The sequence below is a fragment of the Microbulbifer sp. MCCC 1A16149 genome (genome assembly GCF_050368945.1).
Classification (GTDB): domain Bacteria; phylum Pseudomonadota; class Gammaproteobacteria; order Pseudomonadales; family Cellvibrionaceae; genus Microbulbifer.
Window position 1 is genome coordinate 576,030 of sequence record NZ_CP185959.1, and the last position, 54,408, is coordinate 630,437.

The window sequence follows — 54,408 nt, forward strand, 5'->3', positions numbered from 1 at the left end:
CTTCGCGAACATTGGCTTTGTGTGCGCTCTCCCGGTTGGTGGCGCTGTGTTCGTGGGGGATAACCCGATACTGAACTGAGTGGTCAGTCAGGTACTGACTGACGGTGGTGGCAATAGTCATGATTTGCCCCTCCTGTATGGCGCTTTTCGGCTTATACCTCAGTTTAGTTTCGCGCCGGCGCTATTTGGTGTGCCCCTGCAAACTTTGTTTTCACTGTGGAGTTGACAGGCCAAAAAATCACCCGTAGACTTCGCGCTCCTTTTCGCCCGCCCTCGGGGTTGCGTAAAAGGACGTTCTTTAGATTTACAACTGGAGTTTGATTCCATGCAGGGTCAACGCATCCGAATTCGCCTGAAGGCTTTCGACCACAAGCTGATCGATACGTCTACTCAGGAAATCGTCGAGACGGCCAAGCGCACTGGCGCTCAGGTACGCGGTCCCATTCCGCTGCCGACTCGTAAAGAGAAGTACACCGTGCTGATCTCTCCGCACGTCAACAAAGACGCGCGCGACCAGTACGAAATCCGTACTCACAAGCGTTTGCTGGACATTGTTGAGCCCACCGAGAAAACCGTTGACGCGCTGATGAAGCTCGATCTGGCGGCAGGTGTTGAGGTTCAGATTAGTCTCGGCTAACACTTCAAATTAACTACCGAATCCCGAACGAAAAAGGTTCGGGTAGTGTAACGCTCTGAAATTGGGCGGCCGCAGTGGGTTAAAGCCCCGTGCACTGAGAGGTTGAAAAGATGACTATAGGTATTGTCGGCCGCAAGAGCGGCATGACTCGCATCTTCACTGAAGATGGCGCGTCTATCCCGGTAACTGTTATCGAGGTAGCTCCCAATCGCGTCACTCAGGTGAAAACTCAGGAAACTGACGGCTATTCCGCAGTACAGGTAACTGTGGGTGCTCGTAAGGCTTCCCGTGTCTCCAAGCCCCAAGCGGGCCACTTCGCCAAAGCCAACACAGAGGCTGGCTCTGCTCTTTTCGAACTGCGTACTGACGGTTCTGAAGAGTCCTTCGAAATCGGTTCTGAAATCACTGTTGCTAGCTTCGAAGCTGGTCAGAAGATTGACGTAACCGGCACTTCCAAAGGTAAAGGATTTCAGGGCGGTATTAAGCGCTGGAACTTCCGCATGCAAGACGCTACCCACGGTAACTCCCTGTCTCACCGCGCACCCGGTTCTATCGGTCAGTGCCAGACCCCTGGTCGTGTGTGGAAAGGCAAGAAGATGGCCGGTCACATGGGTGCTGAGCGTGTTACCACGCAAAACCTGGAAGTGGTTCGTGTGGATGCCGAGCGCAACCTGCTGCTGGTAAAAGGCGCTGTTCCCGGAGCTCCGGGTGGCAACGTGATCGTTCGTCCGGCTGTGAAAGCCTAAGTCTGAGGGTAATTAGATATGGAACTGAATATCGCTACTCCCGAAGGCGCCAAAGGCACTGTAGCTGTCTCTGAAGTGGCTTTCGGTCGTGAATTCAACCAGGACCTGGTACACCAGGCCGTCGTCGCCTACATGGCTGGCGCGCGCCAGGGCACCAAGGCCCAGAAGAACCGCTCTGCGGTTTCCGGTGGCGGCAAGAAGCCTTGGCGCCAGAAAGGTACTGGCCGCGCTCGCGCCGGTACTATCCGCAGCCCGCTGTGGCGCTCCGGTGGCGTAACTTTCGCCGCTGAACCGCGCGATCACAGCGTCAAGCTGAACAAGAAAATGTACCGCGCTGCACTGCGCTGCATTCTCTCTGAGCTGGCTCGTCAGGAGCGTCTGGTTGTTGTTGAGTCTTTCGACGTGGAAGCGCCGAAAACCAAGCAGCTGGTAACCAAGCTTGCCCAGTACGATCTGGCAGAGGCGCTGATCGTGACCGAAGAGGTTAATGAAAACCTCTACCTGGCCGCGCGCAACCTGCACAAGATCGATGTTCGCGATGTCCAGGGTATCGATCCGGTAAGCCTGATTCGCTTTGACAAGGTCGTGGTTACCGTTTCTGCACTGAAGAAAATTGATGAGGTGCTGGGATGAACCAAGAGCGAATCTACAAAGTACTGCTGGGTCCGGTAATTTCCGAGAAAGCTGCTGTGCTGGCGGATGCCGCCAACCAGGTAGTATTCAAGGTCACCACCGACGCGTCCAAAGCCGAGATCAAGGCCGCGGTAGAGAAGCTGTTCAATGTTTCTGTTGAGCAGGTTCGCACCGTGAACGTAAAAGGCAAAACCAAGCGTACTCGCTACGGCATGGGCCAGCGTAACGACTGGAAAAAAGCCTACGTTCGCCTGGCCGAAGGCAGCGACATCAACTTTGAAGCTGCTGAGTAAAGGGGAAAGTTACAATGGCAATTGTAAAGACAAAACCGACCTCTGCTGGCCGTCGTCACCTGGTAAAGGTTGTTAATTCCGACCTGCACAAGGGTGCACCTTACGCGCCGCTGCTGGAGAAGAAGTCCAAGTCCGGTGGTCGTAACAACAACGGTCGCATCACTACCCGTCATATTGGTGGTGGTCACAAGCATCACTACCGTGTAGTGGATTTCAAGCGTAACAAAGATGGCATTCCGGCCACCGTTGAGCGCCTGGAATACGATCCGAACCGCAGCGCGCATATCGCTCTGGTTTGCTACGCCGACGGTGAGCGCCGTTACATTCTTGCACCGAAGCACTTGAAAGCTGGTGACAAGGTCCAGTCCGGCGACGCTGCGCCGATCAAAGTGGGTAACACTTTGCCGCTGCGCAACATCCCGGTTGGTTCCGTGATTCACGCCATCGAGCTGAAGCCTGGTAAAGGTGCTCAGCTGGCCCGCTCTGCCGGTGCCTCTGTACAGCTGGTTGCCCGTGAAGGTCAGTACGCGACTATCCGTCTGCGTTCTGGCGAAATGCGTCGGGTTCTGTCCGAGTGCCGCGCCACCCTGGGTGAAGTGAGCAACTCCGAGCACAGCCTGCGCAAGCTGGGTAAAGCAGGTGCCAAACGCTGGCGCGGTGTTCGTCCTACCGTTCGCGGTGTGGCGATGAACCCGGTAGACCACCCGCACGGTGGTGGTGAAGGTCGTACCTCTGGTGGTCGTCACCCTGTGACGCCTTGGGGTGTTCCGACCAAGGGTAAGAAAACGCGTAAGAACAAGCGCACCGACAACATGATTGTACGTCGTCGCGGCAAGTAAGCCGCGCGCGATGTCTGAGCTGCTAGAGAGGAATCGACAGTGCCACGCTCATTAAAGAAAGGTCCCTTTATTGATCTGCATTTGATCAAGAAGGTGGAGGCGGCGATTGAGAAAAATGATCGTCGACCGATTAAAACCTGGTCCCGCCGTTCCATGGTTATGCCGGAAATGGTGGGCCTGACGATTGCCGTTCATAACGGTCGTCAACACGTGCCCGTTCTGATCAACGAAGAAATGGTTGGTCACAAGCTGGGCGAATTCGCGGCTACCCGCACTTACCGTGGCCACGCTGCGGATAAGAAAGCGAAGAAGCGCTAAGCCGAGGTTATAGAGATGGAAGTACAAGCAAAATTACGCGGTGCTCGTCTGTCGGCACAAAAGGCGCGTCTGGTAGCTGATCAGATTCGCGGCAAAGGTGTCGAGGAAGCCCTGGATATCCTGGCTTTCAGCCACAAGAAGGGTGCTGCGATCGTCAAGAAGGTTCTGGAATCCGCAATCGCCAACGCCGAGCACAACGAAGGTGCCGATGTCGACGAACTGAAGGTTTCCACTATTTTCGTGGATGAGGGTATGACCATGAAGCGCATTAAACCGCGTGCGAAAGGTCGTGCTGATCGTATTCTGAAGCGTACTTGTCACATTACTGTGAAAGTAGCCGAGAAATAAGAGAGCAGGCGAGAAAACCATGGGACAAAAAGTACATCCTACCGGCATTCGTCTGGGTATCGTTAAAAAGCATACCTCCGTTTGGTATGCCGGCAGTGACGAGTACGCAGACAAGCTGTACACGGATCTGAAAGTTCGCGAATACATTCGCAAAAAACTGGCCCACGCTTCCGTGAGCCGCATCGAGATCGAACGTCCGGCCAACACCGCTCGTGTGACCATTCACACTGCGCGTCCGGGCATCGTGATCGGTAAAAAAGGTGAAGACGTAGAGCGTCTGCGCAACGAGCTGACTTCCCAGATGGGTGTGCCCGTGCACATCGACATCGAAGAAGTTCGTAAGCCTGATCTGGATGCCACTCTGGTAGCCCAGAACGTTGCTCAGCAGTTGGAGCGTCGCGTTATGTTCCGTCGCGCTATGAAGCGTGCCGTACAGAACGCAATGCGCCAGGGCGCTGAAGGTATCAAGATTCAAGTGGGCGGTCGTCTCGGCGGTGCTGAGATCGCGCGTACTGAATGGTACCGTGAAGGCCGCGTGCCGCTGCACACTCTGCGTGCCAACATCGACTACGGCACTTATGAAGCCAGTACTACCTACGGCATCATCGGTGTGAAAGTTTGGATCTTCAAAGGCGAAGTCATCGGTGACGAAATCCCCGAAGAAAAGCCAGCGAAGACTCGCAAAAAAGCTGCTAAATAAGGGGTGCGCAGATGCTACAACCAAAGCGTACAAAATTCCGCAAGGTACAGAAGGGTCGCAACCGCGGTCTTTCTCAGCGCGGCTCTAAAGTGAGCTTTGGCGAGTTCGGCCTCAAGGCCATCGGTCGTGGACGCATTACTGCGCGTCAGATCGAAGCGGCTCGTCGCGCAATGACTCGTCACGTTAAACGTGGCGGTAAGATCTGGATTCGTGTGTTTCCGGACAAGCCCATTTCCAGTAAGCCCCTCGAAGTTCGTATGGGTAAAGGTAAGGGTAACGTAGAATACTGGGTGGCTCAGATTCAGCCGGGTAAAGTCCTCTATGAAATGGAAGGCGTATCCGAAGAACTGGCTCGCGAAGCATTTGAGCTCGCGGCAGCCAAGCTGCCTGTAAAGACAACTTTCGTTAAGCGTTCGGTGATGTAATGAAGACTGCAGATCTACGCTCAAAGTCTGTTGAAGAACTGAACCAGGAACTCCTGAGCCAGCTTGAAGCACAGTTCAAGCTGCGTATGCAGAAGTCCACCGGTCAGCTGACTCAGACCCATCTGCTGAAGCAGACTCGTCGCGACATTGCTCGCATTAAGACTGTGTTGACCGAGAAAGCAGGTAATTAATCATGGCTGAAGCAAAACTGAAGCGTACTCTGACCGGCAAGGTTGTGAGTGACAAGATGGATAAAACCGTCACCGTTTTGATCGAGCGCCGTGTTAAGCACCCGATCTACGGCAAAATCGTGAGCAAGTCCACCAAGCTCAAAGCACACGACGAAAACAATGAATGCGGCATCGGTGATGTTGTGACCATTGAAGAATCTCGTCCGCTGTCCAAGAGCAAATCCTGGTCCTTGCAGAAAATTGTAGAGCGTGCGGCGAAGGTTTAACCCCTAGCGCATTGAAGAGTTTCGGAGAGGAACGATGATTCAAGCGGAATCCTACTTAGAAGTAGCCGATAACAGTGGGGCTCGCCGTGTCATGTGCATCAAGGTGCTGGGCGGCTCCCACCGTCGCTACGCTGGCGTTGGCGACATCATCAAAGTAACCGTTAAGGAAGCAATTCCTCGCGGTAAAGTGAAAAAAGGTCAGGTGATGAACGCGGTTGTGGTTCGCACCAAAAAAGGTGTGCGTCGCCCGGACGGCTCCCTGATCAAATTTGACGATAACGCAGCGGTACTGCTGAACCAGCAACATGCGCCGGTCGGCACCCGTATTTTTGGCCCGGTAACTCGCGAGCTGCGCGGTGAGAAGTTCATGAAGATCATCTCACTGGCTCCCGAAGTTATCTAAGCCACGAGCGGAGAATAGTAATGCGCAAGATCAAGCGTGACGACGAAGTCATCGTTATCGCCGGTCGCGACAAAGGCAAGCGTGGCACCGTACGTAAGGTGCTTAACGACGGTCGCCTGATCGTATCCGGTGTACAGATGATCAAAAAGCACCAGAAACCGAACCCCCAGCTGGGTGTTGCTGGTGGCATTGTTGAGAAAGAAGCCGCTATCCAGGTTTCCAACGTAGCCATCTTCAACCCGAATACCCAGAAAGCTGACCGGGTAGGCTTCAAAGTACTGGAAGACGGCACTAAGATTCGCGTCTTCAAATCCAGCGGCGAAGCCGTTGACGCATAAGTCAGGTGGAAAACATGGCAAGGCTTAAAGAGCTCTATACCAAAGAACTCGCGTCCAAGCTGAAAGAAGAGCTGGGACTTGAGAACGTAATGTCCGTGCCGCGCATCACCAAAATCACCGTCAACATGGGTGTCGGTGAAGCCATTGGTGATAAGAAGGTACTGGAACACGCAGTCAATGACATGACTGCAATCACTGGTCAAAAACCCATTGTGACCAACGCGCGTAAGTCTATCGCGGGCTTCAAAATCCGTGATGGCTGGCCGATTGGCTGTAAGGTAACTCTGCGCGGTGAGCGCATGTATGAGTTCCTGGAGCGCCTGATCGGTATCGCGATTCCGCGTATCCGCGACTTCCGTGGCATTAGCCCGAAGCAGTTCGACGGTCGTGGTAACTTCTCAATGGGTGTAACCGAACAAATTATCTTCCCGGAAATTGACTACGACAAAGTAGACAAGATCCGCGGTCTGGATATTTGTATCACTACTACAGCAGCTAACGACGACCAAGGTCGTGCACTGCTGAAAGCATTCAACTTCCCGTTTAAGGGTTAAGAGGATTCCATGGCGAAGAAATCCATGATTGCGCGTGAGAACAAGCGCGCTCGAACCGCAGCTAAGTACGCTGAAAAGCGTCAAGAGCTGAAGGCGATCATCGCCAGTGCCGACGCTTCTGAAGAGGAGCGTTGGGAGGCTCAGCTCAAGCTGCAACAACTGCCGCGCGATGCAAGCCCGGTACGTCAGCAGCGCCGCTGCCGTATCACTGGTCGCCCCCACGCTGTCTACCGCAAGTTCGGCCTGTGCCGTAACAAACTGCGTGAAGCAGCCATGCGTGGTGATGTCCCCGGCCTGGTTAAGTCCAGCTGGTAATACGGCAGACTTGAGGAGTCTTAAGTAATGAGTATGCAAGATCCGTTGGCAGATATGCTGACCCGCATCCGCAACGCCCTGGGCCGCGGAAAGGGCAGTGTTTCCATGCCTTCATCAAAACTGAAAGTAGCTGTAGCCAACGTTCTGAAAGACGAAGGTTACGTTACTGGTGTAGCCGTCAGCGAAGGCGCCAAGCCTGAACTGACCATCGAACTGAAATACTTTCAGGGCAAGCCGGTTATCGCTGAGCTGGATCGGGTTTCCCGTCCGGGCCTGCGTAACTACGCCGGTAAAAAAGCGCTGCCTTCCGTACGCGGTGGCCTGGGTATCGCGATCGTTTCCACCTCTCAAGGTGTGATGACTGATCGTGCAGCCCGTCAGGCTGGCGTCGGTGGCGAAGTGCTCTGCACCGTATTCTAAGCGGGGGTTGAAATGTCTCGAGTAGCAAATGATCCAGTTCAGATCCCCGCTGGCGTTTCCGTTGACCTGAAAGGTCAGGATATCGCTGTAAAAGGTGGTAACGGCAATCTGAACTTCAACGTCCACTCTGATGTGGAAGTTAAGCAAGAAGAAAACCAGCTGAAATTCGCCGCGCGCAATGGCTCCAAGCAGGCGCGTGCACTGGCGGGTACCACCCGTGCGCTGGTTAACAATATGGTGGTCGGTGTCAGTCAGGGCTTCGAAAAGAAGCTGCAGCTGAACGGTGTTGGTTACCGTGCGAAAGCATCTGGTAAGACCGTTAACCTGACTCTCGGTTTCTCTCACCCGATCGATTACGCACTTCCGGAAGGCGTAACCGCAGAGACTCCGAGCCAGACTGAAATCGTACTGAAGAGCAGCGACAAGCAGCTGTTGGGTCAAGTGGCCGCAGAGATCCGCGCATTCCGTCCGCCGGAGCCCTACAAAGGTAAGGGTGTCCGCTACGCCGATGAGCGCGTGTATCGCAAAGAGGCCAAGAAGAAGTAAGGCATAGATATGAACGTTAAAAAGCAATCTCGCTTGCGTCGTGCACGTCGTGCCCGCGCCAAGTTCCGTGAGCTGGGCGCCGTTCGCCTGACAGTGAACCGCACTCCGCGCCACATATACGCACAGATCCTGTCTGCCGAAGGCGACAAGGTATTGGCCTCTGCCTCTACTCTGGACAAGGACCTGCGTGAAAGCAAAACCGGCAACGTCGACGCTGCTAAAGCCGTCGGTACCCTGATCGCTGAGCGTGCCAAGGCCGCCGGCGTTGAAGCGGTAGCCTTCGATCGCAGCGGTTTCAAATACCACGGCCGTGTTAAGGCCCTGGCAGACGCTGCCCGCGAAGCCGGTCTGAAATTCTAAGGGTTGAGTTATGGCTAGAGATAAAGTCGAGAAGAGCAACGACGAAGGCCTCCAGGAAAAGCTGGTCCAGGTCAATCGCGTTGCCAAAACCGTAAAAGGTGGTCGTATCTTCGCGTTCACCGCTCTGACCGTAGTTGGCGATGGCAATGGCCGCGTTGGCTTTGGTCGTGGCAAGGCTCGCGAAGTGCCAGTTGCCATCCAAAAGGCAATGGAAGCTGCGCGTCGCAACATGATCCAGGTAGACCTGAACGGTGACACCATTCAGTACGCTACCAACGGTCGCCACGGCGGTTCCAAGGTATACATGCAGCCCGCTTCCCAGGGTACCGGTGTAATTGCCGGCGGTGCCATGCGCTCCGTACTGGAAATGGCTGGTGTCCACAACGTACTGGCCAAGTGCTACGGCTCTACCAACCCGGTAAACGTCGTTCGCGCCACTTTCAGTGCTCTGGGCAAAATGAGCAGCCCGGAAGACGTCGCCGCCAAGCGTGGCAAGTCTGTGGAAGAAATCCTGAACTGATTCGGTTTGGGTCGCAGCAGCACTATCGCTGCGGCCCACTCTGAACTTGCTTTGAGTGAATGAGTCATGGCTAAGAAGACCATCAAAGTCACCCAGGTCAAGAGCATCAACGGTCGCCTGAAAAATCATCAGGCATGTGTTGCTGGTCTGGGTCTGCGCCGCATCGGTCACACTGTGGAAGTGGAAGACACTCCCTCTGTGCGCGGCATGATCAACAAAGTGAACTACCTCGTAAAAGTTGAGGAGGCGTAACATGCGTTTAAACGATTTGTCTCCCGCTGAGGGTCACAAGCACAGCGCCAAGCGCGTTGGTCGCGGCATCGGTAGCGGTCTGGGTAAAACCGGTGGCCGTGGTCACAAGGGTCAAAAGGCCCGTTCCGGTGGTAGCGTTCGTCCGGGCTTCGAAGGCGGTCAGATGCCGCTGCAGAAGCGCCTGCCGAAGTACGGTTTCACCTCTCGCGTTGGCCGCTTTGTAGCGGAAGTGCGTCTGGCGGAGCTGGCGAAGGTAGAAGGTGACACGATTGATTTGGCAGCGCTGAAAAATGCCGATATTATCGGCAGCCACATTAAGCGCGCCAAAGTGTTCCTTTCCGGTGAGCTGACCAAAGCGGTAACCGTGAAAGGTCTCGGCGTCACCAAAGGTGCTAAAGCGGCCATCGAAGCTGCTGGCGGAAAAGTAGAAGACTAAATCGAGGCCCCAATGGCACGACCAGGATCTGGTGTTAACTCCCTGGGTAACGGCAAGGGATTAGGCGAGCTTTGGGCTCGCCTTCGTTTTCTGTTTCTCGCGATTCTCGTATATCGAATAGGGACCCATATTCCGGTGCCCGGTATTGATCCGGAAAAGCTGGCAAACCTGTTTAATCAGAACCAGGGAACAATCCTTGGCCTGTTCAACATGTTTTCCGGTGGCGCACTGGAACGGATGAGTATTCTGGCCCTCGGGATCATGCCTTACATCTCCGCGTCCATCATTATGCAGTTGATGACCGCGGTGACGCCTTCTCTGGAGGCGTTAAAGAAGGAAGGTGATGCAGGGCGTCGCAAGATCAACCAGTACACCCGTTATCTGACGGTGTTGCTGGCCCTGATCCAGGGCATCGGTATGACCTTTGGTCTCGCCGGTCAGAACCTCGCATATTCCGCTGAACCGGCATTCGGTTTCTACTTTGTGGCCGTAGTGTCACTGGTAACCGGTGCAGTGTTCATGATGTGGCTGGGGGAGCAGATCACCGAGCGCGGTGTTGGCAATGGTATTTCCATGCTGATCTTCGCCGGTATCGTTGCCGGGCTGCCCAGTGCTATTGGCCAGGCTTTCGAGCAGGCGCGTCAGGGTGAATTGCATATCCTGATGTTGCTGGCTATCGGCTTCGTGGCGATTGCTGTTGTCTACTTCGTTGTGGTTATGGAGCGCGGCCAACGCCGTATCACCATTAACCACGCGCGGCGCCAGGCGGGTCGTTACTCGCAGGCGCCGGCGGCACAGTCCAGCCACCTGCCGTTGAAGGTCAACATGGCCGGTGTGATCCCGGTGATCTTTGCCAGCAGTATCCTGCTGTTCCCTGCGACTCTTGCGCAGTGGTTCGGTCAGGGTGGCGAAGGTGTCGGTGCGCAGATCCTGCAGTGGATGGCGCTCCAGCTGGGCCCCGGTCAGCCGCTGAACATTATTCTGTTCGCACTGTTGATTGGCTTCTTCTGTTTCTTCTACACGGCGTTGATGTTCAACCCGAACGAAGTGGCAGACAACCTGAAAAAATCCGGTGCATATGTGCCCGGTATCCGCCCCGGGGAGCAGACCGCGCGTTATATCGACAGCGTTCTGACTCGTTTGACCCTGGTCGGTGCCTGTTACATCGCTCTGGTATCCCTGCTGCCGCAGTTCCTGGTGGTCGGGCTGAACATTCCCTTCTATCTGGGAGGTACTTCGCTGCTGATCGTCGTGGTCGTAGTGATGGACTTCATGGCACAGGTGCAGTCGCATTTGCTGTCCCACCAGTACGAGGGGATGATGAAAAAGGCAAATCTGCAAAGCTACGGCCGCCGTTGATCGGCATCCACAGCAGCAGGATTGAATTGAGGTAAGGTCATGAAAGTACGCGCTTCTGTTAAAAAGATCTGCCGTAACTGCAAAATCGTACGTCGTAAAGGTGTTCTGCGGGTAATCTGCAGCGCCGAACCGCGTCACAAGCAGCGGCAGGGCTAAGCAATGAGCGGAATACCGGTGGTGTTCCGCAGCATTGCTTGGCGACCGGCCACGGATGGCCGGGCCGGCGTCCGCCCTGGGATGGGCTTCTAGCGACGCCATTCTCTGCAGGGTCCGGTTCGCCGGTCTTGTAAAGAGAGTGATCAAAAATTTGCCTTCTTGCACAGCCCCGTGTAAAAAGGCGCTCCGCAACGCAATTAGCGTGCGGCGAAACCAGAGAGTCAGTCGGTTGGCTGGTTCTAAGGTTTCAAACAGGGGGCGTTGACTGTCGTCCGCTTTACCCCGGGTTTCGGCCTTGGGAAGGCGGGCTATTGCAATTTGGTGTCTGAAAAGCTATTCTTGCGCGCCTTTTTGGTGGTGCTGGTGGCTTTTTATTCGCTGTCAGCGCCGAATCGAGAATTGAACCGCGCCATCACCAAAGTTGCGCTGGTTCACAATACGTGGAGTACGCCTCTATGGCACGTATTGCTGGTGTCAATGTACCAGACCACAAGCACGCAGTGATCTCCCTGACCCATATCTATGGTGTCGGACGCACTACTGCAAAATCTATTCTGGCAGCGGTAGGTATCGCTGAATCCACCAAACTTCGTGATCTGTCCGAAGACCAGATCGAAACCATCCGCGGTGAAGTTGCGAAACTGTCCGTTGAAGGTGATCTGCGTCGTGAAGTATCCATGAACATCAAACGTCTGATGGACCTGGGTTGCTTCCGCGGTCTGCGTCACCGTCGCAGCCTGCCGCTTCGCGGTCAGCGCACCAAGACTAACGCCCGTACCCGTAAGGGTCCGCGCAAGCCGATCCGTAAGTAATCGATCGCGCTAGTCTTCACAAGTACAGGATTTAGGATACAGGTATGGCTAAGCCAAAAACTACTGTTCGCAAAAAGGTCAAAAAGACCGTTGTCGACGGTGTTGCCCACATCCACGCATCGTTCAACAACACGATCGTGACGATCACTGACCGTCAGGGCAACACTCTGAGCTGGGCTACTGCAGGTGGCTCCGGTTTCCGCGGTTCTCGTAAGAGTACCCCTTTCGCAGCCCAGGTTGCCGCTGAACGCGCAGGTACTGCCGCTCAGGAGTACGGCCTGAAAAACCTTGATGTCGAAGTTAAGGGCCCCGGCCCGGGTCGCGAATCTGCCGTTCGCGCCCTGAACAACTGCGGCTACAAGATCACCAACATCACCGACGTGACGCCGATCCCGCATAACGGTTGTCGTCCGCCCAAGAAACGTCGCGTGTAAGAGGGGGTTGACGAAATGGCACGTTATATTGGACCAAAATGTAAGCTTTCCCGTCGGGAAGGTACCGATCTTCAGCTGAAAAGTGGCGTTCGCCCGCACGAATCTAAGTGCCGCGCGGAAACCAAGCCTGGCGTACATGGCGCCGGTCGCGGTCGCCTGTCCGACTACGGCGTTCAGCTGCGTGAAAAGCAAAAAGTACGCCGCATCTACGGCGTGCTGGAAAAGCAGTTCCGTAACTACTATAAGGAAGCGGCGCGCCTGAAAGGTGCAACTGGTGAAAACCTGCTGAAGCTTCTGGAAAAACGCCTCGACAACGTGGTTTACCGCATGGGCTTCGGCTCTACTCGCTCTGAAGCGCGTCAGCTGGTTTCCCACAAGGCGATTCTGGTTAACGGTAGCGCAGTAAACATCCCTTCCTATCAGGTTAAGGAAGGCGACGTTATCGCTATTCGCGAGAAAGCCAAAAAGCAGATGCGTATCCAGAACTCCGTTTCCCTCGCTGCACAGCGCGGTGACGTAGAGTGGGTAGACGTGAATGCGAGCAAGCTCGAAGGTACCTTCAAGCGCGTTCCTGATCGCGTCGATCTGCCGGCAGAGATCAATGAAAACCTTATCGTGGAACTCTACTCCAAGTAAGGCTCTGTTCCATTTAAGGAATAAAACTGTAATACAGGTATGGCTATGCAGACTGCTGTCAACGAGTTTTTGACACCTCGTCGTATTGACGTCACCGAGTACAACCAGAACCACGCTAAAGTGGTTCTGGAACCGCTGGAGCGTGGTTTCGGCCACACTCTTGGCAACGCGCTGCGCCGCATCCTGCTGTCCTCCATGCCGGGCTGCGCCGTCACTGAAGTTGAGATCGACGGTGTTGAGCACGAGTACAGCGCAATTGAGGGCGTGCAGGAAGACGTAATCGAAATCCTGCTCAACCTGAAGGAAATTGCGGTGGTGATGCACGGCAAGGACCAGGCAGTGCTGAGCCTGAGCAAGAAAGGCCCGGGTGCAGTGACCGCTGGCGACATTCAGGTGGACCACGACATTGAAATCGTGAACCCCGAGCACGTGATCGCCAACATCACCGGTGACGTGGAACTCAACCTGCGTTTGACTGTTGCGCGCGGCCGTGGCTACCAGCCCGCCGATGCGCGTCGTGAAGACGAAGAAGAGACCCGCGCTATTGGCCGTCTGCAGCTGGACGCCTCTTTTGGCCCGGTTCGTCGCGTTTCCTACAGCGTGGAATCCGCGCGTGTAGAACAGCGCACCGACCTGGACAAGCTGGTTCTGGACCTGGAGACCAACGGTACTCTGGACCCGGAAGAAGCGATCCGTCGCGCCGCCACCATTCTCCAGCAGCAGCTGGCAGTATTTGTGGACCTGGAAGGCGAGAAGGATGCCCAGCCGGAAACCAAGGAAGAGGAAGTCGATCCGGTGCTGTTGCGTCCGGTAGACGACCTGGAACTGACCGTGCGTTCGGCCAACTGTCTGAAAGCAGAGAACATCTACTACATCGGCGACCTGATTCAGCGTACCGAAGTAGAGCTGCTGAAGACCCCGAACCTGGGCAAGAAGTCCCTGACCGAGATCAAGGACGTTCTGGCTTCCCGTGGTCTGTCCCTGGGTATGCGCCTCGAAAACTGGCCGCCGGCCAGCCTCAAGGGCGACAGCAAGCTGAGCTCCCTGTAAAGCGTTTGTGGCGCGGGCCTCGCCCGCCCGCGTGAAGAAAACCGAGTGGTGCGCGCAACTGCAAGCACCGCTCCCAGACGACTTGCTGAGAAAGCAATTGAAGTCGTGAGGAATTGAGTTATGCGTCATCGTTATAGTGGCCGTAAATTCAGTCGTACCAGCTCTCACCGCAAGGCCATGTTCAAGAACATGACCGCCTCTCTGGTAGAGCACGAACTGATCAAAACCACACTGCCCAAAGCCAAGGAGCTGCGTCGCGTTGCTGAGCCGCTGATCACCCTGGCCAAGAAAGACAGTGTTGCCAACCGCCGTCTGGCTTTCGCCCGTATCCGCGACAAGGATGCTGTGCGCAAGCTGTTCGACGAACTGGGTCCCCGTTACGAAGCCCGTCCGGGCGGATACATCCGCATTCTGAAATGCGGTTTCCGTGCAGGCGATAAGGCTCCTATGGCCTACGTCGAGCTGGTGGATCGTCCGGTAGCGGACGAGACTGCAGAAGCAGCTGAAGCCTGAGGCGAATAGCCCCGGGTTTATCGGTACGAGTTTTGTGCCGAGCGAGAAAAGCCGGTCATTGACCGGCTTTTTTTGTCTTTGATCCAGGATTTATTGCATCCTTCGCGACGGTAGCCGATATGTTCCAGTCCCTGAATGATTTATTGCAGGCCCTCAATCCACAGATTGTGGGTAGCCTCAAGCGCGCGATCGAGCTCGGTAAGTGGCCGAACGGCGTGCCTCTTACGGATGAGCAGAAAACGCTCTGCGGTGAAGCCGTGGCGCACTGGGAGCAACAGCATCGCTCGCCCACGGAACGTGTGGGTTACGTGCCACCGAAGGCGACGCCCTGTGCAGACAAGCATGAAGACGAGGTGGTGAGCTGGGTCGACTCCTGATCACGAGGCCCGGCGAGGACTGCAATGCGGCGTCGCATGAGCGACACCGCATCCGTTCATATATGCAGCCGCTTAAGGCGGCTGCGGAAGGTCAGTTCTGGTAATCGATATTCACGTCAAAGAAGTGATCTACGCAGCGCGCGTAGTCGCCATCAATAAAAGCTGAAAATCGCGTCTGGTAGCCAACTAGTTTGCAGGCGTAGCTTTCACCATTCGGGTAGCTGGGGTCCCAGCTCCAGTCCTGCTCCCAGTAGATCTCCATGGCGCCCGCGCCACCCACTTCAAACCGGCCCATGCTCGCGCAACCGAGTACCTCACCCGCGGGTACCGGGACTTCCAGGTAATCCGCGAAATTGCGGTAATAGTCGATGCGGTTTTGCGATTGTGCATGCTCGTTACTGCCGCCGCATTCGATGCCGCCGTTGATGATCATGGTGGTGACGCCAAACCCAGGCACCAGGCCGCTGTTGAGGTCGTGCGTGTTCGGCTGCCAGGTACCGTCGATAACATGCAGCATGCTCGGCTTGGGCGGTTGCGGGTAGACGAAGAAAAACACTGCGCTGGCCAGGTTCAGCCAGGTGTCCGCGACCAGGCTGGGTTGTTCGAGCAGCACATTCACATCACCGTACATAGCGGCAGAGAAGGGGCCGTAGTTGTAGTTGTAGCTCAACTGCTTGGCGCCGCGGCCGAAATAGCTTTTGTAGCTTCCGTCGGCGAAGGTCGCGCAGGGCCATTGCTGTGCCTGCCAGGTGGAGGGATCGCAGATGCCATAGCCATTCGGCGTGCTTTCGTTCCAGCCCTGCTCGCGCAGAAAGTAGAGCCCCTGGCGCCATTCCGGTTCTGCCCAGTGTGGCGTATGCCCCCCGGTTTCCTGGGTGAAGTGGGCGAACATGGTGGCGAGGGACTTCCGGCAGATGGCATCGGCGTCTCGGCCGTCATCGTAATCACCACAGAAAGCCGGGAATTTCGCCACCGCGCGCAGGAAGTTACCGTAGGAATATTCCGGTGCACGCACGGGAAACAGGAATTCCCAGTCCGCATTACCGATGATGGATTCCACTCGCAAAACATTCGTCGGGTTCTGCGCGCGTCCCGCTACCACCGCTTCTACCTCAGCGTTTTCCCGGGTGACGATCGAGGCTTTGACCTGGGTGAACAGCTCGCTGGAGGTGAGTTCCGCTTCGCGGGCTTCCAATGTGCTCAGGGGAATGCTGAAGCCCGCGTCGCTGCATTGCTGGTCGATCACAATGGAGTCAGTTGCAGTGACTTCCCCGTTGGTGATTTCCAGTTCAAAAATATAGGAAGCATTCGCACCCGGGTCCGGCAGGTTCACGGTGGTGGTTATGGCGTTGGGTGTCACTATCTCCGCGGCGGGGCCACTGACCTGTCGCCAGAAAAACACGAAGCTCTCCCCGTCCGGGTAACTGGAGGTAGCGCCGCTCAGCTCGATACTGGCGGGACAGGTCGGGCTGGTATCGGAGGCCGTGATCGCTGCAACAGGGGGCGCGGGGATGACCGCGCCCGCACGCTGCAGTACTTCGACCGTGGTGTAGGTAACGTGGTCGGCGTCCGCTACGCCCAGCCGGAACTGATACAGGGTGTCTTCCCCCACATCTGGTAAATCTACCTGGGTACCGCTGGCACTCGGTGCCTGGATGCTTGCCTGCGGGGTTGTCGGGGCTATCTGTGCCCAGGTGTAGCTGATCGGGTCGCCGTCCGGATCCGACGACAGGCTGCCATCCAGGGCAATGCTACCGGGCCCGGTGATTTCTGCGGGACTTGCGCTGGCCTCGGCGAGCGGTGGAAGGTTGGTACCCGTTGCGACGCAGGCGCCCGGGTCATCCAGTAGCCAGGGGGTATCCCAACTATTGCTGGCGGTGTAGGCGGCTTGCGGGGAGTCAGAAGGGCCGGCCCACCACTGCGCCCTGAACAGGTCGCCCTGGTAACACACCAGGCTGCCGCCGGAATAGCTCTGTCCGGCCTCGTAAGGCTCTGCCGGCAGATTGGCCTGTGCTGGTATCGCCAGCAGCGTCATCAGCGGTAAAAGGGCGTACAGGACGCTTCTGGTGTGTGTTTGTCGGATACGCCGCCTTGCGGTTGCGGGGGTTGCGGCCGGTGTTGGCCGGGATTGAGTTGGCATGTCTTCTCCTGAGTTATTGTTATTGCTTGCTAGGTCTGTGACATATGCGCTGACAGCGCTGTCATCAGGCGTGGGAGAAGTTAGCGAAAGCCTGAGGTATCGGGAAGGGGATCGCGCGCCATTTGCGCCCGGCTTGTGTCATTTGCGAATCAGTGCGGGAAATACCCCGGGTGTGGGTTTACAGCAGGGATGGAAGCTCCGCGAGCAGGCGGGACTTGCCCGCCAGAATGCGGTGGGCCGCGTGCTGGTCGACCACTTCAAAATCCAGCCGCGCACTCGCTGTCAGCTGTCCCAGGCGGTGCAGATCCGCGCTGATTACATGGGCAATACGCGGATAGCCGCCGATGGTCTGTCCCTCGACGAAACTGATAATGGGCAGGCCATTGGGCGGTACCTGCACGGTACCGGGACACAGCGCGGAGGATACCTGTTGCGGAATTCCCTCCACGGGCAGCGGCTCGCCAGCAAGTCGTATACCCATGCGATTGCTCTGGGGAGAAACCGTAAATCCGCCCTGATAAAACCGCGCCAGGGTGTCGTCGGAAAAATGCTGCGCTTCGAGTCCGGTGACCACGCGCAATAGCGGTCGCGTGGAGTAATCCAGCCGGTATGCGGGGGGCAGTTGTCGCGCGGATTCCTGGCGGCACTGGCGCAGGGATATCCGGTCCCCCGCCTGCAAGGGGCGGCCCTGCAATCCGCCGAAACCGGCAATCACATGGGTGGAAAGACTGCCCAGGATGGGGGGCAGCTCGATATGGCCGGCCAGGGCAATATATGCCCGTGCGCCTGACTTGAGGGCGCCGAAGCGCAGGCGATCGCCGGGGTGCACCGCAATTACCCGGTCGTTGGCGGTAGCCTGTTCGTTGAGGGTCAGGTCAAAACGGGCACCGGTGACGGCGATGGATACATCGCAGGTGAACTCAATTTCCGGGCCGGTGACGGCCACTTCCAGACACGGGTGAGACGCAGGATTGCCCAGCAACAGGTTCCCCAGGGCCATGGCGAAAGTATCCGCGGCACCGCCGCGGGCGAGTCCCCAGCGCAAATTTCCCGGACGGCCGCCATCCTGAATAGTGGTCTGTAACCCCGGTTTGGTAATGCGCAGGCTCACCGTCTGCCCTCCGGTTTAATTCCACTATCCAGTGGTACTTTTTCCAGTGGGGACATGGGATCAATTGCGGCAAATTCTGCGGCGCTGATTGCGACAAACTGTATCCGGTCCAGAGGGCAGGCGATAAATGCCGGCTCTTGTTGCGGACGGAACAGGGCCAGCGGTGTGCGGCCGATGATCTGCCAGCCCCCCGGGGTAGCCTGGGGGTAGATGCCGGTCTGTGCACCGCCAATACCCACGGAACCTGCAGGCACCTGCAACTCCGGGCGCGCCTTGCGCGGGCAATGCAGGCTTTTGTCGAGTCCGCCGAGATACAGGAATCCGGGGGTGAAGCCGAGCATATGTACCAGGTAGTGAGGGGCGGTGTGTCTACGGATAATTTCGTCCACCGCGAGGCCCGAGGATGCGCAAAGGGTTTGTATATCCGGTGCAAAGGCTGCGTCGTAGCATACCGGTATGCGGATCAGGTGATGCTCGCCACGCGCACGGCCTGACTGCGCGAGCACTTTGTCGGTCAGTGATTGCAGTGTCTGCGCGAGAAAAGCGGTATCTGGTGCACCGGATTTGCCGCGGGGAAGCTGCAGCGGATCGTAGCAGACGGTCAGACACTGGTAGGCGGGTACCAGCTCGGTGATTGCTGGCAGTTGCGCACAGGACTCGATGACCTCCGCGAGGGCGATGATGCGTTCGCTCAACGCCTCGCTGGGATCCGCGGCAAAGCGGATATCCAGTGCCGAGTCTCCATTCGCCAGCAACTCGAAAGCGGGGCCGTTCAGCATATACGGATTCCGGCGCGCGACAATTCCGTGTGCAGCTTGCGGGCGATGACTTCCGCCTGCGGGTTGTCGCCGTGCAGGCAGATACTGTCGACGGAAAATTTCAGCAGTTCATCACCGATGGAGGCAAAAGGTTCGCCGCGGGTCAGCGCCAGCACCTGAGTCAGGCACTGGTCGAATTCCCGGATAACTGCACCCGCAACGGCGCGCGGAGCAAGCTGGTGGTCGTTCTGGTAGCGGCGGTCCATAAAGCCTTCGCGCAATACCGGCAGCCGGTATTTTTGCGCAGCTTTTTCCATCGCCGCGTTGGCCAGGGCGAGAATTTTAAGGTCGGGAAATTCCTGCGCGATCAATTGCACCAGGTCATCGGCGAGGCCGTCATTGGCCTCGGCATCGTTATAGAGTGCACCGTGCAGTTTGATATGGGTGAGAGTCACTCCCTCTCTGGCTGCGTGTTTTTGCAGGGTTTGCACCTGCTCGCGCAGAGAAGCGAGCAGGGCTTGGCGGGGGAGTGCGAGGGACACACGGCCGAAGTTTTCCCGGTCCGGATAACCCGGATGCGCGCCGACAGCGATACCGGCAGCGCGCGCATTCTGCAGCGAAAGCGCCATGGTGGTCGCGTTGCCGGCGTGGCCGCCGCAGGCAATATTGCAGCGGGAAATAAACGGCATGATGCGCGCATCGCGCGCGCAGTCTTGCGCCGTTTCGCCTTCGCCCAGATCGCAATTGATATCGATGGTGTGCATGGTAATTCCGTCTACAAAAACTGCTGCCTGTATTGCTGGATCACAGCCAGCCGAGGGCACTGAGCAGGCTGCGGCCGCCCAGCACCAGGGAAATCAGCAGTACCACAGCGCCCAGAGTATTCTGCCACCAGGTATTGCGGTGCTGGCCGAGCCGCACGCTGTTCATAGTCCACAACAGGAAGGCTGTGATTATCGGGAGCAGCAGGCCGTTGGCAATTTGCGCGAACCAGATCAGGCGCAGCGGGCGGATGCCCTGAATCGCCACCACCGCGCCGATCACAATAATGGTCAGCCAGATGGCGCGAAAGTGCAGCGCTTTGAGGTCCGCCGGTTTCCCCAGTATCCCGCATAGCGCGTAGGACGATGCCAGCGGTGCGGTGAGGGCGGAGGATATTCCCGCGGCAAACAGGCCGATGCCCATGCAGTAACGCGCCCCGCTGCCGAACAGTGGCTCCAGCGAGCGCGCCATTTCACTGGCACTGGAGATGGACAACTGGTGATTAAAAAATGCGGATGCCGCGGTGGCGGCAATCGCGATGGAAATCAGTCCGCCGAGGGGAATGGAAAAAAAGATATCCCGACGGGCCAGGGGGAGCTGCTCTGCGGACTGCCATTTCTGGCTGACGCTGGAGCTGTGCAGGAATAGGTTGTAGGGCACCACGGTGGTACCGATAAGTGCTATGGCGGTAAGTGTGGCGCCGCTGGGAAGACTGGGGATCAATAGTCCGGAAAACAATCCGCTCAAATCCGGCCGCGTCAGCGCAAAGGTAAACAGAAAAGCGAGACTCATCAGCGCGACCAGGGCGATCAGGGCGCGCTCGATAATCCGGTAGCTGCCGCTCCACAGCAGAGTTGCGGCAATCGCCGCGACCAGCAGCGGCCACAGGGTGCGGGAATCTGCGGGTGTTGTATCGCTACCGGCGAGTAATTTCATGCCGGCGCTGGCGCCAGCCAGGTTGCCGCTTTCATAGGCGGCATTGCCGATCACGATCGCGCTGATCACCAGCGCCATTGCCGGCCAGCGCAGCAGTGGTTGCCGCAGTGCGTCGCGAATATTTTCGCCGAGCCCTTCACCGGTCACCAGGCCAAGACGTGCAGACATTTCCTGCAGAATGATGCTGGCCACGATTGCGAACAGCAGGGCCCACAGCAGCGCGTAGCCGTAGTTGGCGCCAGCCAGGCTTGCGGTGATCACCGTGCCCGGCCCGATAAACGCCGCCGCCACCATGGTGGCGGGCCCGATACTCAGGGATCTTTTTATTTTTAGCATTGGTTTCCCCTGTGTTGTCTGTGTCCCTGCAGTTTGCCCGGTTGCGCGATCAGCTGGCCTTGAGCATGGGTTTCAGGAAGCGCCCGGTGTGCGACCCCTTCACCTTGGCCACCTGTTCCGGTGTGCCGGTGGCAATAATCTCGCCGCCGCCGGAACCGCCTTCCGGGCCCAGGTCGACGATCCAGTCCGCGGTCTTGATCACATCCAGGTTGTGCTCGATCACCACGATGGTATTGCCGTGATCGCGCAGCCGGTGCAGCACGTCCAGCAGCAGCTGGATATCGGCAAAGTGCAGGCCGGTGGTAGGCTCGTCGAGAATGTACAGGGTTTGCCCGGTATCGCGTTTTGAAAGCTCGCGGGACAACTTGACCCGCTGTGCCTCACCGCCAGACAGGGTGGTCGCGGCCTGGCCGAGCTTGATGTAGGACAGGCCCACATCCATCAGGGTCTGCAATTTCTTGGCAATGGAAGGCACCGGATCGAAAAATTCCCGTGCATCCTCCACGGTCATCTCAAGCACTTCGTGAATGTTCTTGCCCTTGTAATGTACCTCCAGGGTTTCGCGGTTATAGCGTTTGCCTTTACAGGTATCGCAGGGCACATAAATATCCGGCAGGAAGTGCATCTCCACCTTGATCACACCGTCGCCCTGACAGGCCTCGCAGCGGCCACCCTTGACGTTGAAGCTGAAACGACCCGGCTTGTAACCGCGGGAGCGCGCTTCCTGGGTGCCGGCGAACAGTTCGCGGATCGGGGTGAAAATCCCGGTATAGGTGGCGGGGTTGGAGCGGGGTGTGCGGCCAATGGGGCTCTGGTCGATGTCCACACACTTGTCGAAGTGGTCCAGCCCCTCGATTTCGTTAAACGGCGAAGCCTTGAGGGTGGTGGCCTTGTTCAGTGCGGTGGCAGCCAGGGGATACAGGGTGGTGTTGATCAGGGTGGATTTGCCGGAACCGGATACCCCGGTAACGCAGGTGAACAGCCCCACGGGAATTTCCAGATCCACATCCTTGAGGTTGTTGCCGCTGGCGCCCTCGATACGCAGTACCTCGCCAGTGGCGGGGTTGCGCTTTTTCGGCACCGCAATCTGCTTGGCCCCGGACAGGTACTGGCCGGTAAGTGAGCGTTCACAGGCGGCGATCTCGTCGTGGGTGCCGGCGGCCACCACCTCGCCCCCGTGTACCCCGGCACCGGGGCCGATATCCACGATAAAGTCCGCAGCGCGGATGGCGTCCTCATCGTGTTCCACGACGATCACGGTATTGCCGATATCCCGCAGGTGCGTGAGGGTATTCAGCAGTCGCTCGTTGTCGCGCTGGTGCAGGCCGATGGAGGGTTCGTCGAGAATGTACATAACGCCCACGAGACCGGCGCCGATCTGGCTTGCCAGGCGAATGCGCTGGGCCTCGCCCCCGGACAGGGTCTCGGCACTGCGGTTCAGGGTCAGGTAGTTGAGCCCCACGTCCACCAGGAAGCGGAAGCGATCGCGCAGTTCTTTCAGGATCTTGTCGGCGATCTCTTTCTGCGCGCCCTTGAACTGGAGCTGGTGGGCAAAGTATTCGAAGGCGTCTCCCACCGGCAGCTCGGTGATCTGGGCCAGTGTCTGGTTATCCACAAACACATTGCGCGCTTCGCGACGCAGGCGGGTGCCGGAGCAGTCCGGGCACTTCTGGGTGCTCAGGTATTTGGCCAGTTCCTCGCGCACGGACTGGGACTCGGTGTCCCGGTAGCGGCGCTGGAAGTTGGGGATGATGCCTTCGAAGGTGTGGCGGCGGATGGTGACGTCGCCGCGGTCGTTGACGTAGCTGAAGTCCACCTGGGCATCGCCGCTGCCGTGCAGGATCACTTCCCGGTCCCGTTTGCGCAGCTTCTTCCAAGGCTTGTCCAGGTCGAAGTCGTAATGCTCGGCCAGGGAGTCGAGCATGTGGTAGTAGTAAACGTTGCGTCTGTCCCAGCCGCGGATGGCGCCCTCGGAAATACTGCTTTCCGGGTCCAGGATCACCTTGTCCTCATCGAAGAACTGCTTCACGCCCAGACCGTCACAGGCCGGGCAGGCACCCGCGGGATTGTTGAACGAGAACAGGCGCGGTTCCAGCTCGTCCAGTGAGTAATCACACACCGGGCAGGCGTGGCGGGCGGAGAACATCCGGTCTTCCTGGTCGCCGTCCATAAAACTGATGGAGGCGATACCATCGGTCAGGTTGAGTGCGGTCTCGAAGGATTCCGCCAGTCGCAGTTGCAGGTCGTCGCGCACCTTGAAGCGGTCGACGACCACCTCGACGGTATGCTTCTTGCGTTTGTCCAGCTTGGGAGTGTCGTCCAGGTCGCACACGGTGCCGTCGATACGCGCGCGCACGAAACCGTCCCGGCGCAGCTGCTCGAATACATGCAAGTGCTCACCCTTGCGGTCGCGAATCACCGGCGCCAGCAACATGACCTTGCTGCCTTCCGGCAGAGCCAGCACCTGGTCCACCATCTGGCTGATGGTCTGGGCCTGCAGTGGCTCGTGATGCTCCGGGCAGCGCGGTTCGCCCACCCGGGCAAACAGCAGGCGCAAGTAGTCGTAGATCTCGGTGATGGTGCCCACGGTGGAGCGGGGGTTGTGGGAGGTGGACTTCTGCTCGATGGAGATGGCCGGCGACAGCCCCTCCACGGTATCCACATCCGGCTTTTCCATCATCGACAGGAACTGGCGGGCGTAGGTGGACAGGGATTCCACGTAGCGGCGCTGACCTTCGGCGTACAGGGTATCGAACGCGAGTGAGGACTTACCAGAGCCAGACAGGCCGGTAATCACGATCAGTTTGTCGCGGGGAATATCCAGATCGATATTCTTGAGATTGTGGGTGCGGGCACCTCTGACGTAAATCGTGTCCAATGGGTTTCCTGCTTTGCTGGGATGTTGCCCGGGGCTGTGGCCGGGCGGGCGAAAACGGTCAAGTATAATCTGGCGTGCCAGTGTGCGAAAATGCCCCGCAATCAATACCAACCAATAAATCAGTCTGGATACACGGAAATCATGATCCCCGTCATTCTCTGTGGTGGCAGTGGCTCGCGCCTCTGGCCGCTGTCTCGCGAAGCTTACCCGAAACAGTTCCTGCCCCTGGCCGGCAGCCATACCATGCTGCAGGCTACCGCCCTGCGTGTCGACGGCATCGCGGATGTCCAGGCGCCGATCCTGGTGTGTAATGAAAACCACCGCTTTGCGGCGGCGGAACAGCTGCAGGAAGCGGGCTGTGGAGCCCAGTCGATCCTGCTGGAGCCCTGTGCACGCAACACCGCACCAGCCATCGCCCTGGCTGCGCTGACTGCGGTGGAGCAGGGCGATGACCCGCTGTTGCTGGTGCTGCCGGCGGACCATGTGGTCGCAGATACCGACGGTTTCCGCAAGGCGGTGACCGCCGCTACTGAACTGGCGGAGAACGGCCACCTGGTGACCTTCGGCATCGTGCCCACCAGCCCCGAGACCGGCTATGGCTATATTCGCAGTGGCGAGGCGGTGTCCGAAGGCTGGAAAGTCGCCGAGTTTGTGGAAAAGCCGGATCAGGCTACCGCGGAGAAGTACCTGGCCAGCGGTGAGTACAACTGGAACAGCGGCATGTTCCTGTTCCGCGCTTCGCGCTATCTGGAAGAACTGTCACTGCACCACCCGCAGATGCTGGAAGCCTGTCGTGGCGCCATTGCCGGCGCCGCGCGGGATCTGGATTTTACCCGTATCGACGCCGAGGCCTTCGGCCGCTGCCCGTCGGATTCCGTGGACTATGCGGTGATGGAGAAAACCGAATCCGCGGCGGTAGTGCCGATGCAGGCCGGCTGGAGCGATGTCGGTTCCTGGTCTGCGCTGTGGGAGCTGGCGGAGCGCGACGAAAATGAAAACCTGTTGCGCGGCGATGTGATGGCCGAGGACGCTTCCGGGTGTCTGGTGCACGGTGGTGACCGCCTGGTGGGCATCCTGGGGGTGCGTGATCTGGTGGTTGTGGATACCGATGACGCGCTGATGGTGGCGGACAAAAGCCGGGTGCAGGAAGTGAAGACCCTGGTACAGCGGCTCAAGCAGAGTGAGCGCAGCGAAGCGCAGAATCATCGCAAGGTGTTCCGTCCCTGGGGCTATTACGACTCCATCGACGCCGGTCCCCGTTTCCAGGTCAAGCGCATTGTGGTCAAGCCCGGCTGCCAGCTGTCCCTGCAGATGCATCATCACCGCGCAGAGCACTGGATCGTGGTGCGTGGCACCGCCAAGGTAACCCGCGGCGACGACCAGCTGCTGCTTACGGAAAACGAATCCACCTTTATCCCTCTCGGGGTCGTACACCGTCTGGAAAACCCGGGCGCGATTCCGCTGGAGTTGATCGAGGTCCAGTCCGGCAGCTATCTGGGCGAAGATGACATTGTCCGCTTCGAGGACAAATATGGTCGCGATTGATCGCCCTCGATCGGTCGTCATCCTCCGATAGCCATTCGCTATCCACCGGTTAGGCGGCGGGGTATCAAACTCCGCCGCTCCCGCTGATACAATGCGGCCCGTTTTTCGCCGTGTCCGGAATTTCGCATGAACCCCACTGAACGCCGCGCTCTCGCCGGTCTCGCTTCCCTGTACGTTTTCCGCATGCTGGGCCTGTTTATGGTGCTGCCGGTACTGTCCCTGTACGGGGCGGATTATCAGGGCAGCACTCCGGCCCTGCTGGGGCTGGCGCTGGGGGCCTACGGCCTGAGCCAGGCCCTGCTGCAGATTCCCCTGGGGGTACTGAGCGACCGCTGGGGGCGCAAGCCGGTGATCTTCCTCGGCCTGGCGGTTTTTGCCCTCGGCAGTGTGGTGGCGGCGCTCACCGATTCTGTCTTCGGTCTCATTGCCGGACGTATTCTGCAGGGGGCTGGTGCCATTGCCGCGGCCACTATGGCGCTGGCGGCGGATCTTACCCGCGATGAAAATCGTGGTAAGGCGATGGCGGTGATCGGCGCCTCCATCGGTGTGGCCTTTGTGCTGGCGGTGGTTCTGGGACCGCTGCTCGCGGGCTTTGGCGGTTTGTCGGCCATTTTCTGGCTCACCGCCGTGCTCGCCCTGTTCGGCATGCTGCTGGTGTGGCGCCTGGTGCCCACACCGCAGGACTTCCAGCGCAGGGCGCCGCAAAAGGGCGACTTTGCGCGCCTGCTCTCGCAGGGGGAAGTGTGGCGCCTGGTGTGCGGGGTGTTTTTCCTGCATTTACTGCTGACCATGCTGTTCGTGCCGCTGCCCGTGCTGTTGGTGGAGCGGCTACACCTGGCCAGCGATGCACACTGGAAGCTCTACGGTCCCTTAATGCTAGGTGCCTTCATCTTGATGTTGCCGCTGATGCGTATGGCGGAAAAGCGCCAGCAGGTGCCTGCGGCCATGCGCCTGGCGCTGCTGGGATTGGTTTTCGGTGGCGTGGCGCTGATGACGCCGGTACACGGGGGCTGGATGGTGGCCTGCCTCGGGCTGTTCTTCCTCGCCTTCAATCTACTCGAGGCCCTGCTGCCGGCGCAGCTGACCCGCATAGCCCCCGCAGAGTGCCGCGGCGCGGCCACCGGTCTCTACGCGACGCTCCAGTTCCTCGGTGCTTTTGTTGGCGGCAGCCTGGGCGGCGTGGTTTACGGGCAGGGAGGCGCCGGCGCGGTGGCCACCCTGGCGCTGGGGGTGCTGGTGCTGTGGGCGCTGGCCTGGTGGCAGATGCGTGGAGCACGGGTCACCGTGGCCGGTAGCTGAGTCCGGCACCGGCGGCACATCGCCCACTGTTCGGCGGCGGTGACGCCCCCCGGGCGAGTGTTGTATGCTGCTGGATATAAATACACTGTCGGCGACGGCGCACCGGGCACAACCCGTGCGCCGTCGCTTTTCCCAATTTTGAACTTTTGAATACTGAACGGGCCTCCACCTGTACCCGGGTGAGGCTCACGGAGAGGAGAGGCTTATGGCCAGGGGCGTTAACAAAGTAATCCTGATTGGCAACCTGGGCGGTGACCCGGAAACCCGCTACATGCCCAGTGGCGGTGCTGTCACCAATGTCACCCTGGCGACGTCCGAAACCTGGAAAGACAAGCAGACCGGCCAGCAGCAGGAGCGCACCGAGTGGCACCGCGTGGTGTTCTTCAATCGCCTTGCGGAAATTGCCGGCGAATACCTGCGCAAGGGCAGCAAGGTTTACCTGGAAGGCTCGCTGCGCACCCGCAAGTGGCAGGACAAGACCTCCGGCCAGGATCGCTACACCACCGAAATCGTCGCCAGCGAAATGCAGATGCTGGATGGCCGCGGTGAGCAGGGTGGCGGTGGCTTCCAGCAGGGCGGCGGCCAGGGCTTCCAGCAGCAGGGTGGCGGATACGGTCAGCAGGGCCAGCAGGGCGGTGGTTATCAGGACGAGTTCTCCCAGGGCCGCTCCGCACCTTCTCCCATGGCGCCGGCCAACCAGCCCGCGGGCCAGCCGCAGAACAAGCCTGCAAGCAACCAGCCGCCGGCGGGTGGATTTGATAACAGCTTCGACGACGATATCCCGTTCTGATCGGAGGGGAGACCTCCATGCATCACACAGGCTATCAGCCGGAAAGCGTGGTGCTGATCGGTGCCGGTAACGCCATCGACAGCGCCCTGCAGAAGGGCCTTCAGAAAGTGGGCTTTCGCGTGCAGTTGCTCGGTCGCGAGCAGCTGGCCGCAAATACCTTATCCACGCGTTCCGACGCCATCGTGATCAACGCGGCCAGTTGTGGCAGCGCTCCCCCAGGTGAGGCGCGTGCCATCTGCGAAGCGGTGCGTGAACTGCCCTGTACTGCGCTGCTGCACCTGTCCTCTTACGCGGTTTTTGGCCGCGCCCGTCGCAAGAAGATTGATGAAGAGGAAGAGCCCTCACCCGCATCTGAGCGCGGGCTCGAGTGGCTGGCCTGTGAGGAAACCTTTTCGTCTGTGGAAAACGCGAGCATCCTGCGACTGGGGTGGCTGGTGGATCGCAGCGAAAATGCACTGTTGGGGCGGGTTCTGCGCAGCTTGCTGGATGGTCAGCCGGTCAATCTGGAAGATGTCAGTCGCGGCAACCCGGTCACCGTTTCCGACCTGGTGCGCGTTACCGTCGCCATTGTCCAGCAGCTGGCCAGCGGTGGCCCCCTGTCCGGTGTATATCACTACGGTTCCGCGGATACCTGCAGTTCCATGGAGTTCGGGCACGAGGTGGTAGACCGCGTGCGCTCACTCTACGGTGAAGATTTTGCCGCAGAACTGGTCGCGCTGGAGACCGAGGAAGAGGATCGCTCTTCGGTGCTGAGCTGTGAAAGGCTGCGGGATGTGTTTGGTATTCAGCAGCGCAGCTGGCGCCAGGGGCTGACCCGACAGGTTGAACTGTGGCTCGAGCGCCTGCAGAAACCCGTATCCTGAAAGCTATCGATGCCGAACAGCCGGCAATAAAAAAGGGCGAGTCGCAGCGCGGCTCGCCCTTTTTTATGTGCGGCAGGAATCAGACCTTGTCGAACACCAGGCTGGCGTTGGTGCCGCCGAAGCCGAAGCTGTTGGACAGCGCGCGGCGTACTTCGGTGTTGCGCAGCTCGGTCACCAGGTCGAGGCCCTGTGCGGCTTCGTCCACAGTTTCCACATTGGCGGAAGCGGCGATAAAGTCGTTCTGCATCATCAGCAGGGTGTAGATGGCTTCCTGCACACCCGCTGCACCCAGAGAGTGACCGGTAAGGGACTTGGTAGAGGCGAACGCCGGTACCTTGTCGCCGAACACTTCTTTCATCGCACGCAGTTCCGCGACATCGCCCACCGGGGTGGAGGTGCCGTGGGTGTTGATGTAGTCGACGCCGCCCTCGAGGCCGTTGCCGTCCATACCGGCCAGCGCCTGCTGCATGCAGCGCGCCGCACCTTCACCGCTGGGTGCGACCATGTCGTAGCCATCGGAAGTTGCGCCGTAGCCCACCAGCTCGGCGAGAATATTCGCACCGCGGGCCTTGGCGTGCTCCATTTCTTCCAGAACCACACAGCCGCCACCACCGGCGATGACGAAACCGTCGCGGTTGGCATCGTAGGGGCGGGATGCCTTGGTCGGAGTGTCGTTGTACTTGGAGGACAGTGCGCCCATGGCATCAAACAGGTGGGTCAGGCTCCACGCCAGTTCTTCACCGCCGCCGGCAAATACCACGTCCTGCTTGCCCATCTGGATCAGCTCTGCACCGTTGCCGATACAGTGTGCGGAGGTGGCACACGCGGAGGAGATGGAGTAGTTCACACCCTTGATCTTGAACGGGGTTGCCAGACACGCAGATACGGTGCTGCCCATCACCTGGGGTACGCGGAAGGCGCCCACACGACGCACACCCTTGGTTTTCAGGATGTTCGCGGATTCGATGATGGCCGCGGTAGAGGTGCCGCCGGAGCCCATCACCAGGCCGGTGCGCGGGTTGGAAATATCCGATTCTTCCAGGCCGGACATCGCGATGGCCTCGGCCATGGAAATGTAGGCGTAGGCGGCGGAGTCGCCCATGAAGCGAAGGTGCTTGCGATCGATATGTTCCTTGATATCGATATCGACTACGCCGGCGATCTGGCTGCGCAGACCCAGCTCGGCGTATTCCTCCATGTAGCGGATGCCGCTGCGGCCGGCTTTCAGGGAGGCCAGCACTTCCTGGGTGTTATTGCCGATGCAGGAAGTTATGCCCATTCCGGTAATGGCTACACGGCGCATAGTGATCTCCAATAAAACTTGTAGAGTGAATTGTTATTTTTTTATATGACAGTGTTTCTATCTGTCTGCCAGAGAATGTCTGACAGACAGAAAGATCAAAAGTTGTCGGTGCGGGTGAACAGGCCTACACGCAGGTCTTTGGCGGTGTAGATCTCGCGTCCGTCCACGGATACGGAGCCGTTACCGATACCCATAACCAGCTTGCGCTCTACCAGTCGGCTCATCTGGATATGGTAAGTGACCTTTTTGTTGGTCGGCAGGATCTGGCCGGTGAACTTGACCTCGCCACAACCGAGGGCGCGTCCGCGACCGGGGTTGCCTTTCCAGGCCAGGAAGTAGCCCAGCAGCTGCCACATGGCGTCGAGACCGAGACAACCGGGCATGACCGGGTCGCCGGGGAAATGGCAGTCAAAGAACCACAGGTCGGGCGTGATATCCAGTTCGGCGATCAGCTCCCCTTTACCGAACTCTCCGCCATCTTTGGCAATGTGGGTGATGCGATCCAGCATCAGCATGTTGGGAGCGGGCAGCTGCGCGTTGCCCGGGCCAAACATCTCGCCACGGCCACAGGCCAGGAGTTCTTCGCGGGTGTAGCTGCTTTTTTGAACAAAATTACTCATTGGGTCCCCGATTCTGGGCAATCTTTACACGAGCCGGCATTCTAAGGGCTAAGGATAGCTTGTCCAGTCAGTCATAACCCTTTTTGTGACCAGAACTGTCCCAATTAGCCCTTGACCGTTTGCGGGGCGCGCCACTACTGGGTTGGAAGCAGTCACAAGTGATCGCGCGCTTGGACTGATTCTTGCCATACTTTTGTGATAAGTTGCCGAAAATCGGCGCGGGATGGCGCCGATCGCGAAGTCCAGAGAGGGATGTCATGCTGAAAAAATGCCTGTTCCCGGTTGCAGGGTATGGAACCCGCTTCCTGCCCGCAACCAAGGCGATGCCCAAGGAAATGTTGCCGCTGGTGAACAAACCTCTGGTGCAGTACGGGGTAGAGGAGGCCATTGAAGCCGGCCTCACCGAGATTGGTTTTGTCACCGGACGCGGTAAACGCGCCATCGAAGATCATTTCGACACCAACTTCGAACTCGAGCACCAGATTGCCGGAACCGGCAAGGAGCGCGCGCTGGATAGCGTGCGCCAGGTCATCGACAGCGCCAGCTTCTCCTATACCCGCCAGGGGGAAATGCGCGGTTTGGGAGATGCGATCCTGCAGGGCCAGCGCCTGATCGGCGACGAGGCGTTTGCAGTGGTGCTGGCCGACGACCTGTGCCTGAACGACGAGCTGGGTGTGCTGGGGCAGATGGTGCAACTGTATAAACAGTTTCGCTGCAGCATTGTTGCAGTAGAAGAGGTGCCGGAGGATCAGATTCACAAGTTCGGGGTTATCGCCGGCAATGAAATCAAGCCAGGCCTGTATCAGGTCACCGATATGGTGGAAAAGCCCAAGGCGGAAGATGCGCCGAGCAACATGGCGATCATCGGTCGCTATGTGCTGACACCGGATATTTTCGATCTGATCCGCGAGACACCGCCGGGCAAGAATGGTGAGGTGCAGATCACCGATGCGTTACTGACCCAGGCCAAGCGCGGCTGCGTGCTGGCCTATCGCTTCAGGGGGCGCCGTTTCGACTGTGGATCGGTCGACGGTTTTATCGAAGCGACCAATTACGTTTATAAGAATGTCTATTTACCTGGGGAGAAGGGCTGAATGTCTGAATTAACCTGTTTTAAAGCCTACGATTTGCGCGGCCGTGTGCCCGATGAACTGAACACCGACGTCGCCTATCGAGTGGGGCGCGCCTTTGCCCAGTTTCTCGACGCCCGCCGGGTTGTGGTTGGCCACGATATCCGCCTGACCAGTGGGGAGCTGACCGATGCCCTGGCCAACGGCCTGCGCGATGCGGGTGCCGACGTCTACCACATTGGCGAGTGTGGCACCGAGGAGATTTATTTCTCCACTTTCCACGGTGACTTTGACGGCGGTATCTGTGTGACCGCAAGCCACAATCCGATGGATTACAACGGCATGAAGTTTGTGCGCTCCGGCTCGCGCCCGATCAGTGGCGACACCGGCCTGCTGGACATCAAGCGCATGGCGGAAGAAAACAATTTTGCCGCGGTGGAAAAGCGCGGTGACCTGCACACCTTTGCCCATCGCGAGGATTTCGTAAAACACCTGCTGGGTTATGTGGATGTCGCTGAACTGAAACCGCTGAAGCTGGTAGTCAATGCCGGTAATGGTGGCGCGGGCGCAGTAGTCGATGCACTGGCCCCGAGCCTGCCGCTGGAATTTGTGCGCGTGCACCACGAGCCGGACGGCAACTTCCCCAATGGTATCCCCAACCCGATCCTGCCGGAAAACCGCGAATCCACTGCGGCAGCGGTGCGCGAAAGCGGCGCGGATTTTGGTATCGCCTGGGATGGGGACTTTGACCGCTGTTTCTTCTTCGACGAGAACGGTGAATTTATCGAAGGGTATTACGTGGTGGGCCTGCTGGCGGAAGCCTTCCTGGTCAAGCACCCCGGTGCCAAAGTGGTACACGACCCGCGCCTGACCTGGAATACCGAAGATATCGTCAAGAACGCTGGTGGCCAACCGGTACAGAGTAAAACCGGCCACGCCTTTATCAAGGAGCGCATGCGCAAGGAAGATGCCATTTATGGTGGCGAGATGAGCGCGCATCATTATTTCCGCGATTTTGCCTACTGTGATAGCGGCATGATCCCCTGGCTGTTGGTATCGGAGCTGGTGAGCCGCAGTGGCAAGTCTCTGTCACAGCTGGTGGGTGAGCGCATGGCTGCCTTCCCGTGCAGCGGCGAGATCAATTCCAAAGTGGAAGATCCCAAGGCGCTGCTGCAAGCGGCGGAAGAAAAATATGCCGCGGATGCTGTCAGTGTGGAACACGTGGATGGGCTGAGCGTCGCCTTTGACGAGTGGCGTTTCAACCTGCGTATGTCCAACACCGAGCCGGTTGTGCGCCTGAATGTGGAATCCCGTGGGGATGAAGCCCTGATGAAAGCCAAGACCGAAGAGTTGCTTGCGCTGATTCGCGGTTAATGCCGTGCTTGCCGGGAGTGCGCCTGCGCTCCCGGTTATCCTCTCCTCGCCTTTTCTATTTATTGCCTGTCAGTTTTTATTAAGCCTGCGCCGGAATTCTTCGTGGTATTCCTGCTGGATCTTTTTCAGTTCTTCCAGCTGCTCTGCATTCAGGATCTTTACCATTTCCACCCGCGTTGCGGCGCGCACGGCAATGATTTTCGCGTCCAGTTCCTCTTTCTGTTCCCGCGTCAGCTTGGGCATCTTGCCGCGGGCGAAACCGTAGTCCTCGAGAATATTCAGCTGCAGCTCGAAGTTCTTCTCCATTAGCGGTAGTGCCTTGTCCTCTTGCTCTGGCGTGAGTTTCAGGCGCAGGGAGACCCAGTCGGCAATGTCATCGTATTTTTCCCAGAAGTCACTGCCGAGGCCGGAGTTTTCCACTGCCTTGCCGGTGGATATCACGGTGAATAGCAGAAGGGCGAACAGTGCCGCGCAAAATGAGGACCAGAACGGGTGGCGAGACTCGGGGGACATGGTTGGCGCTCCAATCTACGGAATATTTAAAGCCTAGTAGAGGAATGGGGCGCCGCAAGGCGTACTCGGCGGTCAGTGGTCTGTTATGTTGGTGGGCGTGAGTCCGCTGGGTTTTGGTATTGTCGGCAATGGAAACCGGGGTAGAATCCGCGCCTTTCAAGCCCGGCCCGAAGGAGAGCAGCAATGGCGGTGGATATGGCAGTAAAAGTAGCAATCACAGGATTTGGCGGCCGCATGGGCCGGGTACTGGCGGAGGCCCTGGCGCAGTCAGAACAGGATGGCACCGCAAAGCTGTCTGCGGCCATCGTGCGTCCCGGGTCCAGCCTGGTGGGCGCGGATGCCGGTGAGGTTGCCGGCCTGGGGCGCAATGGCCTCGCCATTGTCGATAGCCTGGAGCAGGCGGACTTCGACGTGCTGATCGATTTCACCGCACCCCTGGCCACCATCGACAATGCGGCCTACTGTGCCGAGCAGGGCAAGGCCATCGTGATCGGCACCACCGGATTCGACGCGGACCAGAAAGAACAGATGTTGAGCGCCGGGGACAAGACCCCGCTGTGTTTCGCCACCAACTTTTCCACCGGGGTGAATCTGTGCTTTAACTTACTGGAAACCGCGGCACGGGTACTGGGCGACGATGTGGATATCGAGATCGTCGAAGCCCACCACCGCCACAAGGTGGATGCCCCATCCGGCACCGCGCTCAGTATGGGTGAGGTCATTGCCGACACCCTCGGCCGTGACCTGTCCAAGGTGGCTGTATATGGCCGCGAAGGACAGACCGGTGCCCGCGAGCGCGAGACCATCGGTTTTGCCACCGTGCGCGGTGGCGACGTGGTGGGAGAGCACACGGTTTCTTTTCTCGCCGATGGCGAGCGCATTGAAATTACCCACAAGGCCAGCAGTCGTCTGGCATTTGCCCGCGGTGCCGTGCGCGCTGCGGTCTGGTTAAATGGTCGCGCAGCGGGTCGTTACGACATGCGCGATGTTCTGGCTTTAAAGTGACATTTGGGTAACTGAGCCAATTTTTTAGGAGCATTTGCTTGGAAAAGAAAATCATCGTTGGCAGTGAAGAGTGGTGTGCATTTCCCGGGTTGGGAATTCCCGCCATCAAGGCGCGGGTCGACTCCGGAGCCAAGACCTCTTGTCTGCATGCGTACAACATCCAGCAATTCAATCGCGGCGGTGAGCCCTGGGTGAGTTTTGAGGCGCACCCGCTGCAGAACCTGCGCCGCCCGCGGGTGCGTTGCGAAGCGCGCGTGCTGGACAAGCGCACGGTGCGTAGTTCCTCCGGTGATTCCGAAAAGCGCCTGGTGATCAGAACCGCTATCAGTATCGGCGGGAGTGTGTGGGATATCGAGCTCACCCTGACCAACCGCGACTCCATGGGGTATCGCATGCTGCTCGGCCGCGAGGCGATGATGGGGCGCATGCTGGTGGACCCCTCCGAGAGCTTTTGTCTCGGTGAAATGCCACCGAGCCAGCTGGAGGAGTACTACCACGACGAGCACCATATGGCCGGCACCGGCCTGCGTATTGGCGTGCTGGCGTCCAATCCGGATCTGTACAGCAACCAGCGGATCATGGAGGCCGGTGCCGAGCGCGGTCACCGCATGACTTTCCTGAATATTCGCCAGTGCTACATGAAACTGGATTCCGCCGACCCGGAGGTGCACTACCGCGACGGTCGAATCCTGAATAATCTGGACGCCATCATCCCGCGTATCCGGCCGAGTATGACGTTCTACGGCTGTGCCCTGACTCGCCACTTTGAGAGCATGGGGGTGTATGCGTTGAATGGTGCTGCGGCCATTAGCCAATCCCGGGACAAACTCTACTCGCTGCAGTTGCTGCAGGAGGGCGGATTGAATATCCCGATTTCCGGTTTTGCCAACTCGCCCATGGATACCAATGAGCTGATCGAAATGGTGGGCGGTGCGCCGCTGATCGTAAAGCTGCTGGAAGGTACACAGGGCCGCGGGGTAGTGCTGGCAGAAACCCGCAAGGCTGCGGAGTCCGTGATCAATGCTTTCAAATCATTGAAAGTGAACCTGCTGGTGCAGGAGTTTATTCGCGAGGCCCAGGGTAAGGACCTGCGCCTGTTTGTGGTGGACGGCAAGGTGTTTGCCGCCATCCAGCGCGAGGCTGCGCCGGGTGAGTTTCGCGCCAACATCCATCAGGGCGGTACCGCATCTGTGGTGAAAATCCTGCCGGAGGAGCGCAAGCTGGCGATCAAGGCGGCCAAGGTGCTGGGCCTGAAAGTCGCGGGTGTGGATATTATCCGCTCCAAGAAAGGGCCGCTGCTGCTGGAGGTGAACTCCTCGCCGGGGCTTGAAGGGATCGAGAGCGCCACCCGCAAGGATGTGGCGGGATCCATGATTCTGGCGATCGAAAAGGCGCTCAAATGGCGCCCGGCAATCACCCCGGTGGAGCCCCAATCTACTGACTGATTCAGGGGTTCCGTTCCCGCGCCATATTCTGGCGCGCCGCTGCCGCTCATCCATGGTGGGTGGCAGGGGCCGGTACTAACCTTGGGGTAGCCCTGTAGCCATTCGCCGGCTGCGGGACACTTTCAAGTGCGCCGGTGACCCCCAAAGATGTTGAAGTCAGTTTTCACGAGTATTTCCTGCCCAATAGTCCGCGTTCGCGGCAGGTGGCGTCGCCTGTATTCTCCTGGAACCCTTCGCGCCGCGGCTAGCCTGTTGCTGGCGCTGTGTGTCTCGCTGTCACCGTCCCTGCGCGCCGAGGCTTCGGGGCATCTTTCCGATACCGACCTGGGGCGCAAGGTTATGGTCGATTACATCGTCCACTTCGCCCATCACCTGCAGTGGCCTATCGAGGTGTTCAATGGTGCCGGTGCCCCTTTCCGGATCTGTGTGATGGGGGACGATGAACTGGTGGCGCCGCTGACCGCCCGGTTGCACCGGCACCGGGTGCAGGGGCGTATGGTGTCGCTGGAACAGGTCAACGATGGCGAGATGCTGCGCGCGCGCAGTTGCCAGATCGTGGTGATGGGCGACATGGACGCGGAGCGGATGGCAAAGGCGGTGGGAGCCCTGGAGTTTTTCCCGGTGTTGACCGTGAGTGACGTCAACCGCTTCGCGATTCTCGGCGGCATGGTCGAGTTTGCGGGTAGCGGGGCAGATATGGCACTGCAGCTGAACAAAACCCGACTGGACCGGGCGGAGCTGAAAATGGGCAACAGTCTGTTTCGTCTGAGCCGCCAGGTGAACTGACTGTTGCCGCTAGCCGCAACCCCATTCGGGGTGTAAGCGGCCGATTCCCGCGCATTGAGCGCTTCCGTCTCAGGCCGGTGTTGGCCCCGGGCGTGGAGCGGTGTGTGAAGTGCGCTAAATACACCATATGGCGCAAATTTGTACTGGCGATCAGTGCCGATTTCCCGTAGAATCTGCGCCCGGCTTGGGAAGGTCCCACCTTAGTTGCCCGCCCCCGTTTAGATCTGTCGGGAGGTTCTATTCTCCTCCAGATCCGGTCGCAGGGCCCGTGGCTCCCAAGCTTTTTAAAGTGCCGGAAGTGGCGGAATATCCCGCCCGCTTAGCCCTTAACTGGCTGCCCGGCCACACAGTGAGAGCCCAGGTGAAAGCCTCAGTGAGCCAACCGTGAATAACCTTATAAAAAAGCGAGATGAAGCAGCTGTTTCATCTCGCTTTTTTATAAAAGGCATCCGGTAACAGGTTACACCTGAAACTGCACTGGCCGCGCCTGCAAAAGCGCGCCCTCTCACCCCGCCCGGAAGCTGTTCTAGACGACTGGAGATTGAATTGAACAACGCTGTTCCCACGCCGGAATCCCTGATGCCCAGCACCACCCCGGCACTGCTGGTGCTCGCCGATGGCAGTGAGTTTTACGGTCGCGCCATCGGCGCCGACGGCTCAACTGTTGGCGAGGTAGTCTTCAATACCTCCATGACTGGATATCAGGAGATCCTGACAGACCCGTCCTATGCCCGTCAGATCGTCACCCTGACTTATCCACATATCGGCAACACCGGTACCAACTCTGAAGACGAAGAGTGTGCCGAGATCTGGTCTGCCGGCCTGGTAATCCGCGACTTGCCCCTGCTGGCCAGCAGCTTCCGCAGCGAGCAGTCCCTGGAGGATTACCTCAAGGCGCGCAATATCGTCGGGATTGCAGATATCGATACCCGCCGCCTGACCCGGATCCTGCGCGATAAAGGCGCCCAGAGCGGCTGCATCGTGGTCGGTGACAACATCGACAAGGATGCGGCACTGGCCCAGGCCAAAGCGTTCGCCGGCCTCAAGGGCATGGATCTCGCCAAGGTGGTTTCCACCAAAGAGAAGTACGATTTCAACGAAGGCACCTGGGAGCTGGGTCAGGGCCACAAGCCGGCACCGGCGGCTCAGCCCTACAAAGTGGTGGCCTACGATTTCGGTGTGAAGCGCAACATCCTGCGCATGCTGGTGGACCGCGGCTGCAACATCACCGTGGTGCCCGCAGAGACCCCGGCCTCTGAAGTGCTGGCGATGAATCCCGACGGCGTATTCCTGTCCAACGGCCCCGGCGACCCCGAGCCCTGTGATTACGCCATCAAGGCGATCCAGGAAATTCTCGATACCGGCCTGCCCACCTATGGAATCTGCCTGGGACACCAGCTGCTGGGCCTGGCGGTCGGCGCCAAGACCGCAAAAATGAAATTCGGCCACCACGGTGGCAACCATCCGGTTCAGGACCTGAACAGCACCAAGGTGATGATCACCGCCCAGAACCACGGTTTTGCGGTGGACATGGACTCCCTGCCTGACAATGTGGAAATCACCCACAAGTCCCTGTTCGACGGCACCCTGCAGGGCATCCGCCTGAAGGACAAGCCGGCGTTCAGCTTCCAGGGCCACCCGGAAGCGAGCCCGGGCCCACACGACGTGGCGCCGCTGTTCGACCAGTTTATCGAGATGATGGAAGCGCGCCGCTAACCCGGCGCTCCCGACTCCCAAGACCAGAATTTGATCCACCGGCCGCGGCCGGCTAGATACGGAAGAAAGATGCCAAAACGCACAGACATTCAAAGCATTCTGATCATCGGCGCTGGCCCCATCGTCATCGGTCAGGCCTGTGAGTTCGACTACTCCGGCGCCCAGGCCTGTAAGGCTCTGCGCGAAGAGGGTTACCGGGTCATCCTGGTGAACTCCAACCCGGCCACCATCATGACCGACCCGGCCATGGCGGATGCCACTTACATCGAGCCGGTGGAGTGGAAGACGGTCGCCAAGATCATCGAAAAAGAACGCCCGGACGCCATCCTGCCCACCATGGGCGGACAGACCGCGCTGAACTGCGCGCTGGCTCTGGATAAGCACGGTGTACTGGAAAAGTTCGGCTGTGAGCTGATCGGTGCGGATAAAAACGCCATCGAAAAAGCGGAAGACCGCGACCTGTTCGACAAGGCGATGAAGGCGATCGGCCTGGAAACCCCGCGCGCCAAGATCGTCCACACGATGGACGAAGCCAAAAAAGTGCCGGAAGAATTCGGTTTCCCGGTCATTATCCGCCCGTCCTTCACCATGGGTGGTTCCGGCGGCGGTGTGGCCTACAACTGGCCGGAGTTCGAGGAAATCTGCAAACGCGGCCTCGACCTGTCTCCCACCAATGAGCTGCTGATCGACGAATCCCTGCTCGGCTGGAAAGAGTACGAGATGGAGGTTGTTCGCGATAAGAACGACAACTGCATCATTGTGTGTGCCATCGAGAACTTCGACCCCATGGGCGTGCACACCGGTGACTCCATCACCGTGGCTCCGGCACAGACCCTTACCGACAAGGAATACCAGCTGATGCGTAACGCATCCATCGCGGTATTGCGTGAGATCGGTGTGGAAACCGGCGGTTCCAATGTGCAGTTCGGTATGGATCCGAAAACCGGCCGCATGGTGGTGATCGAGATGAACCCGCGGGTTTCCCGCTCCTCAGCGCTGGCTTCCAAGGCGACCGGTTTCCCGATCGCCAAGGTGGCTGCCAAGCTCGCGGTAGGCTACACCCTCGACGAACTACAGAACGACATTACCGGTGGCGCTACCCCGGCTTCCTTCGAGCCGTCCATCGACTACGTCGTTACCAAAATTCCGCGCTTCACCTTCGAGAAATTCGGTGAAGCCGACGCGCGCCTGACCACCCAGATGAAATCCGTGGGTGAAGTCATGGCCATCGGCCGCAACTTCCAGGAGTCCATGCAGAAAGCCCTGCGCGGCCTGGAAGTGGGATCCTTCGGTTTCGAGCCAAAGCTCGACCCGTCGGAAGTGGGCTCCATGGAGAACCTGCGCCGCGAACTGTCCGTGCCCGGTGCCGAGCGCATCTGGTATGTGGGCGATGCCTTCCGAATGGGTATGAGCATCGACGAGGTCTACGAGCTTTCCGGCATCGATCCCTGGTTCCTGGTGCAGATCAAGGAACTGATGGATATCGAAGAGCCGCTCAAGTCCATGCCGACTTCTGCGCTGGACGCAAAGACCATGCGCTTCCTCAAGCGCAAAGGTTTCTCCGACAAGCGCCTCGCCGACCTGCTGGGCGTGAGCCAGAAAACCGTGCGTGAATTCCGCCACAAGCTGGGCGTGTTCCCGTCCTACAAGCGTGTGGATACCTGTGCGGCCGAGTTCTCCACCAGCACTGCCTACATGTACTCCACCTACGATGAAGAGTGTGAGGCAGAGCCGTCGGACAAGAAGAAAATCATGGTGCTCGGCGGCGGTCCCAACCGCATTGGCCAGGGCATCGAGTTTGACTACTGCTGCGTACACGCGGCACTCGCCATGCGCGAAGACGGTTACGAGACCATTATGGTCAACTGTAACCCGGAGACGGTTTCCACCGATTACGATACTTCCGATCGCCTGTACTTCGAGCCGGTGACCCTGGAAGACGTTCTGGAAATCGTGCGCAAGGAAAAGCCGGAGGGCGTGATCGTACAGTTTGGTGGTCAGACGCCGCTGAACCTGGCGCGCTTCCTGGCCAATGAGGGTGTGCCCATTATCGGCACCACGCCGGAGCAGATCGACCGCGCGGAAGACCGCGAGCGCTTCCAGCAGATGATCATGCGCCTCGGCCTCAAGCAGCCGCAGAACGCCATCGTGCGCTCCGAGTACGAAGCCATCCAGAAAGCGAAGGAAGTGGGCTACCCGCTGGTGGTGCGTCCGTCCTACGTGCTCGGTGGCCGTGCCATGGAAATCGTCTACAAGGAAGACGAACTCAAGACCTACATGAAGGAAGCCGTAGAGGTTTCCGACGAAGCACCGGTACTGCTGGATCACTTCCTGCACTCCGCCATCGAGGTGGATATCGACGCGGTTTCCGATGGCCAGGATGTGGTGATTGGCGCCATCATGCAGCACATTGAACAGTGTGGTGTACACTCCGGTGACTCCGCCTGCTCCCTGCCGCCCTATAGCCTGCCGGCGGACGTGCAGGACCAGATGCGCGAACAGGTCAAGGGCATGGCCCGTGAACTCGGCGTTGTGGGCCTGATGAACACCCAGCTGGCCTACCAGGACGGCGAGATCTACGTGATCGAAGTAAACCCGCGCGCTTCCCGTACGGTACCCTTTGTCTCCAAATGTATTGGCACCTCGCTGGCGAAGATCGCCGCGCGCTGTCAGGCGGGCATCAGCCTGGCAGATCAGGGCTTTACCAGTGAAATCGTGCCGGACTACTACTCCGTGAAGGAGTCTGTATTCCCGTTCAACAAGTTCCCCAAGGTCGACCCGATTCTCGGCCCGGAAATGAAGTCCACCGGTGAGGTGATGGGCGTTGGCGAAAGCTTCGCCGAAGCCTTTGATAAGGGCCTGATCGGTGCCGGCGATGCACTGCCGGAGTCCGGCAAGGTATTCATTTCCGTGCGCGATGTAGACAAGCCGGGTGTTGTGGACGTGGCGCGCGAGCTGTCTGGTCTCGGTTTCGACCTGGTGGCTACCCGCGGTACCGCCAAGGTCTTGCAAGAAGCGGATATTACCGTTACAACGGTAAACAAGATGAGCGAAGGTCGTCCGCATATCGTCGATATGATCAAAAACGACGAGATTGCGCTGGTGGTGAATACCACTGAAGGGCGCCAGGCCATTCGCGATTCTGCGGATATCCGTCGCAGTGCCGAGAACCACCAGGTTTGCTACACCACAACCCTGGCCGCGGCCCGCGCCATGGCGATGGCAATGCAAATTGCCGAGCCGCACCAGGTGCGCAGCCTGCAGGAACTGCACCAGCGTGTAGTGCGTCTGCAAGACTGATCGAGCGTTTATATCGGCGGTACTCCGGTGTCGCCACCTGAAAAAGCTCCGCTGTTTGGCGGAGCTTTTTCGTTAAAGAAATACAGCAAAATAACGTCGCGAGTAATTCCGGCTCATTCTGGATTACCGTGAAAAACTGAGATTGTGGAGGTTCCTGTGAACCGAGTACCTATGACTGTCGAGGGCGCAGAAGCCCTGCGCACAGAACTTGATGACCTGAAAAAAGTACAGCGCCCGGCGGTGGTACAGGCCATTGCCGAGGCCCGTGAGCACGGCGACCTCAAAGAGAATGCCGAGTATCACGCTGCCCGTGAAAAACAGGGCTTTATCGAAGGACGTATCCAGGAAATCGAAGGCAAGCTCTCGCTGGCCCAGGTCATTGATGTTAAAGCCATCGAGCCGTCCGGTAAGGTAATTTTCGGCACTACCGTGACCATCATCCATATGGAGGATGACTCGGAAGTAACCTACAAAATTGTGGGTGACGATGAATCCGACGTGAAGAACAAGAAGATCTCGGTCAATTCTCCCATTGCCCGCGCGCTGATTGGCAAGGAGGAAGGGGATATTGTGGTAGTTAATACCCCCTCCGGTGCGGTGGAGTATGAGATTGACTCGGTCGAACATATTTGAGTTCTCTTACTCCCTATCAATAAAAAGGCGGCCAGTGGCCGCCTTTTTTATTTTTGATAAGCAAATAATCACTGCAAAACGTTCGCCTCATTGCCAACGCCAATCTGCGTAATCGTTGCCGAGTTTGATGCGGAAGATTGACTGATGTAAGCCTGGTTGAGAATACCCTGCTGGTTCACAATCGCCGAGTTCCCACCAAGTACTCCTTCTTGCAGCACCATCGCATTGTTAGCAACGCCGTCCTGAGTAACCAGAGACGAGTTGTAACTTGAAGTCTGCGAGACATATGCCGCGTTTCCTATCCCATTTTGCATAATATCGGAATTGTTGTACTGACCGAATTGTACCGTATGGGCAGAGTTGGCAATCCCGCTCTGGTTGATCGTAGAGAGATGGCCGGTCCCCGTCTGGGTAATGGTGGCCACCTGGGCAGTACCAAACTGCAGGATATGCGCATCGGAATCCGTGGCGCCGTACTGGCCAATCAAACCGTTGTGGAGACTGCCAACTTGCGTAATGGTCGCCAGGTTATCGCTGCCGCCAAACTGCAAAATATTCGCAGTGTTACTGTTGCCAACCTGGGAAATGATGGCATCACTGTTGACGGTGTCCACCTGGAAAGTACTACCCCAGTTGCCCTGTCCAAGCTGGAAAATAGTACTGGTATTGCCTTCTCCCCCTAGTTGCAGGGAAAACGCACTGTTGAACTGCCCGATCTGCTCGTGGTGAATCTTGCCGCCCAAGGATGCAATCTGAGTGCTGCTCTCATTGAGTGCACCTTGCTGAATCTTGACGATAAAACTTCCTTCCATCCCGGTCTGGTCGATGACGGCGTTATTGCCGTTTCCGGTTTGGATAAGGATCGCTGTGTTGTTGTCAGCCCAGGAAGCACAACTGAATGCGAGTAGCGCTGCTGCACTTGCAGGTATGAGACCGGGAATGAGGGCAGGAATGAGAGATTTCACGTTAACTCCTTCACTCCAAAACTACGAAAGGAATTTTGAAATATGTGAATTGCTGACGTTTACATCGAGGAAAGAAATGGGCAGCCGGGTAGGCCGCCCATTTCTCAAAGCGCGATCGCAGGATTACTGCAGAATCAGGCCGTTGTTGCCGAAGCCAACCTGCAGAGAGGTTGCGGTATCACCCAGGCCAATCTGGCCAACGAGTACGTTGTTGAATCCACCCAGCTGAACGGTGGTGGCAGTCAAGCCAACACCAATCTGGCCGATGTAGCTGTCGTTGAACAGACCTACCTGAGTAGTGCTACCGGAGTTACCCAGGCCCAACTGAGATACGTCTGCTTCGTTACCGAGGCCAACTTGCAGGATATCTGCATCATTCAGCAGACCGATCTGACGGGTGTCCGCATCGTTGCCAACACCGAGCTGAGTCATGCTGGAAGAGTTCAGAATACCAACCTGGAAGGAGTCCGCGTTGTTCGCGATACCGAACTGGAAGATATCAGAGGAAGACAGCAGGCTCAGCACCTGTACGGCAGATGCGGTGTTGGCAATACCAACCTGAGTGATGTCAGTTGAGCTCAGGGCGCTCAGCAGTTGCAGAGAGAAGGCGCCGTTCAGGAAGCCCACCTGAGTAATAGAGGCGCTGGTGAGGGCAGAGGCCGCCTGGATAGTGGCGGCACCGTTCACTGCGCCAGCCTGGAAGATGGAAGCGCTGTTGAAGGCACCGCCGGTTTGCAGAGAGAAAGCACCATTGGCGGCGCCAAACTGAGTTTGGTTGATCAGGCTGTTGCTTTCGCCGTCTTGTTCCGCATAGGCACCGTTGAAGAAGCCCACTTGAACCTGATTGATAGTGTTGTCATCGGTAGTCGGACCGGTCTGGTCTGCGATTGCGCCGTTACCTACACCAACCTGAGTCAGGTTTGCAGTATTGTTTGCAGCGAAAGCAGAACCACTTACAGCCAGCAGGATGGCAGCAGCGATAGGGGAAAACGTCTTCATGAGTTGCTCCTTTACTTCGGACGTTAAGTACAACCAGCCCCGGGGGTGCTGATTATTTATGGCACGCTTGAATGCACCATAACTGTGAGGGAGAAGTCGTTGGTTGGCGTCATACGCCTGCCTGTGATGGACTCCATTCCCAAGTTTGAGTCGTGGTCGGGGCTCCCCTGACATGGACGGTCTAGCGATACATTCGATCGTTGGTCAGCGAATGTCAGCAGTAAGTGAAAGGGGTTGCTCCAACACCATGCTCTCGACGTTGAGAGCTGAAAAATGATCAATAAGGTTAAAACTTGATCATCTTGTTATTGAGTGTTGCTGCTGGGAAGGGGGGACGCTATAGGAGGGAAGTCATAAAAAACTAGGAAGAAAGTACATTTTTTAATCAGGAAAAGCTCTGGAAAACCCGTATTCATAACCGAATAACAGAGTGGTGTCGTCGAAAGCTTTTTATACGAAGATGGGAATGCCGTGGGAGGAAAATGGAGGCAAGTGGATGCAGCGTTTCATCCAGATCCAAAAATGTAGTTATCAGTGGGAAAGTGACACGGAATTACCATTGCCGAATTGGGTAACCGTCGCGTCGGAGGAGGTGCCAGTTTGCGAGATCGCGGTAGCGTTGAACGAACCAACCTGGCTCACAATCGATTGATGGCTGCCACCCAGACCAAAGACGCCATTTTGTTGAATCACTACTTGATTGAAGTTGCCACTCTGGTTGGTGCTGGCCTGATTGTAATCATCGTCCTGTAGCAGGATGGACTGGTTTGCCAAACCGCTCTGCAATAAATCCGCTTCCTGTTGGGCCCCCGATTGCTGAACCAGTCCCCGGTTAAATGCGCCTTCCTGTGCGATGACAGAAAAGTGCCCCACACCGGTTTGGGATGCCGTTGCATTGTTGTCGTTTCCCTGTTGCTCCGTGTGACTTTTCACGTAGAACCCGCTGTCCTGAGACGTGTCGGCCCGGTTGGCAATCCCGCCCTGGTGTATGCGGGCGTCGTTGAAGTTACCGCTCAATTGGGTGATGCTGGCTTCGTTGCCAAAGCCCACTTGCCGGGTCAGGGCGCGGTTTTCATGAGTCACCGACTGAAGTGTGGTGGCGCTATTTTCTGCGCCAACCTGTACGTTGTGAATATCGTTGTCGCTGCCGTATTGCTGCTGAACATGGGAGTCATTAAACGCGCCATCCTGCTTCTGCCGAATACTGCTATCGCTTTCCTGCTTCTGTTCGCCATATGCGCTGTTCTGTGTGCCTTCCTGATCCTGGTCGGAGGTGTTTTCTTTGGATGCTTCAAACTGTTGCTGGGTGATGGCGAAGTTATCCAGGCCCTCCTGGTACTGATAGACGGTATTTTCCTCAGCGGTAATACACTGGCAGGTGAACAGCATCATGATTGCCATTCCGGAGCGAAAAAATTTGAGGGAATACGTGTCTGATAGTTTGAAAGCTGGCATGTTTACCTCTGTAGCGAGCCGGTAGGAGCGAACCCCACATGGCATGTCTTTTCGTTAATCGTATTGATTGATGGTGGTGGTCATGGATACCCCGGTCTGGGTGACTGCGGTGCTCAATCCATTGCCGCGCTGGTTGATGGTCACGTTGTGGGACAATCCGATCTGCTCCACTTTCGCCGAATTGCGCACGCCGTATTGGGTGATGCCCGCTTTGTGCGCATAACCGATTTGTTCCAGCAAAATAATATTCTCGTAGCCGGCCTGCAGTAGCGCGGCAATATTGCTCTCCCCCGTTTGCGTGGCAATGGTGCTATTGCCCTCGCCAACCTGGTTGGTAATCAACAGGTTCTTGAAGCCCACCTGCTGTATCGAGAGGAAATTCACCGTCCCCAGCTGCTGCGCCGAAACATGGTTGAAATTCCCTTCCTGGTAAATGTTTGCCATGTTGGCCGTCGAGAAGCCGAAAGGCGCGTCCAGCTCACTGATACTTGACAGCTCGCTGGAGCTGCCCCCGACTTCCTGTGCGACGGCCGTATGGGATGTAGAAAATACGGTCACCAAGGCGATCGGGAATATCCACAATCCGGGTTGAGCGGGACTCTTTTCCATGGGTAAATCTCTATACTTACTTATTCGTGCGTTTTTATAGCGGGAGCTTCTGCCACCTTAAAGGACGGTGGTACTTTCATTCAGGTAATACTGCAATACCGGGTTATTGATATCGTCCGGGTTATCCAGTGCCCAGGAGTTACTGATGATTCCCTGGCTGATGAGATGGATTACTGCTGACTCCATCGCCGATAACATGGCGAGCTGGGCCGGTTCGTTGGTGGTGGTGCCCAGTTCTATTTCCAGCAAGCGTTTGAATTTCACATAGCGGAATACATCTGCACTGATCGCTTTCGAATACACAGTTTTTGATGTGAGTACGGAATGCAATACGCGACCGGAGCGAATATCTACGGCGCGCAGGTTTACCGTAATCTGATCCACCCGGTACTGCTCGTCGGCACCGATACCAAAGTAGCGCGCTCCGGCGCCGCCGGTGCGAATATTGGTGTCATAAGCAACGATACCGCCTTCCAGCAGGATATTTGCAGCGACCAGCGAGGGCAGCATCGGGTTGTTCTCCGGTGCGTTGGGTTTGGCCAGTGCCGCGCGCACAATCTTGCGCTCCGTCAGCAGGTTCTGCAGGCCCTCGCGCTCCAGTGGAATAAACCATCCGGATTCATTCAGAACATTCATCAGCATCGACGCAGCGCCCTGGGTGACGGCGGTGGAGAAGCTGCTGGAAGGTGCTGGCTTGTACTGACCGGTCTGGTCGCGAAAGTTATACACCGCCGCGAGTATTTTGCCCTTGGGTTGCGGCAAATTGAGCAGGTCGTGATAGGTCGCATTTCGCGGAGTCAGCTTGGCTTCTTCTCGCCCTGGTCCAAACAGGGCGTCGCCGGTTTCCTTGACGGCAGTACAGCCACTGATGGCAACAATAAATGTAAGGGCGGTGACGAGTTTGGAACCTCTAGTAAACATCACGCTAGTCTCCAGTATTATTCGCGATTATTTGGAATTGCGGATCAGTCCAGGGTGCATCTATAGGGATCTGATGGCTTTATATCCTGTGTGTATTTTGGTGTCGGTTGTTCGAGTGTTATGGATCAGTTAGTGGGGTTCAGGCCGCTCACGATGATTTCACTTTTATCACCCGTGGCACGGTCGGTAATCAATACGGTCAGCACGCCGTCGTTATCGACAATCTGGACGATAAAGTCGTCGGTGATCAGCTCGCCGCTATTGCCGTTACCCACGTCAGTGAGCAGCTGGTTAAGTAGCCGGGTCTCCAGGGAATCGGTAAATCGATCGAGCGCGCTGGGTTGTTCATACAGGTCAGCGGGATTATTGGGGTCCTCGTGATCGTCCTGGGATTGGGCGTTCTGCAGAAGATAACTACCGTTCAATGGGTTGCCGCCAAAGTTCGGGTTGCGGGGCTCGTATACCAGCTCCGTCCCCAGTGCCAAGCTGCTGGATAGCGCGATACAGGGGGCGAGTAGCAGGTGCGCTGCTTTATTGTTTGCCATCAGAGTTCATCCTTGCCTAAGTCGAAGTGGTCGGTGAAGGCTGCGCGGATTTTTTCCTGAAGCACCATTTCATGAATCATCTGGGATGCTTCTTCCGCCAGCTCTCGGATATTGTTAGTACTGGGGCTGATAAACCGCCGAAAAACGGTTTTGTTGTTGTAAGTGATCCAGATCAGGTTGCCCCAGCGGGCAGAGGGCCTTTCCTGGATCGTCAGGTTGTAGTCGCTGTCCGGATAATTCAGGTTGCGGTACTCGCTCATAAACCGCGCAAAATCATGTCCGGTGCGGGTGATGGTCTGGTCGATATTGAAACCACTGATTTCGTCCTCGATCGCAGCATCGTCGTCGGTCGAAGGCGCGGTGTCTTCCAGCGCACCGCTATCCTCCTGCTGCGCGATACTCTCTGCCGGCAGCGCCAGATTCAGCGCCAGCAGAGCGCAGAGCAGCGAAGCGGGAAACCATGTATGCCGCGAGGCGCTTGCGGTTGTCATATTTTTTCCATCTGCAAATTGAGCTTTGCCCAATTGCTGGCCTGCAGGCGATTCTTCACCCCGATTTTTCGGAAGATGTTGTACATGTGGTTTTTTACGGTGTGTTCGCTCAGATGCAGGCGTGAGGCGATTATGCTGTTGGGCTCGCCGGTGGTAAGCTGCGTCAGAATCTGCTGTTCGCGCTTGGTAAGAAGCAGTCGTGAGCGGGAATCGCCCTCCGCCTGTGATCGAGGGTTCTGCAATCCCGATGTAAGCTTGCGGATCAGCTCCTGCTGCCCGGTACGGCTGTCGCAAAGGAAGGTAAATTTTCTCTCTTCCAGTGGCGTGGTGATGTGCGCGGGCAGGTCATTGGGCACATTGATCAGTAATACCCGTGAGTGATCAATGCCTTTCAGGTAATTGAATTCTGCACTGGGAGTCGATTTGGACGTTAGCGCGAAACAATTCACGACGATGGCGTCGTAGGTCTTCAGGCAGTGCTTCTGTTTTCCAAAATCCGATTTTTCCCAGTTGAATGGCAGTGATTCCGAGATGAGGGAGAACATCAAGTCCCCGTGCAGGCCGGTATCGCTCAAAAAGAGAAACGGCATAGATTACCCCATAATTGACCCATAACCTTCTCAGGACGAGATAGTCCTCGCGGGACGCGACGGTTGAATGACCCCTAAGATTCCCCGTTTTTACTTCTTGGTCTGGGCGATTTGTTGTTTTGCCCGTTTGGAGGAATTTGCGCCGACCCGCTTAAGTGAAAAATCTCAGTCCTTGAGAAATTTGTATGGAGTGTAGTAGGGATTTTTGGGGTGGCGGCCAAATAAGATGACAGTCTTCCCATAATTTTTTGTCTTAAAAATCGATTTTTTAAGAAGGCTTTGTGCCTGACTTTCTATTTTTATGTTTTTTGGAAATATTCTTCTCAAATCGGGCGTATATAGGAACAATCTTTACCTGTTCGGTTGGAGCTAATTCCATTCATTTGCCACTTTTAAGCGTAGTTAAATTGAAGAGCGAGTCTGTGAGGCGGAAACTCATAAGAAATAGTATTCGGTGCACTCTCACCGCCACTTTTTTTCTGGCTGTTGCAGCTTGCAGCGATCGCGGACCGGTGACCCTCGGAACCCTGGAATGGGACCGCATCGCCGTGCCTGCCCCGGTGGCCGAAAAAATCGTCGATATCCGGGTGCGTGAAGGGGAGCGAGTGGTGGCAGGGCAGGTATTGCTGCAGCTGGATCCAGAGACTACCCGCGCGGAGTTGCAGGCTGCGGAGGCTGCGGTGGCCCGTCAGGTTGCCGCGCTGGAGGAACTGAACGACGGCCCGCGAGAGGAAGAAATAGCCCGCGCGCAAGCGGCGCTTGAGGCGGCGCAGGCGGAAGCGCGCGATCGCCAGGCGGACTTCCGGCGCCTGCAGGCACTGGGCAAAAAGAACTATGCGTCTCAATCCGATATCGACGCCGCCCAGGCCTTGGCCGAAAGCGCCGAGGCTCAGGTGCGCGGTGCACGTGAACAGTTACTGGAACTGGAGCGCGGTACCCGTATCGAGGAAATAGAGCAGGGACAGGCTGCACTGGCGGAAGCGCGTGCGCAGGCGCAGGCGCGGCGCGCATTACTGCAGAAACTGACGGTAACGGCGCCACAGCCTGGCATTGTCGACAGTATTCCGTTCAAGCTCGGTGACCAGGCACCTCTCGGTGGATCCCTGGTGGTGATGCTGACCGGAGAAACCCCCTACGCGCGGGTCTATGTCCCGCAACCACTGCGACTGGATGTGGAGGTCGGCGGCGGTGCGCAGGTCTATCTGGAGGGCATGAGTAAGGGGGACGATGGCATCCACAAGCTCGGTCCATTTACCGGTAAGGTGCGCATGGTTCGCAATGAGCCGAGCTTTACTCCGTACTACGCACTCACCGGAGACGACGCCACCCGTCTCAGCTATATCGCCGAAATCCAGTTACAGACGGATGCGGCACGCCTGCCAGCGGGCCTTCCGCTGCGCGCGGAATTCTCTACCTCGGGAGCACAGGGGACAGCCGGGCGTAGTTTGTCTTCACGGGGTGCGGAGAAATCGCCGCAGACAGATTCCGCTGCCGGTAGTGCGGACACCGGCGAAGAAGCCTATGACGTCGGAAAATAATATCGCCATCCGCGCGCGCGGTATGAGCAAGCACTTCGGATCGCTGAAAGCGGTAGACGAGGTGGAGCTCACGGTACGGCGGCGCCAGGTCTACGGTTTTCTCGGTCCCAACGGATCGGGGAAATCCACGAGTATCCGTATGTTGTGTGGCCTGCTGACGCCCACTGCCGGCGAGATCGAAGTGCTGGGGCTGCGTATTCCCGAGCAGGCGGAAGTCCTGCGCCAGCACATCGGCTATATGACCCAGCAATTCTCCCTGTTTACCGATCTCACCGTGCGCGAAAACCTGGAATTTCTGGCGGCGGTTCAGAACCTGTCATCGCGCAAGGCGCGCGTACGCATCGACGAGCTGATTTCGGAATACCATTTTGAAGACCGTGCAAACCAGCTTGCCGGTACCATGAGTGGCGGACAAAAGCAGCGCCTGGCGCTGGCGGGCGCAGTTATCCACAAGCCGGAATTACTGTTTCTCGACGAGCCCACCAGTGCGGTGGACCCGGAATCGCGACGGGACTTCTGGGAGAAATTGTTCGAGCTCACCGATGCCGGAACCACCATTCTGGTATCCACCCACTATATGGATGAGGCGGAGCGCTGCCATCGCCTCGCCATTCTCGACCGCGGTCGCCTGGTTGCCGACGGCAGCCCGGGCGAACTTACTGAAGATCTGGAGGGGCGTACCCTGCTGGTGGAGACGGATACGCAACGAAATGCCAAGCGCGTCCTGTCTGCGGAGCCCGGTGTTATCAGTGCTGCACAGATTGGCAACAGCCTGAGAGTATTGATCGATGACGGGCGGGCGAGCCAACAGAGCGTGGAGCGGGCACTTGCCGCACAGCAGCTGGATGCCAGGGTGGCGCCAGTCTCTCCCAGCCTGGAAGATGTGTTCGTAGCGGCCACACATCAGCAGGAAGCGCGCACCGGGGCAGACTCGTGAATGCCCGCCGGTTGTTCGCGGTGTTGCTCAAGGAGTTCCGGCAATTGCGTCGGGACCGCATGACCCTCGCCATGATCGTGGGAATTCCGATCATGCAGCTGGCCCTGTTCGGGTATGCCATCAACCTCAACCTGCGCCATCTCCCTGCCGCCATTGCCGATCAGTCGGGCACCAGTGCGTCACGCCAGCAGGTGATGGATATGCTGGCAACCGGGGTGATCGAGCCGGTCGCCCAGGCGGAGACGCCGGAGCAATTGATGGAACTGCTGCGTCGGGGAAAGATCAGTGTCGGTATCGTGATTCCCTATGATTACGAGCGCCGTCTGGCGAACGGCCAGCAGGCAATCCAGATATTGGTGGATGGCAGTGATACGGTGGTGCAGAGCGCGGCGGCGCAACTGGCGCAGGTGCCCATCGGGGAACCGCCGCCGGAAAATAATACGAGCCAGCCCAACCGGCAGTCATCGGTACCTTTACCGCAAGCGCCGGTGAGCATTGTGAGCTTTTATAACCCCCAGCGGGTATCGGCGATCAACATCGTGCCGGGTTTGATCGGCATCATCCTCACCATGACCATGGTGATGTTTACCTCGGTGGCCATTGTGCGCGAGCGGGAGCGGGGCAATATGGAATTGCTGATCGCCACGCCGGTGAGCAGCGCGGAGCTGATGATCGGCAAGGTATTACCCTACGGCATGATCGGCCTGATCCAGACCAGCCTGATCCTGTTGCTGGGTACCTTGCTGTTCAGTGTACCCATCCGCGGTAGCCTGCTGGATGTGTATATTGCCGCGCTGCTGCTGATCCTCGCCAACCTGGCCATGGGGCTGCTGATCTCCACCCGCGCCCAGTCCCAGTTCCAGGCCATGCAGATGACCTTCTTCGTGTTCCTGCCCTCGATCCTGCTCTCTGGATTTATGTTTCCGTTTGACGGCATGCCCAAGGCCGCACAGTGGCTAGCGGAGATTTTGCCGTTAACCCATTTCCTGCGCCTGATTCGCGGTGTGATGTTGCGGGGTGCGGGTATCTTCGAGCTGTGGCCAGACCTGCTGGCGCTGATTGCCTTTATCCTGCTGATGATGACCCTCGCCATAGCGCGTTTCCGCAAGCGCCTGGACTGACTTCCGCTCACGGGTTGGCGCGAAAATCCTCCAGTTATCGATTTCCTGCACAAACTGCCGGTCACCCTTGGTAGGATGGCGGAAGTCACTTCTTTGTGATTTGTGGCAATGGACGCCACCGCACCGCTACAAGACTGAGGTCGGGTCTGTACACACGTTAACAGTTGCTGCCTGTCAGCAAGGGAGGAAGCTGTACCATGACCGAAATTCTTCACAGCCTGCCAGCGTGGTTGTGGTTTGTCATCGCACTGATCGCGCTGTTTCTGGCTCGCAAACCTTTCCATCTGGGGATATTGGCCCTGGCGCGTTTTTTCCATCATTCCCTGCGCCTCGCAGCCAATGCGGTATCGACGGCAGAAGGGCGCTTGCAGTTGCGCAATCGCGAGGTATTGATTGCCGCAGGTCGCGAGGTTAGCGAGCGGCATATCGAGCGCGAGTTCGATCGCATAGAAGGCGCAATGAAAAAAGAGCTGGCCCAGTACCCGGCACTGCACCGCAAGCTCTGCGAGCAGCTTGCCGCCATCGATGAAGATTACGTGCGCAGTGCGGAAGTGCCCCCGGAACCCACCAGCTGGGCCAAGGCGATCAAGGCGGTGACTGAGATCCCCGCGGATCGCGACTCCGTGGTGGGGGATGTACTGGAAGCCATCCATGTCTCCATGCGCAAGGCCGAATCCAAGGCGCGGGAAGCCTATCGGGAATCTGCGCGGGAGCGACATCAATTGCTCAAGCGCATGATGCCGGCGTGGCGGGCCATCCTAAACAGCCTGGGCAAGGTCAACAAGACCGTGGTCGGTGTGCAGCAGCGCGCCAAGGTAGTGGATGGCCACATGGAGCGCTACGAAGAAATCGTGCAGGGGAGTGACCGCGCCGTGCGGATGCTGTCGTCATCTTCCCTCGTCCAGTTTTTTATTTCGCTGTTTGTACTCACCATTGCCGCTGGTGGTGTGCTGGTCAATTTTCACCTGATTGCCCGACCGATGGCGGAAGTCGTCGGCGGGTCCGGCAGTATCGGTGGCTATTCGGTAGCGGATATCTCCGCGTTGGTGCTGATACTGGTAGAAATCGCTTTGGGCCTGTTCGTCATGGAGTGCCTGCGGATCACCCGCCTGTTTCCGGTGATTGGTGCGCTCAATGACAAAACCCGGTCGCGCTTGATGTGGGGCGCATTCGCGTTGTTGTTTGTGTTCGCGCTGGTCGAGGGCGGGCTTGCCTTCACGCGCGAGATCCTGATTCAGGGAGACACGGCTGGCGACGCCACGGCGGCAGGTATTCAGGCTGGCCCCCTGTGGATAACCGCATCGGCACAGATGGCGATGGGTTTTGCGCTGCCGTTTGTACTGGTATTCGCAGCGATTCCCCTGGAAAGTTTTATCGCGTCTGCACGCACGGTGATCGGTATTGTCTCGGCATTCACCCTGCGCCTGTTGGCGGTCATCCTGCGTCTTGCGGGCGCAGGGATTCTGCGCACCGGGGCCATGCTGGTGCGGGTGTATGACATCGTGATTTTCTGCCCGCTGTGGCTCGAGGCACGCTTTATAGGCTGGCGCCAGCAGGCGACGGTTACGGTTCCATCTGACTCCAAGGACCCGACCGCAAAACCGCAGCAACAGGCATCGTGAATCCAGTGAGCAACCGACTTGCATGAGCAATAGCGATGACTGGTTACAACCGTGCCGTGCGCGTCCCCTGGTCATTGCCCACGGTGATGAGGGAGGGCGCGGACTTTATCCCGGCAATACCCTGCTGTATCTGAACAAGATGCTGGCCCTGGGGGTGGATGCACTGGAGATAGACCTGAACCTGACAGAGGACGGCCATCTGGTTTTGCTGCACGATGGCACCCTGGAGCGCACCACAGATGGCAGTGGCCAGGTAAAAGACAAAACCCTGCAGGAGCTGGAAACACTCAACGCTGCCTACCACTGGAGCCCGGACGGCGAGCAGTTCCCCTATCGCAAGGATCCACAGCCACTGGTTACCATCGATCAGGCGTTTGCCGCATTTCCAGATACCCCGATGGTTATCGAACTAAAGAATGACGATCCGCGCGCGGCGCAGTCGCTGGCGCGGGCCATTGAAAAGGCCGGCGGTGAAGCACGCTTGATCGTCTCCTCGTTCCATCGCAATGTGATCCGCACATTTCGCAGTCTCTGCCCCAGAGTGGCCACCGGGGC

General features: G+C 57.9%; 64 protein-coding genes and 1 pseudogene (2 of these 65 running past the window's edge). 47 read left to right on the top strand and 18 right to left on the bottom strand.

Translation table 11 applies throughout. From position 1 onward, the window contains the following. Positions 1 to 121, bottom strand: partial view of an aminoacyl-tRNA deacylase gene (locus ACONT6_RS02380; protein WP_428820272.1) — the beginning only. The gene continues 356 nt to the left of window position 1, outside the view; the window shows 121 of its 477 coding nt (coding positions 1-121); its start codon is at positions 119 to 121; the stop codon falls past the left edge of the window. Between the two features lie 204 nt (positions 122 to 325). Between ACONT6_RS02380 and rpsJ the strand changes: the two genes are divergently transcribed. The 29 genes from rpsJ (at position 326) to ACONT6_RS02525 (ending at position 14,877) form a co-directional block, all read left to right on the top strand. Continuing rightward, positions 326 to 637, top strand: coding sequence for a 30S ribosomal protein S10 (rpsJ, locus tag ACONT6_RS02385; RefSeq protein WP_066967210.1), 312 nt, complete (start codon positions 326 to 328; stop codon positions 635 to 637). 110 nt (positions 638 to 747) lie between these two features. Continuing rightward, complete coding sequence (gene rplC / locus ACONT6_RS02390) at positions 748 to 1,383, top strand: 50S ribosomal protein L3 (protein WP_078084417.1); 636 nt, start codon at positions 748 to 750, stop codon at positions 1,381 to 1,383. Positions 1,384 to 1,401: 18 nt separating this feature from the next. Further along, positions 1,402 to 2,016 (top strand): 50S ribosomal protein L4, encoded by a 615-nt coding sequence (rplD, locus tag ACONT6_RS02395; protein WP_181254165.1) that lies wholly within the window; start codon positions 1,402 to 1,404, stop codon positions 2,014 to 2,016. Continuing rightward, positions 2,013 to 2,309: a 50S ribosomal protein L23 gene (rplW, locus tag ACONT6_RS02400; protein ID WP_078084419.1), complete on the top strand. Its 297-nt coding sequence runs from the start codon at positions 2,013 to 2,015 to the stop codon at positions 2,307 to 2,309. The genes rplD and rplW overlap by 4 nt, the downstream gene beginning before the upstream one ends. 14 nt (positions 2,310 to 2,323) lie before the next feature. After that, on the top strand, positions 2,324 to 3,148 hold the full coding sequence (gene rplB / locus ACONT6_RS02405) for a 50S ribosomal protein L2 (RefSeq protein WP_078084420.1): 825 nt from the start codon (positions 2,324 to 2,326) through the stop codon (positions 3,146 to 3,148). Positions 3,149 to 3,187: 39 nt separating this feature from the next. Beyond that, entirely contained in the window at positions 3,188 to 3,466 is a 279-nt protein-coding gene (rpsS, locus tag ACONT6_RS02410) for a 30S ribosomal protein S19 (protein ID WP_078084421.1), read from the top strand. Positions 3,467 to 3,481: 15 nt separating this feature from the next. Beyond that, a complete protein-coding gene (gene rplV / locus ACONT6_RS02415) occupies positions 3,482 to 3,814 on the top strand; it encodes a 50S ribosomal protein L22 (RefSeq protein ID WP_043320801.1) in 333 nt (110 codons plus the stop codon). A 19-nt stretch (positions 3,815 to 3,833) separates the two neighbouring features. Next, entirely contained in the window at positions 3,834 to 4,514 is a 681-nt protein-coding gene (gene rpsC, locus ACONT6_RS02420; protein WP_078084423.1) for a 30S ribosomal protein S3, read from the top strand. Positions 4,515 to 4,525: 11 nt separating this feature from the next. Next, the gene (gene rplP / locus ACONT6_RS02425) at positions 4,526 to 4,939 is read left to right on the top strand and encodes a 50S ribosomal protein L16 (RefSeq protein ID WP_066967193.1); all 414 of its coding nucleotides are present in this window, start codon (positions 4,526 to 4,528) and stop codon (positions 4,937 to 4,939) included. After that, positions 4,939 to 5,130: a 50S ribosomal protein L29 gene (gene rpmC / locus ACONT6_RS02430; protein ID WP_043320803.1), complete on the top strand. Its 192-nt coding sequence runs from the start codon at positions 4,939 to 4,941 to the stop codon at positions 5,128 to 5,130. Before rplP ends, rpmC begins: the two co-directional genes overlap by 1 nt. A gap of 2 nt (positions 5,131 to 5,132) precedes the next feature. Then, positions 5,133 to 5,396: a 30S ribosomal protein S17 gene (gene rpsQ, locus ACONT6_RS02435; protein ID WP_181254164.1), complete on the top strand. Its 264-nt coding sequence runs from the start codon at positions 5,133 to 5,135 to the stop codon at positions 5,394 to 5,396. Between the two features lie 34 nt (positions 5,397 to 5,430). Continuing rightward, positions 5,431 to 5,799 (top strand): 50S ribosomal protein L14, encoded by a 369-nt coding sequence (gene rplN / locus ACONT6_RS02440; RefSeq protein ID WP_078084425.1) that lies wholly within the window; start codon positions 5,431 to 5,433, stop codon positions 5,797 to 5,799. 20 nt (positions 5,800 to 5,819) lie between these two features. Continuing rightward, on the top strand, positions 5,820 to 6,137 hold the full coding sequence (rplX, locus tag ACONT6_RS02445) for a 50S ribosomal protein L24 (protein ID WP_010133836.1): 318 nt from the start codon (positions 5,820 to 5,822) through the stop codon (positions 6,135 to 6,137). Positions 6,138 to 6,151: 14 nt separating this feature from the next. Further along, positions 6,152 to 6,691 (top strand): 50S ribosomal protein L5, encoded by a 540-nt coding sequence (gene rplE / locus ACONT6_RS02450; protein WP_181254163.1) that lies wholly within the window; start codon positions 6,152 to 6,154, stop codon positions 6,689 to 6,691. Between the two features lie 9 nt (positions 6,692 to 6,700). Beyond that, positions 6,701 to 7,006, top strand: coding sequence for a 30S ribosomal protein S14 (gene rpsN, locus ACONT6_RS02455; protein WP_161859413.1), 306 nt, complete (start codon positions 6,701 to 6,703; stop codon positions 7,004 to 7,006). Positions 7,007 to 7,033: 27 nt separating this feature from the next. After that, the gene (rpsH, locus tag ACONT6_RS02460) at positions 7,034 to 7,426 is read left to right on the top strand and encodes a 30S ribosomal protein S8 (RefSeq protein WP_078084429.1); all 393 of its coding nucleotides are present in this window, start codon (positions 7,034 to 7,036) and stop codon (positions 7,424 to 7,426) included. 12 nt (positions 7,427 to 7,438) lie between these two features. Further along, entirely contained in the window at positions 7,439 to 7,972 is a 534-nt protein-coding gene (gene rplF, locus ACONT6_RS02465) for a 50S ribosomal protein L6 (RefSeq protein ID WP_181254162.1), read from the top strand. A 9-nt stretch (positions 7,973 to 7,981) separates the two neighbouring features. Beyond that, positions 7,982 to 8,332 (top strand): 50S ribosomal protein L18, encoded by a 351-nt coding sequence (gene rplR, locus ACONT6_RS02470; protein ID WP_078084431.1) that lies wholly within the window; start codon positions 7,982 to 7,984, stop codon positions 8,330 to 8,332. 10 nt (positions 8,333 to 8,342) lie between these two features. Beyond that, positions 8,343 to 8,852, top strand: coding sequence for a 30S ribosomal protein S5 (gene rpsE, locus ACONT6_RS02475; RefSeq protein WP_078084432.1), 510 nt, complete (start codon positions 8,343 to 8,345; stop codon positions 8,850 to 8,852). Positions 8,853 to 8,918: 66 nt separating this feature from the next. Beyond that, positions 8,919 to 9,104 carry a 50S ribosomal protein L30 gene (gene rpmD, locus ACONT6_RS02480; RefSeq protein WP_010133829.1) on the top strand — a complete coding sequence of 62 codons (186 nt, stop codon included), beginning with the start codon at positions 8,919 to 8,921 and terminating at the stop codon, positions 9,102 to 9,104. A gap of 1 nt (position 9,105) precedes the next feature. Then, positions 9,106 to 9,540, top strand: coding sequence for a 50S ribosomal protein L15 (rplO, locus tag ACONT6_RS02485; RefSeq protein WP_078084433.1), 435 nt, complete (start codon positions 9,106 to 9,108; stop codon positions 9,538 to 9,540). Between the two features lie 12 nt (positions 9,541 to 9,552). Further along, positions 9,553 to 10,899 carry a preprotein translocase subunit SecY gene (secY, locus tag ACONT6_RS02490; RefSeq protein ID WP_428820273.1) on the top strand — a complete coding sequence of 449 codons (1,347 nt, stop codon included), beginning with the start codon at positions 9,553 to 9,555 and terminating at the stop codon, positions 10,897 to 10,899. 39 nt (positions 10,900 to 10,938) lie between these two features. Then, a complete protein-coding gene (rpmJ, locus tag ACONT6_RS02495) occupies positions 10,939 to 11,055 on the top strand; it encodes a 50S ribosomal protein L36 (RefSeq protein ID WP_010133825.1) in 117 nt (38 codons plus the stop codon). 455 nt (positions 11,056 to 11,510) lie between these two features. Beyond that, on the top strand, positions 11,511 to 11,867 hold the full coding sequence (rpsM, locus tag ACONT6_RS02500) for a 30S ribosomal protein S13 (protein WP_078084435.1): 357 nt from the start codon (positions 11,511 to 11,513) through the stop codon (positions 11,865 to 11,867). Between the two features lie 44 nt (positions 11,868 to 11,911). Then, a complete protein-coding gene (gene rpsK, locus ACONT6_RS02505; RefSeq protein WP_043320820.1) occupies positions 11,912 to 12,301 on the top strand; it encodes a 30S ribosomal protein S11 in 390 nt (129 codons plus the stop codon). A gap of 15 nt (positions 12,302 to 12,316) precedes the next feature. Further along, a complete protein-coding gene (rpsD, locus tag ACONT6_RS02510) occupies positions 12,317 to 12,937 on the top strand; it encodes a 30S ribosomal protein S4 (RefSeq protein WP_078084436.1) in 621 nt (206 codons plus the stop codon). Positions 12,938 to 12,982: 45 nt separating this feature from the next. After that, positions 12,983 to 13,987: a DNA-directed RNA polymerase subunit alpha gene (locus ACONT6_RS02515; protein ID WP_078084448.1), complete on the top strand. Its 1,005-nt coding sequence runs from the start codon at positions 12,983 to 12,985 to the stop codon at positions 13,985 to 13,987. Positions 13,988 to 14,107: 120 nt separating this feature from the next. After that, the gene (gene rplQ / locus ACONT6_RS02520) at positions 14,108 to 14,500 is read left to right on the top strand and encodes a 50S ribosomal protein L17 (protein WP_010133817.1); all 393 of its coding nucleotides are present in this window, start codon (positions 14,108 to 14,110) and stop codon (positions 14,498 to 14,500) included. Positions 14,501 to 14,619: 119 nt separating this feature from the next. Continuing rightward, the gene (locus ACONT6_RS02525) at positions 14,620 to 14,877 is read left to right on the top strand and encodes a YeaC family protein (RefSeq protein ID WP_428820274.1); all 258 of its coding nucleotides are present in this window, start codon (positions 14,620 to 14,622) and stop codon (positions 14,875 to 14,877) included. A 91-nt stretch (positions 14,878 to 14,968) separates the two neighbouring features. On the opposite strand, the gene ACONT6_RS02530 is transcribed toward ACONT6_RS02525, so the two are convergent. The 6 genes from ACONT6_RS02530 to uvrA all read right to left on the bottom strand — a co-directional run bounded on the left by ACONT6_RS02530 (position 14,969) and on the right by uvrA (position 23,798). Then, the gene (locus tag ACONT6_RS02530; RefSeq protein WP_428820275.1) at positions 14,969 to 17,017 is read right to left on the bottom strand and encodes a glycoside hydrolase family 19 protein; all 2,049 of its coding nucleotides are present in this window, start codon (positions 17,015 to 17,017) and stop codon (positions 14,969 to 14,971) included. A gap of 178 nt (positions 17,018 to 17,195) precedes the next feature. Then, the gene (locus ACONT6_RS02535) at positions 17,196 to 18,128 is read right to left on the bottom strand and encodes a biotin-dependent carboxyltransferase family protein (protein ID WP_428820276.1); all 933 of its coding nucleotides are present in this window, start codon (positions 18,126 to 18,128) and stop codon (positions 17,196 to 17,198) included. Further along, a complete protein-coding gene (gene pxpB, locus ACONT6_RS02540) occupies positions 18,125 to 18,907 on the bottom strand; it encodes a 5-oxoprolinase subunit PxpB (RefSeq protein ID WP_428820277.1) in 783 nt (260 codons plus the stop codon). The genes ACONT6_RS02535 and pxpB overlap by 4 nt, the downstream gene beginning before the upstream one ends. Beyond that, positions 18,901 to 19,650 (bottom strand): 5-oxoprolinase subunit PxpA, encoded by a 750-nt coding sequence (gene pxpA / locus ACONT6_RS02545; protein WP_428820278.1) that lies wholly within the window; start codon positions 19,648 to 19,650, stop codon positions 18,901 to 18,903. The genes pxpB and pxpA overlap by 7 nt, the downstream gene beginning before the upstream one ends. 40 nt (positions 19,651 to 19,690) lie before the next feature. Beyond that, positions 19,691 to 20,920 (bottom strand): Nramp family divalent metal transporter, encoded by a 1,230-nt coding sequence (locus ACONT6_RS02550; protein WP_428820279.1) that lies wholly within the window; start codon positions 20,918 to 20,920, stop codon positions 19,691 to 19,693. A gap of 49 nt (positions 20,921 to 20,969) precedes the next feature. Then, complete coding sequence (uvrA, locus tag ACONT6_RS02555) at positions 20,970 to 23,798, bottom strand: excinuclease ABC subunit UvrA (protein WP_428820280.1); 2,829 nt, start codon at positions 23,796 to 23,798, stop codon at positions 20,970 to 20,972. A 141-nt stretch (positions 23,799 to 23,939) separates the two neighbouring features. Between uvrA and ACONT6_RS02560 the strand changes: the two genes are divergently transcribed. The 4 genes from ACONT6_RS02560 to ACONT6_RS02575 all read left to right on the top strand — a co-directional run bounded on the left by ACONT6_RS02560 (position 23,940) and on the right by ACONT6_RS02575 (position 28,295). Then, positions 23,940 to 25,343 carry a mannose-1-phosphate guanylyltransferase/mannose-6-phosphate isomerase gene (locus ACONT6_RS02560; protein WP_428820281.1) on the top strand — a complete coding sequence of 468 codons (1,404 nt, stop codon included), beginning with the start codon at positions 23,940 to 23,942 and terminating at the stop codon, positions 25,341 to 25,343. A gap of 126 nt (positions 25,344 to 25,469) precedes the next feature. Beyond that, entirely contained in the window at positions 25,470 to 26,642 is a 1,173-nt protein-coding gene (locus ACONT6_RS02565) for an MFS transporter (protein WP_428820282.1), read from the top strand. Between the two features lie 205 nt (positions 26,643 to 26,847). Then, positions 26,848 to 27,432, top strand: a complete 585-nt coding sequence (gene ssb / locus ACONT6_RS02570; protein ID WP_428820283.1) for a single-stranded DNA-binding protein — start codon at positions 26,848 to 26,850, stop codon at positions 27,430 to 27,432. A gap of 17 nt (positions 27,433 to 27,449) precedes the next feature. After that, positions 27,450 to 28,295 (top strand): sugar nucleotide-binding protein, encoded by an 846-nt coding sequence (locus ACONT6_RS02575; protein WP_428820284.1) that lies wholly within the window; start codon positions 27,450 to 27,452, stop codon positions 28,293 to 28,295. A gap of 79 nt (positions 28,296 to 28,374) precedes the next feature. On the opposite strand, the gene fabB is transcribed toward ACONT6_RS02575, so the two are convergent. After that, a complete protein-coding gene (fabB, locus tag ACONT6_RS02580; RefSeq protein WP_428820285.1) occupies positions 28,375 to 29,598 on the bottom strand; it encodes a beta-ketoacyl-ACP synthase I in 1,224 nt (407 codons plus the stop codon). A gap of 95 nt (positions 29,599 to 29,693) precedes the next feature. Then, positions 29,694 to 30,218, bottom strand: coding sequence for a 3-hydroxyacyl-[acyl-carrier-protein] dehydratase FabA (gene fabA, locus ACONT6_RS02585; RefSeq protein ID WP_105103213.1), 525 nt, complete (start codon positions 30,216 to 30,218; stop codon positions 29,694 to 29,696). Between the two features lie 257 nt (positions 30,219 to 30,475). Between fabA and galU the strand changes: the two genes are divergently transcribed. Together galU and ACONT6_RS02595 are read left to right on the top strand one after the other, a co-directional pair. After that, positions 30,476 to 31,312 (top strand): UTP--glucose-1-phosphate uridylyltransferase GalU, encoded by an 837-nt coding sequence (gene galU / locus ACONT6_RS02590; protein WP_428820286.1) that lies wholly within the window; start codon positions 30,476 to 30,478, stop codon positions 31,310 to 31,312. Then, positions 31,313 to 32,662 (top strand): phosphomannomutase, encoded by a 1,350-nt coding sequence (locus ACONT6_RS02595; RefSeq protein WP_428820287.1) that lies wholly within the window; start codon positions 31,313 to 31,315, stop codon positions 32,660 to 32,662. Positions 32,663 to 32,731: 69 nt separating this feature from the next. Here the strand turns inward: ACONT6_RS02595 and ACONT6_RS02600 are convergent, their stop codons facing one another. Further along, on the bottom strand, positions 32,732 to 33,175 hold the full coding sequence (locus ACONT6_RS02600) for a hypothetical protein (protein WP_428820288.1): 444 nt from the start codon (positions 33,173 to 33,175) through the stop codon (positions 32,732 to 32,734). A gap of 195 nt (positions 33,176 to 33,370) precedes the next feature. Here ACONT6_RS02600 and dapB point away from each other — a divergent pair, with 195 nt between their 5' ends. The 7 genes and pseudogenes from dapB (at position 33,371) to greA (ending at position 42,060) form a co-directional block, all read left to right on the top strand. Beyond that, on the top strand, positions 33,371 to 34,180 hold the full coding sequence (gene dapB, locus ACONT6_RS02605) for a 4-hydroxy-tetrahydrodipicolinate reductase (protein WP_428821471.1): 810 nt from the start codon (positions 33,371 to 33,373) through the stop codon (positions 34,178 to 34,180). 38 nt (positions 34,181 to 34,218) lie between these two features. Then, a pseudogene (locus tag ACONT6_RS02610) lies at positions 34,219 to 34,620 on the top strand (ATP-dependent zinc protease family protein); the annotation flags it as partial. 84 nt (positions 34,621 to 34,704) lie between these two features. Further along, on the top strand, positions 34,705 to 35,625 hold the full coding sequence (rimK, locus tag ACONT6_RS02615) for a 30S ribosomal protein S6--L-glutamate ligase (RefSeq protein WP_428821472.1): 921 nt from the start codon (positions 34,705 to 34,707) through the stop codon (positions 35,623 to 35,625). A 252-nt stretch (positions 35,626 to 35,877) separates the two neighbouring features. Next, positions 35,878 to 36,411: a YfiR family protein gene (locus ACONT6_RS02620; protein WP_428820289.1), complete on the top strand. Its 534-nt coding sequence runs from the start codon at positions 35,878 to 35,880 to the stop codon at positions 36,409 to 36,411. Between the two features lie 579 nt (positions 36,412 to 36,990). Next, positions 36,991 to 38,127 (top strand): glutamine-hydrolyzing carbamoyl-phosphate synthase small subunit, encoded by a 1,137-nt coding sequence (gene carA / locus ACONT6_RS02625; protein ID WP_428821473.1) that lies wholly within the window; start codon positions 36,991 to 36,993, stop codon positions 38,125 to 38,127. A gap of 69 nt (positions 38,128 to 38,196) precedes the next feature. Beyond that, positions 38,197 to 41,427, top strand: a complete 3,231-nt coding sequence (carB, locus tag ACONT6_RS02630) for a carbamoyl-phosphate synthase large subunit (RefSeq protein ID WP_428820290.1) — start codon at positions 38,197 to 38,199, stop codon at positions 41,425 to 41,427. A gap of 156 nt (positions 41,428 to 41,583) precedes the next feature. Further along, the gene (gene greA / locus ACONT6_RS02635; protein WP_428820291.1) at positions 41,584 to 42,060 is read left to right on the top strand and encodes a transcription elongation factor GreA; all 477 of its coding nucleotides are present in this window, start codon (positions 41,584 to 41,586) and stop codon (positions 42,058 to 42,060) included. 68 nt (positions 42,061 to 42,128) lie between these two features. On the opposite strand, the gene ACONT6_RS02640 is transcribed toward greA, so the two are convergent. The 8 genes from ACONT6_RS02640 to ACONT6_RS02675 form a co-directional block, all read right to left on the bottom strand. Beyond that, positions 42,129 to 43,025 (bottom strand): hypothetical protein, encoded by an 897-nt coding sequence (locus tag ACONT6_RS02640; protein ID WP_428820292.1) that lies wholly within the window; start codon positions 43,023 to 43,025, stop codon positions 42,129 to 42,131. Between the two features lie 123 nt (positions 43,026 to 43,148). Then, positions 43,149 to 44,024: a hypothetical protein gene (locus ACONT6_RS02645; protein WP_428820293.1), complete on the bottom strand. Its 876-nt coding sequence runs from the start codon at positions 44,022 to 44,024 to the stop codon at positions 43,149 to 43,151. Positions 44,025 to 44,555: 531 nt separating this feature from the next. After that, positions 44,556 to 45,416, bottom strand: coding sequence for a hypothetical protein (locus ACONT6_RS02650; RefSeq protein WP_428820294.1), 861 nt, complete (start codon positions 45,414 to 45,416; stop codon positions 44,556 to 44,558). 117 nt (positions 45,417 to 45,533) lie between these two features. Next, entirely contained in the window at positions 45,534 to 46,088 is a 555-nt protein-coding gene (locus ACONT6_RS02655) for a hypothetical protein (protein ID WP_428820295.1), read from the bottom strand. A 57-nt stretch (positions 46,089 to 46,145) separates the two neighbouring features. Next, positions 46,146 to 47,009, bottom strand: coding sequence for a CsgG/HfaB family protein (locus ACONT6_RS02660; protein ID WP_428821474.1), 864 nt, complete (start codon positions 47,007 to 47,009; stop codon positions 46,146 to 46,148). 125 nt (positions 47,010 to 47,134) lie between these two features. Then, positions 47,135 to 47,554, bottom strand: coding sequence for a curli assembly protein CsgF (locus ACONT6_RS02665; RefSeq protein ID WP_428820296.1), 420 nt, complete (start codon positions 47,552 to 47,554; stop codon positions 47,135 to 47,137). Continuing rightward, a complete protein-coding gene (locus tag ACONT6_RS02670; RefSeq protein WP_428820297.1) occupies positions 47,554 to 48,045 on the bottom strand; it encodes a curli production assembly/transport protein CsgE in 492 nt (163 codons plus the stop codon). The genes ACONT6_RS02665 and ACONT6_RS02670 overlap by 1 nt, the downstream gene beginning before the upstream one ends. Next, on the bottom strand, positions 48,042 to 48,635 hold the full coding sequence (locus ACONT6_RS02675) for a helix-turn-helix transcriptional regulator (RefSeq protein WP_181254136.1): 594 nt from the start codon (positions 48,633 to 48,635) through the stop codon (positions 48,042 to 48,044). The genes ACONT6_RS02670 and ACONT6_RS02675 overlap by 4 nt, the downstream gene beginning before the upstream one ends. A 512-nt stretch (positions 48,636 to 49,147) precedes the next feature. Between ACONT6_RS02675 and ACONT6_RS02680 the strand changes: the two genes are divergently transcribed. The 5 genes from ACONT6_RS02680 to ACONT6_RS02700 all read left to right on the top strand — a co-directional run. Continuing rightward, entirely contained in the window at positions 49,148 to 50,173 is a 1,026-nt protein-coding gene (locus ACONT6_RS02680) for an HlyD family secretion protein (protein ID WP_428820298.1), read from the top strand. Beyond that, a complete protein-coding gene (locus tag ACONT6_RS02685) occupies positions 50,157 to 51,110 on the top strand; it encodes an ATP-binding cassette domain-containing protein (protein WP_428820299.1) in 954 nt (317 codons plus the stop codon). Before ACONT6_RS02680 ends, ACONT6_RS02685 begins: the two co-directional genes overlap by 17 nt. Then, positions 51,107 to 52,231, top strand: a complete 1,125-nt coding sequence (locus tag ACONT6_RS02690) for an ABC transporter permease (RefSeq protein WP_428820300.1) — start codon at positions 51,107 to 51,109, stop codon at positions 52,229 to 52,231. The genes ACONT6_RS02685 and ACONT6_RS02690 overlap by 4 nt, the downstream gene beginning before the upstream one ends. Before the next feature lie 197 nt (positions 52,232 to 52,428). Next, on the top strand, positions 52,429 to 53,853 hold the full coding sequence (locus ACONT6_RS02695; protein ID WP_428820301.1) for a hypothetical protein: 1,425 nt from the start codon (positions 52,429 to 52,431) through the stop codon (positions 53,851 to 53,853). A 22-nt stretch (positions 53,854 to 53,875) separates the two neighbouring features. After that, on the top strand, positions 53,876 to 54,408 hold the 5' portion of the coding sequence (locus tag ACONT6_RS02700; protein ID WP_428820302.1) for a glycerophosphodiester phosphodiesterase. The gene runs 280 nt beyond the window's last position; 533 of the gene's 813 nt are visible here — the first part of the coding sequence; its start codon is at positions 53,876 to 53,878; its stop codon lies off the right edge, out of view.

Coding starts and splice junctions, on each gene's coding strand:
- ACONT6_RS02565 (WP_428820282.1), top strand. CDS start 25,470: ATGAACCCCACTGAACGCCGCGCTCTCGCCGGTCTCGCTTCCCTGTAC.
- rplW (WP_078084419.1), top strand. CDS start 2,013: ATGAACCAAGAGCGAATCTACAAAGTACTGCTGGGTCCGGTAATTTCC.
- rpsK (WP_043320820.1), top strand. CDS start 11,912: ATGGCTAAGCCAAAAACTACTGTTCGCAAAAAGGTCAAAAAGACCGTT.
- rpsE (WP_078084432.1), top strand. CDS start 8,343: ATGGCTAGAGATAAAGTCGAGAAGAGCAACGACGAAGGCCTCCAGGAA.
- ssb (WP_428820283.1), top strand. CDS start 26,848: ATGGCCAGGGGCGTTAACAAAGTAATCCTGATTGGCAACCTGGGCGGT.
- rplO (WP_078084433.1), top strand. CDS start 9,106: ATGCGTTTAAACGATTTGTCTCCCGCTGAGGGTCACAAGCACAGCGCC.
- rplE (WP_181254163.1), top strand. CDS start 6,152: ATGGCAAGGCTTAAAGAGCTCTATACCAAAGAACTCGCGTCCAAGCTG.
- ACONT6_RS02530 (WP_428820275.1), bottom strand. CDS start 17,017: ATGCCAACTCAATCCCGGCCAACACCGGCCGCAACCCCCGCAACCGCA.
- galU (WP_428820286.1), top strand. CDS start 30,476: ATGCTGAAAAAATGCCTGTTCCCGGTTGCAGGGTATGGAACCCGCTTC.
- ACONT6_RS02695 (WP_428820301.1), top strand. CDS start 52,429: ATGACCGAAATTCTTCACAGCCTGCCAGCGTGGTTGTGGTTTGTCATC.
- ACONT6_RS02575 (WP_428820284.1), top strand. CDS start 27,450: ATGCATCACACAGGCTATCAGCCGGAAAGCGTGGTGCTGATCGGTGCC.
- rplX (WP_010133836.1), top strand. CDS start 5,820: ATGCGCAAGATCAAGCGTGACGACGAAGTCATCGTTATCGCCGGTCGC.
- pxpA (WP_428820278.1), bottom strand. CDS start 19,650: ATGCACACCATCGATATCAATTGCGATCTGGGCGAAGGCGAAACGGCG.
- rplN (WP_078084425.1), top strand. CDS start 5,431: ATGATTCAAGCGGAATCCTACTTAGAAGTAGCCGATAACAGTGGGGCT.
- rplP (WP_066967193.1), top strand. CDS start 4,526: ATGCTACAACCAAAGCGTACAAAATTCCGCAAGGTACAGAAGGGTCGC.
- rpmC (WP_043320803.1), top strand. CDS start 4,939: ATGAAGACTGCAGATCTACGCTCAAAGTCTGTTGAAGAACTGAACCAG.
- ACONT6_RS02665 (WP_428820296.1), bottom strand. CDS start 47,554: ATGGCAAACAATAAAGCAGCGCACCTGCTACTCGCCCCCTGTATCGCG.
- ACONT6_RS02660 (WP_428821474.1), bottom strand. CDS start 47,009: ATGTTTACTAGAGGTTCCAAACTCGTCACCGCCCTTACATTTATTGTT.
- fabA (WP_105103213.1), bottom strand. CDS start 30,218: ATGAGTAATTTTGTTCAAAAAAGCAGCTACACCCGCGAAGAACTCCTG.
- secY (WP_428820273.1), top strand. CDS start 9,553: ATGGCACGACCAGGATCTGGTGTTAACTCCCTGGGTAACGGCAAGGGA.
- ACONT6_RS02560 (WP_428820281.1), top strand. CDS start 23,940: ATGATCCCCGTCATTCTCTGTGGTGGCAGTGGCTCGCGCCTCTGGCCG.
- ACONT6_RS02525 (WP_428820274.1), top strand. CDS start 14,620: ATGTTCCAGTCCCTGAATGATTTATTGCAGGCCCTCAATCCACAGATT.
- fabB (WP_428820285.1), bottom strand. CDS start 29,598: ATGCGCCGTGTAGCCATTACCGGAATGGGCATAACTTCCTGCATCGGC.
- rplB (WP_078084420.1), top strand. CDS start 2,324: ATGGCAATTGTAAAGACAAAACCGACCTCTGCTGGCCGTCGTCACCTG.
- ACONT6_RS02650 (WP_428820294.1), bottom strand. CDS start 45,416: ATGATGCTGTTCACCTGCCAGTGTATTACCGCTGAGGAAAATACCGTC.
- rpsN (WP_161859413.1), top strand. CDS start 6,701: ATGGCGAAGAAATCCATGATTGCGCGTGAGAACAAGCGCGCTCGAACC.
- rpmJ (WP_010133825.1), top strand. CDS start 10,939: ATGAAAGTACGCGCTTCTGTTAAAAAGATCTGCCGTAACTGCAAAATC.
- ACONT6_RS02685 (WP_428820299.1), top strand. CDS start 50,157: ATGACGTCGGAAAATAATATCGCCATCCGCGCGCGCGGTATGAGCAAG.
- ACONT6_RS02655 (WP_428820295.1), bottom strand. CDS start 46,088: ATGGAAAAGAGTCCCGCTCAACCCGGATTGTGGATATTCCCGATCGCC.
- pxpB (WP_428820277.1), bottom strand. CDS start 18,907: ATGCTGAACGGCCCCGCTTTCGAGTTGCTGGCGAATGGAGACTCGGCA.
- ACONT6_RS02670 (WP_428820297.1), bottom strand. CDS start 48,045: ATGACAACCGCAAGCGCCTCGCGGCATACATGGTTTCCCGCTTCGCTG.
- ACONT6_RS02515 (WP_078084448.1), top strand. CDS start 12,983: ATGCAGACTGCTGTCAACGAGTTTTTGACACCTCGTCGTATTGACGTC.
- rpsD (WP_078084436.1), top strand. CDS start 12,317: ATGGCACGTTATATTGGACCAAAATGTAAGCTTTCCCGTCGGGAAGGT.
- rplC (WP_078084417.1), top strand. CDS start 748: ATGACTATAGGTATTGTCGGCCGCAAGAGCGGCATGACTCGCATCTTC.
- carA (WP_428821473.1), top strand. CDS start 36,991: ATGCCCAGCACCACCCCGGCACTGCTGGTGCTCGCCGATGGCAGTGAG.
- rpsM (WP_078084435.1), top strand. CDS start 11,511: ATGGCACGTATTGCTGGTGTCAATGTACCAGACCACAAGCACGCAGTG.
- rplR (WP_078084431.1), top strand. CDS start 7,982: ATGAACGTTAAAAAGCAATCTCGCTTGCGTCGTGCACGTCGTGCCCGC.
- rplF (WP_181254162.1), top strand. CDS start 7,439: ATGTCTCGAGTAGCAAATGATCCAGTTCAGATCCCCGCTGGCGTTTCC.
- rplD (WP_181254165.1), top strand. CDS start 1,402: ATGGAACTGAATATCGCTACTCCCGAAGGCGCCAAAGGCACTGTAGCT.
- rplQ (WP_010133817.1), top strand. CDS start 14,108: ATGCGTCATCGTTATAGTGGCCGTAAATTCAGTCGTACCAGCTCTCAC.
- ACONT6_RS02675 (WP_181254136.1), bottom strand. CDS start 48,635: ATGCCGTTTCTCTTTTTGAGCGATACCGGCCTGCACGGGGACTTGATG.
- ACONT6_RS02600 (WP_428820288.1), bottom strand. CDS start 33,175: ATGTCCCCCGAGTCTCGCCACCCGTTCTGGTCCTCATTTTGCGCGGCA.
- rpsC (WP_078084423.1), top strand. CDS start 3,834: ATGGGACAAAAAGTACATCCTACCGGCATTCGTCTGGGTATCGTTAAA.
- carB (WP_428820290.1), top strand. CDS start 38,197: ATGCCAAAACGCACAGACATTCAAAGCATTCTGATCATCGGCGCTGGC.
- ACONT6_RS02550 (WP_428820279.1), bottom strand. CDS start 20,920: ATGCTAAAAATAAAAAGATCCCTGAGTATCGGGCCCGCCACCATGGTG.
- rpmD (WP_010133829.1), top strand. CDS start 8,919: ATGGCTAAGAAGACCATCAAAGTCACCCAGGTCAAGAGCATCAACGGT.
- rpsJ (WP_066967210.1), top strand. CDS start 326: ATGCAGGGTCAACGCATCCGAATTCGCCTGAAGGCTTTCGACCACAAG.
- rpsH (WP_078084429.1), top strand. CDS start 7,034: ATGAGTATGCAAGATCCGTTGGCAGATATGCTGACCCGCATCCGCAAC.
- ACONT6_RS02595 (WP_428820287.1), top strand. CDS start 31,313: ATGTCTGAATTAACCTGTTTTAAAGCCTACGATTTGCGCGGCCGTGTG.
- rplV (WP_043320801.1), top strand. CDS start 3,482: ATGGAAGTACAAGCAAAATTACGCGGTGCTCGTCTGTCGGCACAAAAG.
- dapB (WP_428821471.1), top strand. CDS start 33,371: ATGGCAGTAAAAGTAGCAATCACAGGATTTGGCGGCCGCATGGGCCGG.
- ACONT6_RS02645 (WP_428820293.1), bottom strand. CDS start 44,024: ATGAAGACGTTTTCCCCTATCGCTGCTGCCATCCTGCTGGCTGTAAGT.
- rpsQ (WP_181254164.1), top strand. CDS start 5,133: ATGGCTGAAGCAAAACTGAAGCGTACTCTGACCGGCAAGGTTGTGAGT.